Annotated in this window: 58 protein-coding genes and 3 tRNA genes (1 of these 61 running past the window's edge); 20 read left to right on the top strand and 41 right to left on the bottom strand. The window is 62.6% G+C overall.

Going from position 1 to position 55,151, the window contains the following annotated elements:
- On the top strand, positions 1 to 446 hold the 3' portion of the coding sequence (map, locus tag G566_RS0100320) for a type I methionyl aminopeptidase (RefSeq protein ID WP_029131060.1). Its footprint begins 376 nt before the window's first position; 446 of the gene's 822 nt are visible here — the last part of the coding sequence; its start codon lies off the left edge, out of view; it ends in the stop codon at positions 444 to 446.
- Here map and G566_RS0100315 read toward each other — a convergent pair.
- The 6 genes from G566_RS0100315 to G566_RS0100295 all read right to left on the bottom strand — a co-directional run bounded on the left by G566_RS0100315 (position 443) and on the right by G566_RS0100295 (position 2,560).
- Positions 443 to 1,129: a peptidylprolyl isomerase gene (locus G566_RS0100315; RefSeq protein WP_022678687.1), complete on the bottom strand. Its 687-nt coding sequence runs from the start codon at positions 1,127 to 1,129 to the stop codon at positions 443 to 445. The two genes, map and G566_RS0100315, sit on opposite strands and share 4 nt — an antisense overlap.
- A gap of 52 nt (positions 1,130 to 1,181) precedes the next feature.
- Positions 1,182 to 1,388 carry a hypothetical protein gene (locus G566_RS15630; protein WP_051135889.1) on the bottom strand — a complete coding sequence of 69 codons (207 nt, stop codon included), beginning with the start codon at positions 1,386 to 1,388 and terminating at the stop codon, positions 1,182 to 1,184.
- Positions 1,389 to 1,454: 66 nt separating this feature from the next.
- Complete coding sequence (locus tag G566_RS15625) at positions 1,455 to 1,868, bottom strand: MBL fold metallo-hydrolase (protein WP_272868121.1); 414 nt, start codon at positions 1,866 to 1,868, stop codon at positions 1,455 to 1,457.
- A 98-nt stretch (positions 1,869 to 1,966) separates the two neighbouring features.
- Positions 1,967 to 2,043, bottom strand: a tRNA-Arg gene (locus tag G566_RS0100305).
- A gap of 41 nt (positions 2,044 to 2,084) precedes the next feature.
- Complete coding sequence (locus G566_RS0100300) at positions 2,085 to 2,282, bottom strand: hypothetical protein (RefSeq protein WP_022678686.1); 198 nt, start codon at positions 2,280 to 2,282, stop codon at positions 2,085 to 2,087.
- Positions 2,282 to 2,560 (bottom strand): NADH dehydrogenase ubiquinone Fe-S protein 4, encoded by a 279-nt coding sequence (locus G566_RS0100295; RefSeq protein WP_022678685.1) that lies wholly within the window; start codon positions 2,558 to 2,560, stop codon positions 2,282 to 2,284. Before G566_RS0100295 ends, G566_RS0100300 begins: the two co-directional genes overlap by 1 nt.
- A gap of 45 nt (positions 2,561 to 2,605) precedes the next feature.
- Between G566_RS0100295 and G566_RS0100290 the strand changes: the two genes are divergently transcribed.
- Entirely contained in the window at positions 2,606 to 2,902 is a 297-nt protein-coding gene (locus G566_RS0100290; protein WP_022678684.1) for a putative quinol monooxygenase, read from the top strand.
- A 2-nt stretch (positions 2,903 to 2,904) separates the two neighbouring features.
- Here the strand turns inward: G566_RS0100290 and G566_RS0100285 are convergent, their stop codons facing one another.
- Positions 2,905 to 3,912 (bottom strand): polyprenyl synthetase family protein, encoded by a 1,008-nt coding sequence (locus G566_RS0100285; protein WP_022678683.1) that lies wholly within the window; start codon positions 3,910 to 3,912, stop codon positions 2,905 to 2,907.
- 110 nt (positions 3,913 to 4,022) lie between these two features.
- On the opposite strand from G566_RS0100285, the gene G566_RS0100280 reads away from it, so the two are divergent.
- On the top strand, positions 4,023 to 4,301 hold the full coding sequence (locus tag G566_RS0100280; protein WP_022678682.1) for a chorismate mutase: 279 nt from the start codon (positions 4,023 to 4,025) through the stop codon (positions 4,299 to 4,301).
- A 7-nt stretch (positions 4,302 to 4,308) separates the two neighbouring features.
- On the opposite strand, the gene G566_RS0100275 is transcribed toward G566_RS0100280, so the two are convergent.
- The 3 genes from G566_RS0100275 to G566_RS0100265 all read right to left on the bottom strand — a co-directional run bounded on the left by G566_RS0100275 (position 4,309) and on the right by G566_RS0100265 (position 6,700).
- Positions 4,309 to 5,652, bottom strand: a complete 1,344-nt coding sequence (locus G566_RS0100275; protein ID WP_022678681.1) for a sensor histidine kinase — start codon at positions 5,650 to 5,652, stop codon at positions 4,309 to 4,311.
- A 10-nt stretch (positions 5,653 to 5,662) separates the two neighbouring features.
- On the bottom strand, positions 5,663 to 6,325 hold the full coding sequence (locus G566_RS0100270) for a response regulator transcription factor (RefSeq protein ID WP_022678680.1): 663 nt from the start codon (positions 6,323 to 6,325) through the stop codon (positions 5,663 to 5,665).
- A gap of 84 nt (positions 6,326 to 6,409) precedes the next feature.
- Complete coding sequence (locus G566_RS0100265; RefSeq protein WP_029131058.1) at positions 6,410 to 6,700, bottom strand: PepSY domain-containing protein; 291 nt, start codon at positions 6,698 to 6,700, stop codon at positions 6,410 to 6,412.
- 197 nt (positions 6,701 to 6,897) lie between these two features.
- Here G566_RS0100265 and G566_RS0100260 point away from each other — a divergent pair, with 197 nt between their 5' ends.
- The gene (locus tag G566_RS0100260) at positions 6,898 to 8,685 is read left to right on the top strand and encodes an ABC-F family ATP-binding cassette domain-containing protein (RefSeq protein ID WP_022678678.1); all 1,788 of its coding nucleotides are present in this window, start codon (positions 6,898 to 6,900) and stop codon (positions 8,683 to 8,685) included.
- 36 nt (positions 8,686 to 8,721) lie between these two features.
- Here the strand turns inward: G566_RS0100260 and G566_RS12965 are convergent, their stop codons facing one another.
- The gene (locus tag G566_RS12965; protein WP_022678677.1) at positions 8,722 to 10,017 is read right to left on the bottom strand and encodes a polyhydroxyalkanoate depolymerase; all 1,296 of its coding nucleotides are present in this window, start codon (positions 10,015 to 10,017) and stop codon (positions 8,722 to 8,724) included.
- Positions 10,018 to 10,203: 186 nt separating this feature from the next.
- Here G566_RS12965 and G566_RS0100250 point away from each other — a divergent pair, with 186 nt between their 5' ends.
- On the top strand, positions 10,204 to 11,994 hold the full coding sequence (locus tag G566_RS0100250) for an ABC transporter transmembrane domain-containing protein (protein ID WP_029131057.1): 1,791 nt from the start codon (positions 10,204 to 10,206) through the stop codon (positions 11,992 to 11,994).
- Between the two features lie 6 nt (positions 11,995 to 12,000).
- Here the strand turns inward: G566_RS0100250 and G566_RS0100245 are convergent, their stop codons facing one another.
- The 5 genes from G566_RS0100245 to G566_RS0100225 all read right to left on the bottom strand — a co-directional run bounded on the left by G566_RS0100245 (position 12,001) and on the right by G566_RS0100225 (position 15,449).
- Positions 12,001 to 12,765, bottom strand: a complete 765-nt coding sequence (locus G566_RS0100245; protein ID WP_022678675.1) for an SDR family NAD(P)-dependent oxidoreductase — start codon at positions 12,763 to 12,765, stop codon at positions 12,001 to 12,003.
- A gap of 264 nt (positions 12,766 to 13,029) precedes the next feature.
- Positions 13,030 to 13,452 carry an ExbD/TolR family protein gene (locus G566_RS0100240; RefSeq protein ID WP_029131056.1) on the bottom strand — a complete coding sequence of 141 codons (423 nt, stop codon included), beginning with the start codon at positions 13,450 to 13,452 and terminating at the stop codon, positions 13,030 to 13,032.
- A gap of 74 nt (positions 13,453 to 13,526) precedes the next feature.
- Positions 13,527 to 13,994, bottom strand: coding sequence for an ExbD/TolR family protein (locus G566_RS0100235; RefSeq protein WP_022678673.1), 468 nt, complete (start codon positions 13,992 to 13,994; stop codon positions 13,527 to 13,529).
- Positions 13,995 to 14,032: 38 nt separating this feature from the next.
- A complete protein-coding gene (locus tag G566_RS0100230) occupies positions 14,033 to 14,758 on the bottom strand; it encodes a MotA/TolQ/ExbB proton channel family protein (protein ID WP_022678672.1) in 726 nt (241 codons plus the stop codon).
- Between the two features lie 67 nt (positions 14,759 to 14,825).
- The gene (locus G566_RS0100225; protein WP_051135886.1) at positions 14,826 to 15,449 is read right to left on the bottom strand and encodes an energy transducer TonB; all 624 of its coding nucleotides are present in this window, start codon (positions 15,447 to 15,449) and stop codon (positions 14,826 to 14,828) included.
- Between the two features lie 291 nt (positions 15,450 to 15,740).
- On the opposite strand from G566_RS0100225, the gene G566_RS12960 reads away from it, so the two are divergent.
- Positions 15,741 to 16,556, top strand: coding sequence for a hypothetical protein (locus G566_RS12960; RefSeq protein WP_156874371.1), 816 nt, complete (start codon positions 15,741 to 15,743; stop codon positions 16,554 to 16,556).
- Here G566_RS12960 and G566_RS0100215 read toward each other — a convergent pair.
- Genes G566_RS0100215 through G566_RS0100205 form a run of 3 tightly spaced genes read right to left on the bottom strand, consistent with a single transcriptional unit; the run spans position 16,553 to position 19,033 of the window.
- Complete coding sequence (locus tag G566_RS0100215) at positions 16,553 to 16,981, bottom strand: dihydroneopterin aldolase (protein ID WP_022678669.1); 429 nt, start codon at positions 16,979 to 16,981, stop codon at positions 16,553 to 16,555. The genes G566_RS12960 and G566_RS0100215 overlap by 4 nt on opposite strands.
- On the bottom strand, positions 16,978 to 17,739 hold the full coding sequence (locus G566_RS0100210; protein ID WP_022678668.1) for an SDR family oxidoreductase: 762 nt from the start codon (positions 17,737 to 17,739) through the stop codon (positions 16,978 to 16,980). Before G566_RS0100210 ends, G566_RS0100215 begins: the two co-directional genes overlap by 4 nt.
- A 46-nt stretch (positions 17,740 to 17,785) precedes the next feature.
- Positions 17,786 to 19,033, bottom strand: coding sequence for an alkaline phosphatase family protein (locus tag G566_RS0100205; protein ID WP_243442378.1), 1,248 nt, complete (start codon positions 19,031 to 19,033; stop codon positions 17,786 to 17,788).
- A 68-nt stretch (positions 19,034 to 19,101) separates the two neighbouring features.
- Between G566_RS0100205 and uvrC the strand changes: the two genes are divergently transcribed.
- Positions 19,102 to 21,018, top strand: coding sequence for an excinuclease ABC subunit UvrC (uvrC, locus tag G566_RS0100200; protein WP_022678666.1), 1,917 nt, complete (start codon positions 19,102 to 19,104; stop codon positions 21,016 to 21,018).
- A 17-nt stretch (positions 21,019 to 21,035) separates the two neighbouring features.
- Positions 21,036 to 21,722 (top strand): glutathione S-transferase family protein, encoded by a 687-nt coding sequence (locus G566_RS0100195; RefSeq protein ID WP_022678665.1) that lies wholly within the window; start codon positions 21,036 to 21,038, stop codon positions 21,720 to 21,722.
- 16 nt (positions 21,723 to 21,738) lie between these two features.
- On the opposite strand, the gene G566_RS15220 is transcribed toward G566_RS0100195, so the two are convergent.
- Both G566_RS15220 and G566_RS0100185 read right to left on the bottom strand, forming a co-directional pair.
- Complete coding sequence (locus G566_RS15220; RefSeq protein WP_156874370.1) at positions 21,739 to 22,188, bottom strand: hypothetical protein; 450 nt, start codon at positions 22,186 to 22,188, stop codon at positions 21,739 to 21,741.
- A gap of 11 nt (positions 22,189 to 22,199) precedes the next feature.
- Complete coding sequence (locus tag G566_RS0100185; protein ID WP_022678663.1) at positions 22,200 to 22,871, bottom strand: nitroreductase; 672 nt, start codon at positions 22,869 to 22,871, stop codon at positions 22,200 to 22,202.
- Positions 22,872 to 22,928: 57 nt separating this feature from the next.
- Here G566_RS0100185 and pgsA point away from each other — a divergent pair, with 57 nt between their 5' ends.
- From pgsA to G566_RS0100165, 4 genes are read left to right on the top strand one after another with little or no spacing between them, the layout of a single operon-like run.
- The gene (pgsA, locus tag G566_RS0100180; protein ID WP_029131054.1) at positions 22,929 to 23,480 is read left to right on the top strand and encodes a CDP-diacylglycerol--glycerol-3-phosphate 3-phosphatidyltransferase; all 552 of its coding nucleotides are present in this window, start codon (positions 22,929 to 22,931) and stop codon (positions 23,478 to 23,480) included.
- Positions 23,480 to 23,734, top strand: coding sequence for a molybdopterin converting factor subunit 1 (moaD, locus tag G566_RS0100175; protein WP_022678661.1), 255 nt, complete (start codon positions 23,480 to 23,482; stop codon positions 23,732 to 23,734). Before pgsA ends, moaD begins: the two co-directional genes overlap by 1 nt.
- Complete coding sequence (locus tag G566_RS0100170) at positions 23,731 to 24,174, top strand: molybdenum cofactor biosynthesis protein MoaE (protein ID WP_022678660.1); 444 nt, start codon at positions 23,731 to 23,733, stop codon at positions 24,172 to 24,174. The genes moaD and G566_RS0100170 overlap by 4 nt, the downstream gene beginning before the upstream one ends.
- A gap of 27 nt (positions 24,175 to 24,201) precedes the next feature.
- Positions 24,202 to 24,786, top strand: a complete 585-nt coding sequence (locus G566_RS0100165) for an NAD(P)H-dependent oxidoreductase (RefSeq protein ID WP_022678659.1) — start codon at positions 24,202 to 24,204, stop codon at positions 24,784 to 24,786.
- On the opposite strand, the gene G566_RS14520 is transcribed toward G566_RS0100165, so the two are convergent.
- The 10 genes from G566_RS14520 to folK all read right to left on the bottom strand — a co-directional run bounded on the left by G566_RS14520 (position 24,783) and on the right by folK (position 33,288).
- On the bottom strand, positions 24,783 to 25,628 hold the full coding sequence (locus G566_RS14520; protein WP_022678658.1) for a diacylglycerol/lipid kinase family protein: 846 nt from the start codon (positions 25,626 to 25,628) through the stop codon (positions 24,783 to 24,785). The two genes, G566_RS0100165 and G566_RS14520, sit on opposite strands and share 4 nt — an antisense overlap.
- 70 nt (positions 25,629 to 25,698) lie before the next feature.
- Positions 25,699 to 27,345 (bottom strand): acetolactate synthase large subunit, encoded by a 1,647-nt coding sequence (locus G566_RS0100155; RefSeq protein WP_022678657.1) that lies wholly within the window; start codon positions 27,343 to 27,345, stop codon positions 25,699 to 25,701.
- A gap of 3 nt (positions 27,346 to 27,348) precedes the next feature.
- The gene (locus G566_RS0100150; protein WP_022678656.1) at positions 27,349 to 27,837 is read right to left on the bottom strand and encodes a DUF4188 domain-containing protein; all 489 of its coding nucleotides are present in this window, start codon (positions 27,835 to 27,837) and stop codon (positions 27,349 to 27,351) included.
- Positions 27,837 to 29,195, bottom strand: a complete 1,359-nt coding sequence (gene gdhA / locus G566_RS0100145) for an NADP-specific glutamate dehydrogenase (protein WP_022678655.1) — start codon at positions 29,193 to 29,195, stop codon at positions 27,837 to 27,839. The genes G566_RS0100150 and gdhA overlap by 1 nt, the downstream gene beginning before the upstream one ends.
- A gap of 119 nt (positions 29,196 to 29,314) precedes the next feature.
- Positions 29,315 to 30,442, bottom strand: coding sequence for a patatin-like phospholipase family protein (locus G566_RS12950; protein ID WP_084706702.1), 1,128 nt, complete (start codon positions 30,440 to 30,442; stop codon positions 29,315 to 29,317).
- A gap of 9 nt (positions 30,443 to 30,451) precedes the next feature.
- Positions 30,452 to 31,291: a metal-dependent hydrolase gene (locus G566_RS12945; protein ID WP_022678653.1), complete on the bottom strand. Its 840-nt coding sequence runs from the start codon at positions 31,289 to 31,291 to the stop codon at positions 30,452 to 30,454.
- Positions 31,291 to 31,713 (bottom strand): FKBP-type peptidyl-prolyl cis-trans isomerase, encoded by a 423-nt coding sequence (locus G566_RS0100130; RefSeq protein ID WP_029131052.1) that lies wholly within the window; start codon positions 31,711 to 31,713, stop codon positions 31,291 to 31,293. The genes G566_RS12945 and G566_RS0100130 overlap by 1 nt, the downstream gene beginning before the upstream one ends.
- A gap of 56 nt (positions 31,714 to 31,769) precedes the next feature.
- Positions 31,770 to 32,561, bottom strand: a complete 792-nt coding sequence (locus G566_RS0100125) for a dienelactone hydrolase family protein (protein WP_022678651.1) — start codon at positions 32,559 to 32,561, stop codon at positions 31,770 to 31,772.
- 131 nt (positions 32,562 to 32,692) lie between these two features.
- A tRNA-Lys gene (locus G566_RS0100120) sits at positions 32,693 to 32,769 on the bottom strand.
- A 30-nt stretch (positions 32,770 to 32,799) separates the two neighbouring features.
- On the bottom strand, positions 32,800 to 33,288 hold the full coding sequence (folK, locus tag G566_RS0100115; protein WP_022678650.1) for a 2-amino-4-hydroxy-6-hydroxymethyldihydropteridine diphosphokinase: 489 nt from the start codon (positions 33,286 to 33,288) through the stop codon (positions 32,800 to 32,802).
- Between the two features lie 29 nt (positions 33,289 to 33,317).
- On the opposite strand from folK, the gene G566_RS0100110 reads away from it, so the two are divergent.
- Positions 33,318 to 33,953: a uracil-DNA glycosylase gene (locus tag G566_RS0100110; RefSeq protein ID WP_022678649.1), complete on the top strand. Its 636-nt coding sequence runs from the start codon at positions 33,318 to 33,320 to the stop codon at positions 33,951 to 33,953.
- Between the two features lie 3 nt (positions 33,954 to 33,956).
- Here the strand turns inward: G566_RS0100110 and G566_RS0100105 are convergent, their stop codons facing one another.
- From G566_RS0100105 to G566_RS12940, 4 genes are all read right to left on the bottom strand, one after another.
- Positions 33,957 to 34,820 carry a nitrilase-related carbon-nitrogen hydrolase gene (locus tag G566_RS0100105; protein ID WP_022678648.1) on the bottom strand — a complete coding sequence of 288 codons (864 nt, stop codon included), beginning with the start codon at positions 34,818 to 34,820 and terminating at the stop codon, positions 33,957 to 33,959.
- Between the two features lie 45 nt (positions 34,821 to 34,865).
- A complete protein-coding gene (locus G566_RS0100100; protein WP_029131051.1) occupies positions 34,866 to 35,840 on the bottom strand; it encodes an agmatine deiminase family protein in 975 nt (324 codons plus the stop codon).
- A gap of 141 nt (positions 35,841 to 35,981) precedes the next feature.
- Positions 35,982 to 36,686, bottom strand: a complete 705-nt coding sequence (locus G566_RS0100095; protein WP_040605304.1) for an RlmE family RNA methyltransferase — start codon at positions 36,684 to 36,686, stop codon at positions 35,982 to 35,984.
- Positions 36,683 to 37,684: a Ppx/GppA phosphatase family protein gene (locus tag G566_RS12940; RefSeq protein WP_040605303.1), complete on the bottom strand. Its 1,002-nt coding sequence runs from the start codon at positions 37,682 to 37,684 to the stop codon at positions 36,683 to 36,685. Before G566_RS12940 ends, G566_RS0100095 begins: the two co-directional genes overlap by 4 nt.
- A 272-nt stretch (positions 37,685 to 37,956) precedes the next feature.
- On the opposite strand from G566_RS12940, the gene G566_RS0100085 reads away from it, so the two are divergent.
- Positions 37,957 to 38,030, top strand: a tRNA-Gln gene (locus G566_RS0100085).
- A 342-nt stretch (positions 38,031 to 38,372) separates the two neighbouring features.
- Here G566_RS0100085 and G566_RS0100080 read toward each other — a convergent pair.
- From G566_RS0100080 to G566_RS0100060, 4 genes are all read right to left on the bottom strand, one after another.
- Positions 38,373 to 38,984 carry a glutathione S-transferase family protein gene (locus tag G566_RS0100080; protein WP_022678644.1) on the bottom strand — a complete coding sequence of 204 codons (612 nt, stop codon included), beginning with the start codon at positions 38,982 to 38,984 and terminating at the stop codon, positions 38,373 to 38,375.
- 164 nt (positions 38,985 to 39,148) lie between these two features.
- Positions 39,149 to 39,817 carry a hypothetical protein gene (locus G566_RS0100070; RefSeq protein WP_022678642.1) on the bottom strand — a complete coding sequence of 223 codons (669 nt, stop codon included), beginning with the start codon at positions 39,815 to 39,817 and terminating at the stop codon, positions 39,149 to 39,151.
- Positions 39,814 to 41,496 carry a carboxypeptidase regulatory-like domain-containing protein gene (locus G566_RS0100065; RefSeq protein ID WP_084706700.1) on the bottom strand — a complete coding sequence of 561 codons (1,683 nt, stop codon included), beginning with the start codon at positions 41,494 to 41,496 and terminating at the stop codon, positions 39,814 to 39,816. Before G566_RS0100065 ends, G566_RS0100070 begins: the two co-directional genes overlap by 4 nt.
- A 151-nt stretch (positions 41,497 to 41,647) precedes the next feature.
- Entirely contained in the window at positions 41,648 to 42,628 is a 981-nt protein-coding gene (locus G566_RS0100060) for an NAD(P)H-dependent flavin oxidoreductase (protein ID WP_029131049.1), read from the bottom strand.
- Positions 42,629 to 42,711: 83 nt separating this feature from the next.
- Between G566_RS0100060 and G566_RS14515 the strand changes: the two genes are divergently transcribed.
- The 6 genes from G566_RS14515 (at position 42,712) to G566_RS0100030 (ending at position 49,130) form a co-directional block, all read left to right on the top strand.
- Entirely contained in the window at positions 42,712 to 43,305 is a 594-nt protein-coding gene (locus G566_RS14515; RefSeq protein WP_022678639.1) for a TetR/AcrR family transcriptional regulator, read from the top strand.
- A 19-nt stretch (positions 43,306 to 43,324) separates the two neighbouring features.
- Complete coding sequence (locus G566_RS0100050) at positions 43,325 to 44,875, top strand: AMP-binding protein (protein ID WP_022678638.1); 1,551 nt, start codon at positions 43,325 to 43,327, stop codon at positions 44,873 to 44,875.
- A gap of 184 nt (positions 44,876 to 45,059) precedes the next feature.
- Complete coding sequence (locus tag G566_RS0100045) at positions 45,060 to 45,749, top strand: TetR/AcrR family transcriptional regulator (protein WP_022678637.1); 690 nt, start codon at positions 45,060 to 45,062, stop codon at positions 45,747 to 45,749.
- 59 nt (positions 45,750 to 45,808) lie between these two features.
- Positions 45,809 to 47,089 (top strand): FAD-binding oxidoreductase, encoded by a 1,281-nt coding sequence (locus G566_RS0100040; RefSeq protein WP_169522721.1) that lies wholly within the window; start codon positions 45,809 to 45,811, stop codon positions 47,087 to 47,089.
- Entirely contained in the window at positions 47,086 to 47,949 is an 864-nt protein-coding gene (locus G566_RS12930; protein ID WP_051135884.1) for a DAPG hydrolase family protein, read from the top strand. Before G566_RS0100040 ends, G566_RS12930 begins: the two co-directional genes overlap by 4 nt.
- An 8-nt stretch (positions 47,950 to 47,957) precedes the next feature.
- Positions 47,958 to 49,130 carry a fumarylacetoacetate hydrolase family protein gene (locus G566_RS0100030; RefSeq protein ID WP_084706699.1) on the top strand — a complete coding sequence of 391 codons (1,173 nt, stop codon included), beginning with the start codon at positions 47,958 to 47,960 and terminating at the stop codon, positions 49,128 to 49,130.
- Positions 49,131 to 49,350: 220 nt separating this feature from the next.
- Here the strand turns inward: G566_RS0100030 and G566_RS14510 are convergent, their stop codons facing one another.
- Together G566_RS14510 and G566_RS15535 are read right to left on the bottom strand one after the other, a co-directional pair.
- Positions 49,351 to 49,923 (bottom strand): invasion associated locus B family protein, encoded by a 573-nt coding sequence (locus tag G566_RS14510; protein ID WP_169522719.1) that lies wholly within the window; start codon positions 49,921 to 49,923, stop codon positions 49,351 to 49,353.
- A 14-nt stretch (positions 49,924 to 49,937) separates the two neighbouring features.
- Positions 49,938 to 55,094 (bottom strand): YDG domain-containing protein, encoded by a 5,157-nt coding sequence (locus G566_RS15535; protein ID WP_272868120.1) that lies wholly within the window; start codon positions 55,092 to 55,094, stop codon positions 49,938 to 49,940.
- Positions 55,095 to 55,151: the final 57 nt, after the last annotated feature.

Genomic DNA, 55,151 nt, shown 5'->3' with positions numbered 1-55,151 from the left:
TGGTGGGCGATGTGCCATTGAAGGCGCGCAAGCTGGTGGAAGTGACGCATGAATGCTTGATGATGGGCATCGAGCAGGCCCGTCCCGGTAAGACGCTGGGCGACGTGGGCCACGCCATCCAGACCCATGCTGAGCGGAACCGTTTCAGCGTGGTGCGCGATTTCTGCGGGCACGGGCTGGGCCAGGATTTCCACACGGCGCCCAACGTGGTTCATGTCGGCAAGCCGGGGCGCGGTGTCGTGCTGAAGCCCGGCATGTTCTTCACCATCGAACCGATGATCAATGGTGGCGGCCCGGCGGTGAAGGTGCTGGATGATGGCTGGACGGCGGTGACGCGTGACCGTTCACTTTCGGCCCAGTTTGAACACAGCATCGGCATCACCGAAACCGGCTGCGAGATCTTCACCGCGTCGCCCAAGGGCTGGCACGCGCCGCCGTACGCTTAACGCCGCTTCGGCAGCGGCTTCTTCGCGGCGGGCTTGGCTGCGGGTTTCGGCGGCAGTGGAATCAGCCGATTGACGCTGATGATCTTCACCGGCGTCTCGATCATCTGCCCTTTCATCACGCCTTCGCCCTTGGTGGCGGAGATGGGCACATTCAAGATCTTGCGCACCACGTCCATGCCGTCGGTGACGCGGCCGAACACGGCAAAACCCAGATTGTCCCCTGGCCCGGCCGGATTGGCATCCAGCGCCTTCAAGTTGCCGAGGATAAAGAAGAATTGCGCCTGCGCTGTGCCGGGCGCCGCGCGGGCGAGGCTGACAGCGCCTTCATCATGAGTGAGACCGGTGGTCGTCGTCGGTTCATGGGCCACCGGCGGCAGCAGCTTGCGGCCATCCTGGATGCCAGCTTGCACCAGGCCAATGCTGCCATCGGGCGTAATCTTGTAGGCCCGATAGAAGGCAGCGCCATCGAGCCGCTTTTCATCGACATGTTTGAGGATATAGCCGGCAGTGACCGGCGCGCGCTCGGTTTCCAGCGCTATGGTGATCGGGCCAAGTTCGGTGGTCATCACCACCTTCACTGTCGCCGGTTCGACAGGCGGCGACGGTGGTGGCGCCGCCTCCTGCGCGGACAGGGGCAGCGACAAGCCGGCAAGCGCGGCAGCGATGATGGAGCGACGGATCATGGCCGCAGCATAGCCTGGCCACAGTCGCCGGCCAGTGGCTGCAGTGCCACGCTTAAACCCCCTGCAACGGCATGCGCAGGAAACGGCGGCCTTTCGCATCGGCGGGCGGCAGTTCACCGGCAGCGATATTCACCTGCAGGCTGGGCAGGATCAGCAGCGGCGGTGCCAGCGTGGCATCGCGGGCACCGCGCATGGCGATGAAATCGTCTGCCGAAACGCCATCATGCACGTGGATGTTGCCGGCCTTCTGCGCGGCCACATTGGTTTCGCAGGCATAGTCGCTGCGGCCGGCGGGCAGATAATCGTGGCCAACAAAGATGCGGATTTACGGCGGCAGCGCCAGGATCTTCTGGATGGAAGCGTGCAGCATCGCCGCGTCGCCACCGGGGAAATCGCAGCGCGCCGAGCCATAATCCGGCATGAGCAGCGTATCGCCCACGAAGGCCGCATCGCCGATCAGATAGGTTACACAAGCCGGCGTATGTCCTGGCGTGTGCAGCACACGGATGGTGAGATTGCCCAGCGGCAGAGTCGCCCCTTCCTCCAACAGCTTGTCGAACTGGCGGCCATCGGTGGCCAGATCATCCATGGCAAAGCGCGGCGCAAACACGCGCTGCACGTCCCCGATTCGGGCACCGATCACCAGCGGTGCGCCGGTCTTTTCGCGCAACCAGTGGCCACCAACCAGATGATTGGCATGGGCATGGGCATGGACAGCAGCCTGATCTTCACCTGCCAGACCGGCCGGCGAACCAATGCCAACAGCGGGCTATTGCTGGCCCGCGTGCCGTGTGGCAGCGCCTTTGTACTGGATGACGGGGGCTGGGAACATGATGTTGGCGCGCCCGGCAGGACTCGAACCTGCAACCCCGAGAGTAGAAATCACGTGCTCTATCCAGTTGAGCTACGGGCGCGTGGCGCTGCAAATGCAGCGGAAATCCGGGAAAATCCAGCGTTACTCGTCCGCCAGATCAAGATAGGGGGCGACGTCGTTATCGGTGGCGATCCACAGGCTGGCCTGCAAGTCGTCGCTCTGGGCGGCAGCGATGGCCAGTGCTTCATCAAGCGGGCCATAAAACAGGGTTTCGGCCACCGGATCGCCGTCATCAAGCCGATAGAGTCGCACCGTCGCCGTGGCGAAGGTCGAACGCATCAGCGGAAATTGTCGGCGTAAGCCTGGATCTTCAGTCGGCGCGGCCCCAACGGCAGGATCTCCACCTCAAGCCCATTGGCCTTGGCATAGGCCAACGCCGCATCCTGGCTGGCAAAGCGCAGTTGCACCTGGCCGGCAGTGAAGCCGCTGCCGGTCCAGCCGGTCAGCGGATCGGCGCGCATGCGATCATCGCGTTCGAATTCCAGCAGCCATTCACCGGTGTGGGCACGGCCGGACTGGGTGGCAGGCTTGGGGCGCTGATAGAGGCGGGCGTGCATGCGCCCCTCCTTGCCGCGACCGGCCGCCGCAGGCAAGAGGGAAGCATGATCATGGTGACTGGAACCTTCAGACTCCCCGCCGATGGCTTGGCACGCGCCCTGCCCGCCATGTCTGCGATGATGGCTGCCAGCCGCGCCGAACCGGGCTGCATCGCATACGCCTATGCGCAGGACCTGCTTGATCCGGCGCTGATCCACGTTGTCGAACGCTGGCGCGACCGCGCGGCGCTGGCGGCGCATTTCGCCATGCCGCACCTGGCGCAATGGCGGTCGCAGTTTGCCGTACTCGGCATCACGGAACGGAACCTGGAGCTGGTGGAAGGCGAGGCCGAATCGGCCTGAGGTCAATAGGCGCGGTGGATCGCGAACTCGACCGTTTCGGTGAGCGCGTCGCGCGCCGGGCCCTTGGCAAAACTGCCCAGCACATCGATGGCGCGCTGGCCATAATGGCGGGCGCGGGCCATGGTATCGGCCACGGCGTTGGTGGTGCGCAGCAATTCGCCGGCGCGGGCCAGTTCCGCATCACCATTGGCTCTACCGGTCATGGCACGGCGCCAGAATTCGCGATCATCCTCGTTGCCGCGGGCGTAGGCCAGGATCACCGGCAGGGTGATCTTGCCATCGCGGAAATCATCGCCGGCATTCTTGCCCATGGTTTCGGCGTCCGACACATAATCGATGGCGTCGTCCACCAGCTGGAACGCGATGCCGAGATAGCGGCCATAGCTGGCCAGTGCCTCCTCGCCCTTTTCATCACGCTCGGCAACCACGCCGGCAATCTGACAGGCGGCGGCGAACAACGCGGCCGTCTTGGCACTGATGATGTCGAGGTAACGATCTTCAGTGGTGGTCACATCGCGCGCGGCGGTGAGCTGGGCCACCTCGCCTTCCGCAATCACGGCTGATGCACGCGAAAGGATCTTGAGCACCCTGAGCGACCCATCTTCGACCATGAGTTCAAACGCGCGGCTGAACAGGAAATCGCCCACCAGCACGCTGGCCGGATTGCCATAGAGCGAATTGGCCGTGACCTTGCCGCGCCGAAGCCCTGACGCATCAACCACATCATCATGCAGCAACGTTGCGGTGTGGATGAACTCGACAGCGGCCGCCAGCTTGTAATGGCGGGTGCCTTCATACCCCAGCAGGCTGGCGCAGCCCAGGGTGAGCATCGGCCGCAGCCGCTTGCCCCCGCCGGCAATCAGGTGGCCGGCCAGTTCCGGAATCAGCGCCACTGGCGATTGCATGCGATCGAGGATCACATGATTTACAGCGTTGAGACCCGGCGCGGTCAGGTTCATCAACGCCTGGATCGACGGCTCGCGGCGGAGGGTATGGACGGTGGCTGTCACGCCGTTTTCCTTAACGCAAGTAACGGCTCGTGCAAGCGCGGCCTTGCTCCCCGCGCTGCTGTGCCGCAAAAGGACAATGTGGCCATTACGGGCCAGATGGGGGACACAGCGTGAGCGATCCGGTGTTGCAGGCTTATCGTGAAAGCATCGACAATATCGATGCCGCCCTGGTGTTCATGCTGGCCGAACGCTTCAAGATCACCCAGTCAGTAGGCCGCTACAAGGCGGAAACCGGCTTGCCGCCCGCCGATCCCGGCCGCGAGACCGAGCAGATTGCCCGCCTGCGTGCGCTCGCCGCCAGCGCCAATCTGGATCCAGAGTTTTCCGAGAAATTCCTGCGCTTCGTCATCGACGAGGTGATCCGCCACCATCAGGCGGCGCGGGCCTGACGCCGGCTCAGGCGGCAAGCGGCAGGGTGAGCGTCACCAACAGACCACCCAAATCCTCCGAACTGTCGAGCGCAACGCTGCCGCCATAAAGTTCGGCGACATCCTTGACGATGGCAAGGCCCAGGCCAGTGCCCGGCTTATCGGTGTCCAGCCGCTCGCCGCGCTCGAACAGCCGGCTGCGCTGCTCGGGTGCGATGCCCTTGCCGTCATCTTCCACCAGCACCCGCACCTGATCGGCGTTGGCCTCCACGGTGATGAACACCCGGCCGCCGCCATGCAGGGCGGCATTGTCGATCAGATTGCCCAGCATTTCCTCAAGGTCCTGCTGTTCACCGCGAAAGGATGCCTCGCGGTCGCCGGCCAGATCGATCAGCACCTTGCCCTGGTGGATGCGCCCCACGGTGCGCGCGATGGCTTCCAGCGACGGCCACACGGGCGTGCGGGCAGTAGAGGCGGCGCGACGGCCAGCGGCGCGGGCGCGGGCCAGCTGATGATCAACATGGCGGCGCATCACCTGCACCTGGGCTTCGATGGTGCGGGCCAGCGGATCATCGCGGCCACGCGCTTCGCCGATCAGCACGCTCATCGGCGTTTTCAGCGCATGGGCAAGATTGCCGGCATGGCGGCGCGCCGCTTCCGACTGGGCTTCGCCATGCGCCAGCAACTCGTTGATTTCCGCCACCAGCGGTTCCACCTCCACCGGGAATTGCGCTTCAACCCGCCGCGCCTCGCCGGAACGGATGGCGGCAATCGCCTTTGACACCCGCCGGAGCGGCGCCAGGCCATAGATGGATTGGAGGCCGACCATGACAATCAGGCCGATGCCCAGCACCCCCAAGCTCCAGCCGACAACGGTGCGGGTACGCGCCTTCTGCCGATCGAGATCGCGGCTGGACTGGGCCACCTGGAACAGGAAGGGTTGCGCGGCGCCGGGCAGACGCACGCTGCGCGCTATTACCCGCAGCGTCTCGCTGGGGAACTGCGTGCTTTCAAACTTGCAGGGCGTGCGGCAATCCTGATTGCCCGGCGGCAGCGTCAGCTGGCGATCCCACAGGCTGCGCGATGGAAACGGCGCATGGCCGCCGCCCGATACCTGCCAGTAAAGCCCGGAATAAGGCTCCGCAAACCGCTGATCGCCCAGCGGACGTAGCAGGCGCACATCGCCCACTTCGTCCAGCTCGGCCGCATTGATCATCGCATCGAGGTTATTGGCCAGCTGCTCGTCGAAGCTGGCGGTGAGCGTATCATCCAGCACCTGCACCAGTGCCAGACCGCCCACACCCAACAACATGGTGATCCACACCGCAGCGATCAGCACCATGCGCCGCTGCAACGAGCGGCGCGTGCTCACCGCTGCCGGCTCAGAGCTGATCGTTGAGACTGTAGCCAAGGCCGCGCGTGGTCATGATCAGATCGGCACCCAGTTTCTTGCGGATGCGGGTGATGAACACTTCGATCGTGTTGGAATCGCGATCGAAATCCTGGTCATAGATATGTTCGATCAGTTCGGTGCGGCTCACCACCTTGCCCTTGTGGTGCATCAGGTAGGACAGCACCTTGAATTCCTGCGCGGTCAACTTGACCGGTTCGCCGTTCAGCGTCACCCGGCCCGAGCGGCCATCCAGGCGCACGCCGCCCGCAGTCAATTCCGACGTCGCCTGCCCTGCCGCCCGCCGGATGATGGCCCGCAGCCGGGCGACCAGTTCCTCGATCTGGAAGGGCTTGGCCAGATAGTCATCGGCGCCGGCATCCAGCCCGGCCACCTTGTCTGACCAGCTGTCGCGCGCGGTCAGCACCAGAACGGGCATCACCCGGCCTTCGCGGCGCCAGCGGTCAAGCACAGTCAACCCGTCAAGGCCCGGCAGGCCGAGATCGAGGATCACCGCGTCATAGGCTTCGTTGGCGCCCAGATAATGGCCCTCCTCGCCATCACCGGCGGCGTCCACGGCATAGCCTGCCTGTTCCAGCGCATTCTTCAGCTGGCGACGCAGATTGGGTTCGTCTTCGACGATCAGTATTCGCATTGGCCCCTGTCCACGAAAATGCTTGGCACGATCAAACCGGCTCCTGTCCGGTTGGCGGCGCTGCCCGCGCCTCCCTGGCGGTTCTCAAAAACTCTGCCGGCGCCGAACGGGGGCGCCAGTACGGGCATCCACATCAACATTGATCAGATTGCCATCCTTCAAGAACCGGAACCGGTACGTGCGGCTGGACTGATCAAACTGAACGCCAACATACTCACCCCGGTTTTCCTGCATCACGCGGCGCTGGATCGGTTCCAGCGGCATGATCTCCCCGGCCCGCACCATGTTGTGCACGTCGTTGGGGCCAGCGAAGGCCGGTGCCGCAGCCAACAGGGCCAAGCCTGACAAGAAGAACAAGAGGTTACGCACACGCATGATCCCGTTTATCAACCGCGCTGAACAGGCTTCAGCGCCGGTTCCGACAACACCCATCTGCCCGCTGCCGATTGAACCCGCCCTGAACATGAACAGGATTCTGGCCGACCGCATCTGGTGATCTTGTGCCGCATCGCCGCCATCAGTGCAACCGCTGCCTCTTGCCAGCCGCTGCGGGACAGGCCACTGCCTCCCCCATGTCCCCTCCCCGGCCCGAACCCATTTTCACTCTTGAATCGATCGGACTGAAGAACGGCGCCGGTTGGCTGTTCCAAGGCCTGTCGCTCACCCTTGATGCACGCGACCGTGTCGCCCTGATCGGCCGCAACGGCGCCGGCAAATCCACGCTGCTGAAGATCATCGACGGCAGTATCGAGCCGGATCAGGGCCGGCGCGCCCTCGCCAGCCGGCTGAAGATCGGCCGGCTGGAACAGGATCCGCCGATGGGCGATTTCGAAGCCCTGGAAGACTATGTGCTGGCCGGCGGCGCGCAACCGCACGAAGTGGCGGCGCTGGCCGATCAGATCGGGCTCGATCTCGCCCGCCCCGCTGCTACGGCATCGGGCGGCGAACGTCGCCGCGCCGCGCTGGTGCGTGTGCTGGCCGAAGCGCCCGACCTGCTGCTCTTGGATGAGCCGACCAACCATCTGGATATCGGCGCCATCGAATGGCTGGAAAACTGGCTTGATCGCAGCCGTTGCGCACTGGTCGTCATCAGCCATGATCGCGCCTTCCTCACCCGGTTGACGAAGAATTGCCTGTGGCTTGATCGCGGCATGCTGCGCCGCGCCGAAGTGGGTTTTGGTGGGTTCGATGCCTGGTCCGAAGCGGTGGCCGCCGAGGAAGAGCGCACCGCCCAGCGGCTCGACACGAAATTGCGCGCCGAAGAACATTGGCTGCAGCGCGGCGTGACCGCCCGGCGCAAGCGCAACATGGGCCGGCTTTCCAAGTTGATGGACCTGCGCGAAACCCGCCGCAGCCTGGATCGTGGGCCGACATCAGCGCGGATCGCCACCGAATCCAGCGATCCCGGCTCAAAGATCCTGATCGACGCCAAGGGCATATCGCTGGCGTTCGGTGATCGCGCCATCCTCAATGATTTCTCCTTGCGCATCCGCAAGGGTGATCGCATCGGCATCGTCGGCCCCAACGGTGCCGGCAAATCCACCCTGATCAAGCTGCTGCTCGGGCAGATCGCACCCGACAGCGGCACCATAACCCGCAGCGCCGCGCTGGCTCCCACCATCATCGATCAGCATCGCCAGCGGTTGAAAGGCCGCACCGTGCGCGAAGTGCTGGCCGATGGCGGCGAGTGGATCGAGGTGAACGGTTCCAAAAAGCATATCGCCGGCTATCTGAAGGAATATCTGTTCGATCCCGGCGTGATTGATGCGGCGGCCGAAACCCTGTCAGGCGGCGAACAGTCCCGCCTGTTGCTGGCACGCGAGTTCGCCACGCCATCGAACCTGATGGTGCTCGATGAGCCGACCAACGATCTCGACATGGAAACGCTCGATCTGATCGAGGAGGTGATCGGCGATTATGCCGGCACCGTGGTGCTGGTCAGCCACGATCGCGCTTTCCTGGATCGGGTGGTAACGATGATTGTTGCGCTCGATGGCACCGGCAAGGTCGAAGTGAGCGTGGGCGGCTGGAGCGACTGGGTGGCACGTCAGGCACCGGCAGCGGCAGCAACCAAGGGCGGCCGGATCAGCGCCGCAACCCCAGCCAGCGCGCCCCGCAAGGCCGGCAAGCTCAGTTACAAGGACGCCCGCGAACTGGCCGAACTGCCTGACCGCATCGCTGCGTTGGGCAAGGATATCGCCGCTCGCGAGACGGCGCTGGCCGATCCCGATCTCTACGCGAAGAACCCGCCGCGTTTTGCCGCGCTCACCACCGAACTGGATTCCTTACGCGAAACACTGGAAGCCGCGGAACTGCGCTGGCTGGAATTGGCGCAGATGGAAGAGCAGCTGGCAGGCTGAAGCGGCAGCCGGCCAGCAAGCTCCATCTCAAGCGACTTAAACGCCCGGCGGCACATCCGATTCGATATGGCTGGGCAACACAACCCGCAGCGGGGCCGGGGCCACGGCGCGCGTATCGTGCGTGCGCACGAACTGTTCCATCACCGGCGCAATCACTTCGCGCCACTTGCGGCCGTTGAAGATGCCATAATGGCCGGCGCCAACGGCCATGTAATATTGCTTCTTGGCGTCGGGCAGGTTCACCGCCAGATCCAGCGCCGCCCGTGTCTGGCCGATGCCCGAAATATCGTCGCGCTCACCTTCGATGGCCAGCAGCGCCGTGCGGGTGATCTTGCCCGGATCGGCGATGCGGCCGCGATGTTCGAACTGGCCGGTGGCCAGGGCCTGGCGCTGGAACACCAGATCGATCGTCTGCAGATAGAATTCGGCGGTCATGTCGCAAACGGCGCGATATTCGTCATAGAACGCCTTGCTGGCATCGGCGGATTCTTCGTCGCCATCCACCAGATGCTTGAACATTTCCCAGTGCGATTTCATGTGGTTGGCGAGATTCATCGACATGAAGCCTGACAATTGCAGATAGCCGGGATAAACCTTGCGGCCTGCACCCGGGTAGATGGCCGGCACGTCCTGTATCACCGTCTGTTCGAACCAGGCAAACGGCCGTTTGAAGGCCAGATCGTTCACCGATGTCGGCGCCTTGCGCACATCTACCGGCCCGCCCATCATGGTCAGGCTGGGCGGGGTGCAGGGATGATCATCCTCGTTCATCAGCGCCACGGCGGCCAGCGCCGGTACCGACGGCTGGCACACCGCCAGCATGTGCGTATCCGGGCCCAGTGCTTCGAGGAACTCGATCAGATAATCGACATAGTCGTTGAGGTCGAAGCGGCCTTCACTGGTCGGTACCAAGCGGGCGTCGCGCCAATCGGTGATGTATACCTCGTGATCAGGCAGCAACCGCTCCACCGTGCCGCGCAGCAGCGTGGCATAATGGCCCGACATTGGCGCCACAATCAGGATGCGCGGATCACGCCTTCCGGTCACGTCGCGCTGAAAATACTTGAGCTGGCCAAAGGGCTTCCTCAGCACCACGGTTTCACTCACCGACACCGATACGCCATCAACGATGGTGGTATGCAGATCAAATGCCGGCTTGCCGCGCACTTCCACGGTGTGGGCAAACACTTCCAACGCCCGCGCCATCGATGGCGCCGTGCGCGACCAGGCCACCGGGTTGGCAAAGCTGAGCAACCAATCGGAACTGGATTGGGCCGCCAGGCCCATCCCCGCCAGCCAGGCTTTCTGCATCTCAAAGGCAGTGTACAGCATCAAACATCCTTCCGGCGCGGCTGCGCAAATGGTGCACTGCCATATCGCACATGCAGCATAAACCGTAAATGAGCGCCGCGGTGAATGAATCTGCTGCAATGCACCATTTTTGTAACGGCCGTAGCCGCCGGAACTGTCGCAGGTGCTTGCCATTGAGTGCGGCTCAAGGCCCTGCTATCAGCCCGCATGGCTTCCAGACCGCCCAAACCGCCACTGCCCCCGCCCGCCGAGCGCAAGCTTTCCCGCCTCGCCTTGCTGTGGCGGTTTGCCCGCGCCTATCCGCTGCAGCTATCGGCAGCGCTCGCCGCGCTGTGCGTCGCCGCGCTGACCACGCTGGCCATCCCCCAGGGGCTGAAAACCGTGGTGGACAATGGCTTCGCCCGTGGCAGTGATCCCACCGATATCGCGCCCTTCTTCGTGGGCTTCCTCGGGCTCGTCCTGCTGCTCGGGTTGGCGACGGCCGTCCGTTTCTTCTTCGTCTCGTGGATCGGCGAGCGCGTGGTGGCCGATCTGCGCACCGCCGTGCAGCGCCACCTCGTCACCCTTGATCCGGTGTTCTTCGAAGAAAACCGCCCAGCCGAAATCGCCAGCCGCATCACGTCTGACACCGCGATCATCGAACAGGTGGTCGGCACCTCGGCCAGCCTGGCGCTGCGCAACACGGTGATGGGCATCGGCGGCATTGGTTATATGTTCTGGGTCAGCCCGCGCCTCACCTTGATGATGCTGCTGGTGATCCCACTCACCATCGTTCCGATCTTCGTGCTCGGCCGCAAGGTGCGCGAAATCAGCCGCACCAGCCAGGATCGGGTCGCCGATATGGGCACGATGGTTTCCGAAGTGCTGGGCGCCATCCGTATCGTGCAGGCCTTCACCCAGGAAGGCCGCGAAGCGAAGCGCTTCGGCGCCGCGGTGGAAAGCAGCTTCGATACCGCCAAGCGCCGCATCCGCCTGCGTGCGGTGATGACGGCGCTGGTAATCACCCTCGTGTTCGGCGCGATCACGCTGGTGCTGTGGCAAGGCGCGCTCGACGTGATTTCGGGCCGGCTTTCGGGCGGCGCCATCGCCGCCTTCGTGTTCGCTGCCGCCATTGTTGCCGGCGCGTTCGGCACACTGACCGAGGTGTATGGCGATTTCATGCGCGCGGCCGGCGCATCCGGCCGCATGGAGGAACTGCTCGCCGCGCGGCCGCTGATCCGCGCCCCGGCCGATCCGGTCGCCCTGCCCGCATCGCGGGGTGAACTGGAACTGGTGGATGTGCATTTCCATTATCCGTCCAAACCCGATGCCCCGGCGCTGAATGGCTTCACCCTTAAGGTGGCGCCTGGCGAAACGGTGGCCGTCGTCGGCCCCTCGGGCGCAGGCAAGTCCACCCTGTTTCAGCTGGTGCAGCGTTTCTATGATCCGGAAGCCGGCGAGTTGCGGATCGACGGCGTTGCCTATCGCGACGCGGATCCGCACCAGATCCGCGAACGCATCGCCGTGGTCCCCCAGGAAACGGTGATCTTTGCCACCAGCGCACTGGAAAATATCCGCTATGGCCGCCCGGAGGCGACCGAAGCCGAAGTGTGGGCCGCGGCCGAAGCCGCCCATGCCGATGGCTTCCTGAAAGACCTGCCCGAAGGCATCCACAGCTTCCTGGGCGAAAGCGGTACCAGGCTTTCCGGCGGCCAGCGCCAGCGCGTGGCCATCGCGCGCGCCATCTTGCGCAACGCGCCAATCCTGCTGCTCGATGAAGCCACCAGCGCGCTCGATGCCGAAAGCGAGCAGCTGGTGCAGGAAGCGCTCGACGGGCTTATGAAGCAGCGAACCACGCTGGTGATTGCCCACCGTCTCGCCACCGTGCGCGATGCCGATCGCATCGTTGTGCTCGACAAGGGCCGGATTGTCGCCGAGGGCACGCACGACAGCCTGATGGCCGGCGGCGGGCTCTATGCGCGCCTTGCCCGGCTGCAGTTCGACCAGTTGGCGGCTTGAGGCGCGTTATTGGGCGGTAAAGCCGCCGTCCACCACCAGTTCGGCGCCGGTGATGAAACTGGCATCATCGCTGGCAAGGAAAGCGATGGCATCGGCAATCTCGCGCGGCACGCCAAAGCGGCCGATCGGATGGGCGTTCATCAGCGCCACGCGCATCTCGTTGCCATCTTCCCGATCGGCCAGCGCATTGCTCACCATCGGCGTGTCGATGAAGCCGGGATGCACGCTGTTCACCCTGATGCCCAACGGCGCCCATTCCAACGCCGCCGCCTTGGTGAGCAACGTTACCCCACCCTTTGACGCACAATAGGCCGCGGCCCCGGCCATCCCGACCTTGCCGAGGATGGAACTGAGGTTGATCACGCTGCCACCGCCTGACGCGGCAATGCGCGGGCCGGCGTGGCGCAAGCCGAGGAACACGCCATCGAGATTGACGGCGAGGATCTGACGCCAGGCATCATAGCTGTGGTCCATCAGTTCGTGACGGCCGCCGGCCACACCGGCATTGTTGACCAGGATATCAAGCCGGCCGAAATCATGAACGGCATGCTCAACAGCGGCGGCCCAATCGGGATGGCTGGTCACGTCGTGCAGGCGGAATGCGGCCTGACCGCCAGCGGCCGTGATGCTGGCAGCAATATCCTCGCCGGCCAGATCACGATCGGTCAACAATACCGCCGCGCCATCCTTGGCCAGCCGCCGCGCGGTTGCCGCGCCCAAACCCGAAGCCGCACCTGTAACCAGAGCCACCTTGCCTGAAAGTCGTGCCATGTCGTGATCCTCTCCTGATTGCGAAGAGGCTAGGCTGGTTCGGGAGGCAGCGATACTGGGGGGATTGCGGGGTGTTGAATATCTCGTTTGTCGAGGCGCCGGGCGGTCTGAGGCGGCAGCCCATTGGGCGCGGCCGGCGGCGGAGCCACGCTGTCAGACAGGCAAAAAAAGGGCGGCCTGTTGAGGCCGCCCTTTTCTTCCTGCTGGCCGATCTTTGCGGAGGCGGTGAATAACGCTCAGCGTTATGCACGCGCCCCGCTGCGATCAGTTCGCGTAAGCCTCGTTCCCGACAAAGCCCATCTTTTCGATGCCAGCCTGCTGGGCGGCAGCCATCACCTGGTCGACGATGACATACTTGGCTTCCGCTTCCGGACGCATGCGCAGCTCCGGCTGTTCCGGCAACGCCGATGCCTGCTTCAGGTACCCCTTCAGCGTGGGCATATCGACTTCGGTCTTGTTCCAGTAGATGTTGCCGAGAAAATCGATATCGATCTGGTTGAACACCGGATCAACATTGCTCGGGTTCGGATTCGGCGGCGGCAGGTCCAGCTTCACAGCGTGGGTCTGCACCGGGATGGTGATGATGAACATGATGAGCAGAACGAGCATGACGTCGATCAACGGCGTCGTGTTCATTTCCACCATCGGGTTGTCGTCACCACCCTCTTTACCAACTGACATGGCCATAGGCCAAACTCCCGTTATCGGATGGGGCCGGATCGTTACCCTGCGGGGAGGAACCGACCACCATCATTGCCTGATCAATCGCGCGTGACGAACCCTGGAACCGGTTCGGAGATGAACCCAACCTTCAGGAACCCAGCCCGCTGCATGGTGAAGACAACCCCACCAACGCAACGATAGGCGACGTCCTTGTCGCCACGGATATGCACTTCCGGCAGTTCGATCTTGCCGCCCAGGGCTTCCTGGCGCTTGATCTCGTCCTTCAGTGCCTTCACGCCGCGGTCGAGCAGTTCCTGCTTCGTGTCCACCCGGGTCTGGCCCCAGTAGGTGTCGCAGTTCCCATCCACCGATATCAGCACGTTTTCCGGCTTGGTGGTTGTGGGAACGTTGGTCACCGTCGGCAGCGTGAGCGGCACGGTCTGGATGACAACAGGCACCGTGATCAGGAAGATGATGAGCAGCACCAACATGACGTCGACGAGCGGCGTCGTGTTGATCTCGTTCATCGGCGCGTTTTCGTCCGACGTGTCCTTGCCGATACTCATTCCCATCGGTCTATCTCCCTATGCGGCGATCAGACCGATTACTTCTTGACGGCAGGAGCAGCGGCAGCCGGAGCAGCAGCAACCGGACGCTGGATGCGGGAGCCAGACACCAGAGCACCATGCACGTCAGACGTGAAATTGTTCAGGCGGGTGGCGATGTCCTTGTTGCGGCTGATCAGCCAGTTGTAGCCGAGCACGGCGGGCACGGCCACGGCCAGACCCAGCGCGGTCATAATCAGTGCTTCACCGACCGGACCGGCGACCTTGTCGATCGAAGCCTGGCCAGCGAGGCCGATGTTGATCAGAGCGCGATAGATGCCGACGACGGTGCCGAACAGGCCGACGAACGGCGAGGTCGAACCGACCGAAGCGAGGAACGAGAAGCCGGTGGTCAGCTTGCCGTTGATCAGGCCGACCGAACGGTTCAGAGCCATCGTCACCCACTCGTGCTGGTCGATCTTGTCGGTCAGGCGGCCCTCGTGGTGATCCGAAGCGCGCAGGCCGTCATCAACGATCTGACGGAACGGCGAATTCTTTTCGAGCTTCGCGGCACCGGTCTTCAGATCGCTGGCGGTCCAGAACTTCTTTTCCAGTTCAACGGCTTCCGCCATGATCTTCTTCTGGTCCAGATATTTGGTGATGATGATGAACCAGCTGTACAGCGACATGAACACCAGGAGGCCAAACACGGCCCAGGCGATGATGCCCCCCTGCTCCAGAGCGGCCATCAGGCCATAGGGGTTTTCTGCGGCTTCGGTCTGCATTGTCTTTTTCCCTCGGTTATCGTTGCGGGACCCTGGCACCAAGGCCAGACCCAGATTGATGAGTTGATCAGTTGGTCAGGCGCCAGCGCACCGGCTGGGTCTTGCGTTCCGGCACCGGCTGCCCGTCACGAGTCGCCGGATTGAAACGGAAACGACGTTGGATGATGGAGCAGGTCGCATCATCAAGACGCTTGAAGCCGCTAGACTGCACGACCTCGCACTGGGTTACGCGGCCATCGGTGCCCACCACATAGGACACACGGGTCACGCCTTCTTCCTCGGCAGCGCGGCTGGCGCTGGGATAATCATCATCCGAGAAGACGTTGCCACGGCCGCGCGGTGTTGCCGGCGACGGTGCCACAGCAGGCGGGGCCGGCGGGGCTGGCGCCGGGGGAGCCACTACGGGCGGATCCGGCCGAGCCACGGTCGACTGCGTGGTGATCGAGTTCGTAGGCGCATCCGACGCGACCGAAACTTCGGGCGGCGGCACGTACGGCGGGATCTCGATTTCCTTTGGCGGCGGCGGCGGCGGTTCGTCCGGCGGCGGTGCTTCTTCCTTCACGTTGACCGCTTCGAGTGGCTCAACGATCTTCTTCACCACCGAAATGGCGAAACCGGACACGATGGCATAGCCGAGCAGGACGTGCAGAATGGCGACCGAGACCAGCGCGATCTGCCGATTCTTGCTCATCGCAGGTGCGTCCATGTAAGACATGGCTGGTTTGGCACTCCCTAAAATCTGTGGAACGCCGCGAGCAGAGGACCCCCCTCAAACCCTGCGCCGAACCCTCGGAGTGCTCCTCTAGCCGCAAGCCGCTTGGCCCCGCAACCGGCTTTTTGCCACAATCCCGCCGAATTCGGTTTTGATACGTTGTTTCCCCACCTCAGAATCCGGGTTTGTTCCCTGCCATTTTGCCTGGGATGGCCGTGTGACCCTACAGCGGGTTGCCGGCACGGGCCGCTCGCCCGTACGATGACGGCCATGACACGTTCGATTCTGACCATCTGCCTGATTCTGGTAATTATTGCGCCGGCTGCTGCACAGGCACCGGCCCCAACAACGATCCCGAACGACCGCCTTGCAGGCTTTGCCGATACCGCCGAACTGACCCTGGCTGCCCCGGTGATTGTGCGTGCCACCATCACCCGCGCCACCCGACTTTCTGGCAAGGCTGCACCTGATGTCGCGGCCGGCCGGGCACGGCTGTTGGTGACCGCCAGCGTGTCCAATGTGCTGGTTGCTCCCGGCGCTTTGGGCGGCACCTTGCAATATCTGTGGGATGCCCCGCTGGATTCGCGCGGGCGGGCACCTCAGGCCAAGGGCCTGGATATATTGGCCTTTCTTGATTCGATGAAAGAAACCGGCAGCACCAGGCTGATCTCGCGCCGCGCCCAGCAGCCATGGGATTCGGCGCTGGCTGACACGGTGCGCGCCGTCGTGGCCGAGCAGCGATCCGGCAAGGTGCCGATTATCCGCAGCGTTTCCAATGGCTTTCGCGCCGATGGCACGCTGCCGGGTGAAAGCGAGAGCCAGTTCTTCCTTGCCACGACCGATGGCAAGCCCGCGACCCTGGTGGTGCAGAATCGGCCCGGCGAGGTGCAGCGGGTGCTGGTGGCGCGCGGCGACATCATCGACGAATCAGCTGAGCGGGTGCGGCCGGGCACCCTGCTCTGGTACCGCCTGGCCTGCTTCCTCCCCGCCCGCCTGCCCGCCTCAGCCGGCGGCGCTGATCCGGCGCTGGCCAAGGACTGGCGCGATGCGCTGGCCAGCCTGGGCCCCTGCGGCAAGACCAACTAGAAGCTGGACAGCTCCACGCCGACAGCTTCGCAATCCGGATAGACGTCCGGCTTGCGCGTCGAAACGCGCAGGCCCACCACGCCGGCGCGCGCGGCCACCATATCGTAAATGGCGTGCGCCACGGTTTCCTGCAGGTTGAAGCGACGACCCTCCACCAGGCCAAGCACGGCATTGCGCAGGAAGTCATAGTCCCAGGCTTCGGCGACCGTGTCGCAGCGCGGAAAATGATCGGCATCCACCCACACTTCGATATTCAGGCGCAGCGTTTGCGGACTGCCGACTTCAAAGGCGTGGAAGCCGATATCCACTGGCAGATCGAAATCCTGCAGAAACAGCTTGCGGGAGCGGATCGCCAGATGACGCGGCACCATGCCGGGCGCCATCGGTTCGATGAAGGTGGGCGGCGGCACGTTATCGGGCATCATTTTTCTACCATGTGGGCAACGTCGCGGGGCAGGCCGAGCAGGCGCTGCCCACCATCCAGGACGATGGTTTGCGCGTTGAAGGTGGGGGTGACGATGATGAAGCGCAGCGCGGTGACGATATCATCCACCGTCACGCCGCGGCCCAGCGGGTTGAGCCCGTGCACGGCTTCGAAATTTTCGCGCGTCTGTGGCCCCGATACCAGCGTCACCGCCGGCGCAATGCCCACACAACGCAAGCGCGGCGCATAGGAGCGCGCGGTCAGCTCGGTCAGCCCCTCGAATCCGATCTTGGACAAGGTGTAGGTGAAGTAATCCGGGTTGAGGCTGGCCAGCTTGGCATCGAGCAAGTTGACCACCAGTGCCGGATCATCGAGCGTATCGGGCAACCCGGCGGCAAAGGCGCGGCTGAGCAGCGCCGGCGCGCGCAGGTTCACCGCCATGTGGATGTCGAAATCGGCGGGGCTGAAATCCTCGATCCGGTCATAAACGAAACGGCTGGCGCTGTTCACCAGCAGTCGGGCCGGCGGCAGGCTGGCGCAGGCAGCCATGATGATGTCCGCCGCAGCCGGATTGGCCAGATCGGCCGCGACCACGCTGGCATTTCCAAGCTCGGTGGCCAATGCTTCGGCTTCGGCACGGCTCTGGTTGCAATGGATCAGCACATGCCAGCCATCGGCGGCGAGTGCACGCGTGATGGCGCCGCCAATGCGCTTGGCACCACCGGTGATGATGGCTGTTCGTTTAGGCAGGCCCGTCATGATGGGCGCCGCATAAGCCTTTGCGGGCGGCTGCGCAACGTGCAGTTCAGCGCAGGGCCTTTGCCAGCACTTTGCCGTCGCCGTCGGTTGCCATCGCCGGCAGGCCGAGCAGGCGCAGCAGCAGCGGGTGGACATCGACATTGTCGAACGGCGGCAGGACCACCCCGGCGCGGAAGGCCGGCCCGGCGGCGACGAAGCTCGCGGCCATATCGGGATGGGCTGGATCATAGCCGTGCATACCGCCCAGCGGCCGCTGCGTCTGGCTGGCCGGCGGCGCCGACTGCCAGATCATCCAGCCGGCTTCGGCAATGCAGATGATCGCCGGTACCCGGCGGTGGCGGCCATAATGCAGACGGGCGGGCAGATTGGCCTTTTCGTGGCAGGCCATGTGCGGGTGCGGCCGCAGCAGGGCAGCCTTCACGGCCACCTCTTGCCCCGGCTGCGGGTTCAGGCTGGCGATGGCGCCGCCGGCCACGAGTTGCACCGAGGCCGGATCGAGCAGCGCATCGAGCAGGATACGGCGATCATTGCTCACCTGAGCCATGCCATGATCGGCCACCAGCACGATGTTGGCTTCGATACCGCGCTGCTGCAGGCCAGCCAGCAGCCGGCCGATCTGGGCATCAACCCGGGCCAGTGCCGTGTTCACCTGCGGCGAATCCGGACCAAATTCATGGCCATCGTGATCAACAGTGTCGAAATAGAGCGTGGCAAAGCCAAGGCTTGGCCGTTCTTGGGACCGTTCATCCAGCCAGGCCAGCAACTGATCGACTCGCGCCGCTTCCGGCATGTCGCCATCGAACTTCAGCCAGCGATACGGGCGCACACCGCGCACCGCCGCTTCGCTGCCCGGCCAGAACATGGTGGCGGTGGGGATGCCGGCCTGTTCAGCGGTCACCCAGATCGGTTCGGCATCGTTCCACCAGCGGCCATCCTCCACCGCGCTGCGGATCCCCATCGAAAAGGCGCCAAGCTCGGCGTCCCGCATATTGTTGTTGACGACGCCGTGGCGATCCGGGCGCAGGCCTGTCACCAGCGTATAGTGATTGGGGAAGGTGAGCGACGGGAAGCTTGGTCGCATCGCGTTGGTAGTGACACCGCGCGCTGCCAGCGCCGTGATGTTGGGGCTCACCCCGCGGCGCAGATAATCGGCGCGCAGGCCATCGACGGAGATGAGGATGACCGGATGCGCGGGCCGTTTCACGGCGGCGGCGGTTGCCGGCGGCGGGGTGTTCGACGCGCAGGCAGACAGGGCAAGGGCCAGGAGGCCGGCGAAGAAGCGTAGAATCGACATGACCTGATCGATAGCAGCCTTGTGGGCATTTGCCATGACAGGCCCGCCGCGGCTATCGGCTGCACAGCATGACCGACACCCCCGACCGTTTTTCCGAGGAAGCGCAGACCTACACGGTGCGCGGCACGGAGGCGCCTGATCTTGATCTGGGTGTCGCCACCATCCGCCGCGTGGTGAAAACCCTGCCACTGAAGCCCGGCGTCTATCGCATGCTCGATGCCAGTGGCGATGTGCTCTATGTTGGCAAGGCGCGCACGCTGAAGCAGCGGGTGACCAACTATACCCAGGTCACCCGCCTGCCCCGCCGCTTGCAGCGCATGGTGGCGCAGACCCGCGCCATGGAGATCGTGACCACCAACAGCGAAGCCGAAGCGCTGTTGCTGGAAGCCCAGCTGATCAAGCGCTATCGCCCGGCGTACAACGTGCTGCTGCGCGACGACAAGAGTTTCCCCTTCATCCTGCTGCGCGAAGATCATGACTTCCCTCGCATTTCCAAGCATCGCGGCGCGCGGGCGGCCAAGGGCAGCTATTATGGCCCGTTCGCCAGCGCCGGCGCGGTGAATGCCACGCTGAACGCGCTGCAGAAGGTGTTCCTGCTCAGGAGCTGTACGGACAGCTTCTTCGCCAATCGTTCGCGGCCCTGCCTGCTCTACCAGATCAAGCGCTGCTCGGCGCCGTGTGTGGGCCGCATCGATGACGTCGGCTACGCAGAGCTGGTGGAGGACGCCAAGGGCTTCCTGTCGGGCCGCACGCAAGAGGCGCAGAAGAAGCTGGCCGAGGCGATGCAATCGGCGGCGGAAGCCATGGACTTCGAGACAGCGGCGGTGCTGCGTGACCGGCTGAAAGCGCTGACCTTCATTCAGGGCAGCCAGGCCATCAACGCCGAAGGCACCACCAGTGAAGCCGACGTGATCGCCATGGCCACCGATGGCGGCGCCATGTGCGTGCAGATCTTCTTCATCCGCGGCGGCCAGAACTGGGGCCACCGCAGCTTCTTCCCCGGCCACACCGAAGGCGTGGATGAGGCCGAAGTGCTCCAGAGCTTCCTCGCCCAGCTGTACGAGGAGCTGCCGCCGCCGCGCGAACTGTTGCTCGATCGGACATTGCCGGAAGCGGAACTGCTGGCGCTGGCGCTCAGCGTGAAGGCCGGGCGCAAGGTCAGCCTGCGCCACGCCCAGCGCGGGCCGGCAAGGAAGCTGGTGGAACAGGCGCAGCGCAATGCCGAGGAAGCCATCCAGCGCCGCCGCGCCGAAACGACGACGCAGGGCAAGCTGCTGCGGGAACTGGCGGAGATCTTCGAACTCGATGCCCCGCCGGCGCGAATCGAGATTTACGACAACAGCCATATCCAGGGCACGAATGCGCTGGGCGCCGTGGTCGTCGCCGGGCCGGACGGTTTCCAGAAGGGCCAGTATCGCAAGTTCAACATGAAGGATGAAAGCATCACGCCGGGCGACGATTTCGCCATGATGAAGGCGATGCTGCACCGGCGCTTTGCCCGGCTGGAAGCCGAAGACCCTGACCGCGAGAGCGGCACATGGCCCGATCTGTGCCTGATCGACGGTGGCAAGGGCCAGGTTTCGGCGGTGATGAGCGCATTGGCTGAGCTGGGCGTGGATGTGCCGATCGTCGGCGTCGCCAAGGGACCTGACCGCAACGCCGGCCGCGAGACCTTCTATCTGCCGTCGGGCCGTGAGTTCACGCTGCCGCCAAATGCCCCGGTGATGTTCTTCCTGCAGCGCCTGCGCGACGAGGCGCACAGGTTTGCAATCGGCGCGCACCGGGCGAAGCGCGCCAAATCCATCACGCAAAGCCCGCTCGACGAAGTGCCCGGCATCGGCCCGGCCCGCAAGAAGGCGCTGCTGATGCACTTCGGCACCAGCCGCGCCGTGAAGGGTGCCACGCTGGAGGATCTGGAACGCGCGCCCGGCATTTCCAGCCAGATGGCGCTGGCGATCTGGCAGCACTTCCACCCGAACGGTTAGCCGCGTAGGCTGCGTCCATGAGCCTGATCCTCTTCACCGCGCCCACGCCCGATGGCTACAAGGTTTCCATCGCGCTGGAGGAGATGGGCCTGGGCTATACCGTGCAGCCGCTCGATCTGACCAAGGGCGAGCAGAAGCGGGCCGAGTTCCTGAAATTGAACCCCAACGGCAAGGTGCCATGCCTGATCGACGATGATTTCGCCGTGATGGAATCGGGTGCCATCCTCGTCTGGCTGGCAGAAAAATCCGGCCAGTTGCTGCCCGCCGATCCGCGTGGCCGCTCCGAAGCCCTGCAATGGCTGATGCTGCAGGTTGGTGGGCTGGGGCCGATGATGGGCCAGGCCAATCTGTTCGGCCATTATTGGCCGGAAAAACTGCCGGCGGTGCAGGCGCGTTACCTGGGCGAGGTGAAGCGGCTTTTCACCATTCTCGATGCCCGGCTGGCGGATCGCGACTATCTGGCCGGCGCATACAGCATCGCCGACATCGCGCATTTCTGCTGGGTGCGCACCGCGAGTTGGACCGGGGTGGACCTGGCGCCCTTACCGCACCTGTCCCGCTGGGTCGACGCAATTGCGGCCCGCCCCGCCGTACAGCGCGGGTTGAAGGTGCCAGACGTTTCGCCGGTGAAGGACGGCGGCGACAACAGCGATTTCATCGCCCGCACCCGCAAGCTGATGGGGATCGGGCCCAGGGAAGCGTAACGAGAAGCCCAAGCAATTACTGAATTTTTGTTTTCTGTTGCCAGCACTTGCGCACATATTCCGCATCGTGCTGCCAATTGGTTTCCGCATGCAACATTTCGGGGACACCACCAAAACGCTGCACATAAAGCAACAATGTCTTGCGCAATTTAGCGTATCGCTGACGTGAACCTGGCTGCCCCCAATCGCCCGACCAATGTGCACGGACTGGCAGCGGTTGTTCCAGAATGTAGTCGAGCAAGAACTTTCGGTCATGCCAGCGAAGGCCCTGTGCCCCTGCCCGATAACCGACGCGCCGCAACACTGGTTCCCCTACCGAGCCAGCAGAGCGCGCGTCCATGACGGCAATGCAACTTTCGGCCATTTCCTTGGCTGCAGGGTCGCCATCAACAATCGATTTCTTGATGCAATTCAGAAGGAGACGAAGAAGTTGCTCTTCAGAAAGCTTAGTTGGATCGACTGGCACGGGGCAGAACCTCAAATCCCGTGGAAGGCCGCCCAGTCGCTCATCGGGGCGCGGCTTGGACGGGCGAGATTGGCCTTGTCGTCCGGATCGATGAAACCGATCGCCATGCCGGTGAACAACATGCGTTCGGGCGGGATGCCGATGAACTCCCCGATGGTCTTGGGATAGATCGCCCAACATTCCTGCGGGCACGAATCCAGCCCCTCTTCCTTCAGCAGCAGCATCAGCGTTTGCAGATACATGCCAAGGTCGCTCCACTGCGGCGGCCCCATGCGGCGGTCCACACTGCAGAACAGCGCGACGGGTGCGCCGAAGAACTGGAAATTGCGCGCGAACCACATGCGGCGCCCGGCCTTGTCTTCCCGCGGGATGCCGAGCCGGCTGTAGAGTTCCTCCCCGACCGCAAAACGGTAGCTGTTGTGCGGTTCCGGCAGTTCCTTGGGATAGATATCATATTCTGTCGGCTCCATGCCGCCGCCGCCCATCAGCTTGCCCAACATGATGCGCTTCAATTCGTCCAGCTTCTCGCCGCCGACCACATCGATATGCCAGGGCTGGAGATTGCCGCCCGATGGCGCCCACGCCGCCTTTTCCACCACCCGGCGGATCACGTCACCACCGACTGGCGTCGGCAAAAAGCCCCGCACCGAACGGCGCGACAGCACGGCATCAGAAACCTTCATGAGCAAGCCTTTCGGTAACTTTGCACTTGGCGCTGGATTGCCTATGAAGGGCGGGTGTTGTCCAGCCTCCCCAATCTGCTCACCCTGTCGCGCATCCTCGCGGTGCCCGGCCTTGTTGCCTTGATGTGGGGGCCCAACCCTTGGGAATGGCTGGCAGCGTTCGGGCTCTACACGCTGGCGGCGATAACGGATTATTTCGATGGCTATCTGGCGCGGTCGTGGGGCACGGTCTCGAAAATCGGCCAGTTTCTTGATCCGATTGCGGACAAGATCATGGTGGCCGCCGTCATCCTGATGCTGGTCGATGCCCAGATATTGCATGGGTGGAGCGTGATTGCCGGCCTGATCATCCTGCTTCGGGAGATGTTCGTTTCGGGCCTGCGCGAATATCTGGCCGGGGTGCAGGTCTCGGTGCCCGTCAGCCAGCTCGCCAAGTGGAAGACCACGGCCCAACTGGTGGCACTGGGGGCGCTGATCCTGGTTGGCGCAGTGCCGATCCTGCCCTGGCTGCCAGCCGAGATCATCGGGCTTGTCACGCTTTGGATCGCCGCCATCCTCACGCTCATCACCGGCTATGATTATCTGCGTGTCGGCCTGAAGCACATGTGATGGTGCACTTGCTGTATTTTGCCTGGGTGCGCGAGATGGTGGGCACGGACAGCGAGACGATCACCCTGCCCACCGAACTCACCACGGTTGCCGCCCTGCTCGATTGGCTCGCCGCCCGCAGCCCCGGCCATGCCGCCGCCCTGGCCGATCGCAGCCGGATCCGCATCGCCGTGGATCAGGCCTTCGCCACCGCCGCCACGCCGCTGAACAACCCGCGCGAAATTGCCATCTTCCCGCCGGTGACAGGCGGATGATTGCCGCGCGGCTCCAGAGCGAGCCCTTCGACTCCGCCATCGTACAGACCGCGCTGCTGGCCGGCCGCACCGATCTCGGCGCCGCTGTCGCTTTCATCGGGCTGGTGCGCGCCGATGAGGGCCTTGTTGCCCTGACCCTTGAACATTATCCGGCAATGACGCTGGCCCAGATGCAGGCCATCGCCGCCGATGCCGCCGGCCGCTGGCCCGATACCATTGGCACCATCATCCACCGCCACGGGCGCCTCTTGCCCGGCGATAGCATCGTGCTGGTCGTCACCGCCTCCCCCCACCGCGCCCACGCCTTCGCCGCCGCGCAGTTCCTGATGGACTGGCTGAAAACCAAGGCCCCGTTCTGGAAGCGCGAGGAATGGGCCGACGGCACGACGCGCTGGGTTGAGGCAAAAGGCATCGACGACGCCGCCGCGGAACGCTGGTAGAGACCCCGGGCAATTTCAAAAGGATCGATGATGGCCGCCCCAAGTTCGCGCGTGCTGGTGCTGGATGGTCACCCCGACGGCACATCCCTGTGCAGCGCGCTGGCCTCTGCCGCCGCCGAAACGGCGCGGGCGCGCGGCGCAGAGGTGAAGCTGCTGCACCTGTCGGCAATGCAGTTCGATCCCAATCTCGCCCACGGCTACAAGCAACGGCAAGACCATGAGCCTGACCTGCAGTTATTTCTTGATGCCGTGCGTTGGTGCGACACGCTCATCCTGGTGCACCCGCTGTGGTGGGGCGCTGCGCCGGCCAAACTGAAGGGCCTGATCGACCGTGTTTTCCTGCCCGGCATCGCCTTTGCCTATGAAGGCGACGGGCATTTCCCCAAAAAGCTTTTTGAAGGCCGCACCGCCCGCGTGCTGATCACCGCCGATACACCGCCCTGGTATCTGTGGCTGGGCTATCGCAACGGCTGGCTGAATGTGCTGCGCAGGCAGATCCTGGATTTCGTCGGCCTGAAGGTGACGCACATGAAAGTGGTTGGCACCATCCGCGATGCGACGCCGGCGCGAATCGAAAGTTTCTTCGCAGAGGCACGCAAGTTGGCCGGCTAGGCCAAGGTGCGGATGTAGCGCAGATCGGACCAGCCAGGCACGAAGCGGACGGGCGGCGGCAGGCGGCGCAGCTCGCCATCGAACAGGCATCGCACCGTGCGACGGCGGCCCACCACCAATTCAGGCGCCGTGAACGCCGTCACGCTGGCAGCGGCGCGCCAATCATTCAGCAGCCAGTTCACTGCCACTGCCATCGCATCGGCCAGCCCGCGGCCGGAAAACAGCGCCACTTCCAGGCCCTGATCGCCCGGCATCACCAGCACACCGGGGTTGCGGCCGGGCTGACCGGCCACCTTCACCCCGCCCAAAAACCCCCGCGCCAGCGACAACCGCACCGCCTGCAACACCCGCCAGATGCGGCCATGGCGGGCATTTTCCCGCGCCAGTGCCCAGCGGGTGAGCGGCCCGATGATGATCCGGCAGTAACTGGTGTGACCAGCGGCGCGCACCACCGGCGCATGGGCAAGCACCCCCTGCCCGGCCACCGCCACGATGGCCTCAAGGCTGGCGTCGCCGTGCAGCGCCTTGGACAACAAGTTCATGGTGCCGCCTGGTATGGCAAGAAACTGGCCATCCCAGCCCTTGGCCGCCGCACTGGCCGCGCCCAGCGTGCCATCGCCGCCCATGACCACCAGCGTGTCGATGCCGGCCAAATCGGCAGCTTCCGGAGCTGGCTCAAGCGGGAAATTGCTGCTGCCGGCGATGGTTGCGCCAGCTGACTGCAAGGCCGCCTCCAACGCGGCGATACGGCCTTCATCGGTGGAACGGCTGGCGCGGTTGGCCACCAGCCACACCCGGCCCAATGGGCGGGCAGGTTCGGGCGGGTGCGGCGCGGGCTCCATTGATCTGCCGTGCCCAGTGGCGGCAGAGCGGTCAACGGGGTGTTGTTACGCAGGGAAGTTTTCCAGGCCATTACAGCTTGGCGCTCAGTTCCTTGATGTCCTTGTTCAATATGCGGTCGTTGTCGCTATAATCCACCGGGCAATCGATCAGGTGGACGCCCGGCGTGTTCAGGCAATGCGCCATCAGGCCTGGGAGCATCTCCGCACTGGTCACCCGGTGGCCGTGGGCGCCATAGGATTCGGCATATTTGACGAAATCCGGATTGCCATATTCCAGGCCCCAATCCTTGAAGCCCATGTTGGCCTGTTTCCAGCGGATCATGCCGTAGCTGCCGTCGTTGAGGATCAGCACGGTGAGGTTGAGGCCGAGGCGAACCGCGGTCTCCATCTCCTGGCTGTTCATCATGAAGCCGCCGTCGCCGCAGATCGCCATCACCTTGCGATCCGGATAGACCATGTTCGACGCCATCGCGCTGGGCAGGCCGGCACCCATCGTGGCCAGCGCGTTATCAAGCAGCACGGTGTTGGGGTGATAGGCGGTGTAGTTGCGGGCGAACCAGATCTTGTAGACGCCATTGTCGAGCGCGATGATGCCATCGTCCGGCATCACCTTCCTGATCTCGCTCACCAGATACTGCGGGTAGATCGGGAAGCGCGAATCCGCCACCGCGGCGTCACGGTGGGCCACTTCGGCGGCACGCGCAGCCAGCATGGCAGCAAAATCCCAGTGCGGCTGGACACGGATCGCCTCTTTCAACTGCCACACCGCATTGGCGATATCGCCGATCACCTCGATTTGCGGATAATAGACCGGGTCCACCTCCGCCGAACGGAAACTCATGTGGATCACGGTGGTCGCATCGCCCGCCATGAAGAAGGGCGGTTTTTCAATCACATCGTGACCGATATTGACGATCACGTCCGCCCGGCGAATCGCAGCATGGACGAAATCCCCGGCCGAAAGCGCCGCGCAACCGAGGAACTGCGGGTGGCGTTCGTCGATCACGCCCTTGCCCAATTGCGTTGTCAGGAACGGAATGCCTGTCTTTTCAATAAGTTCCAGCAGCATCTTGCTGGTCATCGTGCGGTTGGCGCCGGCACCGATCACCAAGATCGGCGATTTCGCCGCCTCGATGGCGCGCACGGCGGCCAACACGGCCTTTGAATCCGCCAGCGGCCGGCGGGCATAGCTTGGCTTGAAGGGCACGGCATCGGTGGGATCATGGGCGATATCCTCCGGCAGCTCCAGATGGGTGGCACCGGGCTTCTCCTCCTGCGCCAGCCGGAAGGCTTCGCGGGTGCGGGCCGGGATATTGTCGGCGCTGGCCAATTGGTGGGTGTATTTGGTGATCGGCCGCATCATGTCGACCACATCGAGGATCTGGAACCGGCCCTGCTTCGATTTCTTGATGGGTTTCTGGCCGGTGATCATCAGCATCGGCATGCCGCCCAGAAAGGCATAGGCCGCCGCGGTGACGAAATTGGTCGCGCCTGGCCCGAGCGTGGCGAGGCACACGCCCGCCTTGCCGGTATGGCGGCCATAGGTGGCGGCCATGAAGCCGGCGCCCTGTTCGTGGCGGGTCAGAATCAGGCGGATCTTGGTCGATCGTTGCAGGCTGTCGAGAAAATCCAGATTCTCCTCGCCGGGCACGCCGAACACATATTCGCAGCCCTCAGCCTCAAGGCATTGCACCAGCAGATCAGAGGCCTTGGTCATCGCTCACACTCCTGAAATCTGTGCCTCGCGGCGGCCATCGGCACGGGCGCGCGGGCCGATGGCATCGTGGATCGTGCCCGCCGCTGCCAGGCCATAGGCCGGCATGTTGTTGTAGACATTCTCATACTGGCCCGGCTCGATCAGATAAGTCTCGTGCCAGATGCCGACATCGCCGTTGCTGCCCACCGCCTTGTTGAAGCGCGTCCACGCCGGCAGGTGCAGCTGATCGCGCGACGTCGCAAAGGCCTGCAGATGATCGAGGCTGCGCCAATATTGCACCAGCATCGTGGCGGGAAAGCCGAAGTGGGTGCGGTTGTGCAGCAGGCCAAGTTCTGGCTTTCGCGACAGTTCGGCGATCATCGGCCCCATCGCGCTGAACGTCGGCCCCCAGCTGCCCACTTTCCACAAGCGGTTGATGCGGATCCCGATCAGGAACAGCACGAACGAGCCGTCGATTTCGGCGCAGATGCGGCGATCGATGATGCCAGCCATCAGACCACGCCGAAGGCCAGCATCGCATCGGCGACCTTCTTGAAACCGGCGATGTTGGCACCCTTCACATAATCGGTGTGGCCATCGGCGGAGCGGCCATATTCCAGGCAGCGATCATGGATGCCGGACATAATGTCCTTCAGCATCGCCTGCAGTTCCTCTTCCTTCCAACTCATGCGCGCGGAATTCTGGCTCATTTCAAGGCCAGACACGGCAACCCCGCCAGCGTTGGACGCCTTGCCGGGGGCGTAGAGGATGCGCGCTGCCTTGAAGATGTGCACGCCATCCAGATCGGTGGGCATGTTGGCGCCTTCGGCCACGGCGATGCAGCCATTTTGCAGCAGCAGTTTCGCCTCCGCGCCATTGAGTTCATTCTGGGTGGCGCAGGGCAGCGCCAGATCGCAGGGCACGCCCCACGGCCGGGCGCCGCCACCGTGGAAGGTGGAGCCCTTGAACTCCGTCGCATATTCCGAAATGCGGCCGCGGCGGTGGGTCTTGTGGGTTTTCACCCAGTCGATCTTTTCCTGGGTGATGCCATCGGGATCGTGAATGAAGCCCTCACTGTCTGACAGGGTGAGCACCTTGCCGCCCAGCTGCACGATCTTTTCGGCGGCGTGCGTCGCCACGTTGCCGGAGCCGGAGATCACCGCGGTCTTGCCGGCCACGTCCATGCCTTTTGATTTCAGCATGTTCTGCAGGAAATAGACCGCGCCATAGCCGGTGGCCTCGGTGCGGATCAGGCTGCCTCCCCATTCCAGCCCCTTGCCGGTGAGCACGCCGGTGAAATGGTTGGTGATGCGCTTGTACTGCCCAAACATGAAGCCGATCTCGCGGCCGCCCACGCCGATATCGCCGGCCGGCACGTCAACATCGGCGCCGATGTGGCGATACAGCTCGGTCATGAAGCTCTGGCAGAAGCGCATGATTTCATTCACGCTCTTGCCCTTGGGGTTGAAGTTGGAACCGCCCTTGCCGCCACCCATCGGCAGGCCGGTGAGCGCATTCTTGAAGGTCTGCTCGAACGCCAGGAACTTCAGCACGCTCTCGGTGACCGATGGGTGAAACCGGATGCCGCCCTTGTAGGGGCCGATGGCGTTGTTGTTCTGCACCCGCCAGCCGCGCTGCACGCGAATATTGTTGTTGTCATCCTCCCAGCACACCCGGAACGACACAACACGATCAGGCTCGGCGATGCGGCGCAGGATCTGGGCTTCGTGATATTTCGGTTTGTCGCCAATGAAGTCAAAGATATCCTCCGCCACTTCGGTGACGGCCTGCACGAATTCATCCTGGCCCGGATTGCGCCGTTTCACCCCTGCTATGAAGCCATTCAGATCGACATGATCACAAGCGCCCATGCACGTTCTCCCCCGGTGCGGGCCAGTCGCTGCGTGGCGCCAGCCTCGTTCCCGCACAGCACATCGCCGCGCAGGGGTGAGCGTATCAGAAATATGGCGGCGGCAAAGAGGCCGCAGATTCAGGGCTGCGCGGTGGCGTCAAAGCTCCACACACCCGGCCCGTCGGGCAGCTTGGCCCAACCGCCGCGCTCCAGCATGGCGGCCACGTCGGCCTCGCCATGACGCCAGTGCATCATCATGGTGGCACGGCTGAATTCACGGCCCTTGGCGGTGCCCTGCCATGGCTGATCGCGATAGACGAGTTGGGCCACCACCGCCCGGCGGCCCCGCGCCAGCCTGTCCAGCAACTGGGCTTCGGCACTCTCGCGCAGTTCGGGTGGCAGCTTGGCCGCCAGCCGCGCCCAGGCCCGGCGCGGAGCGTTCAGCCGCGCCTGGGCATCGGTGGTGAAACGGGTGCGGCTGGAAAAGCGGATATCGGCGGCACGCTCCTCCACCTCCTCCAACGTGTTGGGCCGCGCGCCCCGGGCCGGGAACAGATCGACCTGGAAGATGGTGAGATCATCATCATCGTCGTGATCGAGCACATGATCGAGCGGCGTGTTGGAAACAAGGCCACCATCCCACCACAATTGGCCATCGATCTCCACCGGTGGCAGCCCCGGCGGCAATGCGCCCGAAGCCATCACGTGGCGCACGTCCAGCCGCTGCTGTTCAGAGCAGAAATAGGTGAAGTTGCCGGTTTCGACATTGACCGCACCAACCGCAAACCGCACCGCACCGCTGTTGAGCAGATCCCAATCGACCAGTTCCTCCAGCGTCGCCTTCAACGCGCCGGTGTCATAAAGTGCGACCTGCCCTGGCCACCAATTGGGCAGCCAAGGCCAGCGCGGCCGGAAAAAGCCTGGCGCGCCCGCGAGCGCAGTTGCCGCTGCGGCCCACTGGTGGCGCAAGCCTTCGGCCTGCTGGTTACCGCCCACATCGCTGGCCACCCAGCTCAGGGCCGGGCTGCCGGTGATGCGTTCCCAGAACGTCATCAGTCGTTCGCGACGGCGTTCGGGCGGATTACCGGCGATCAGCGCCCCGTTGATCGCACCAATGGAAATACCGGCAACGACCTCTGGGCAGTATCCGGCCTCATCCAGCGCCGCGAACACGCCCGCCTGATAGCTGCCCATCGCGCCGCCACCCTGCAGCACCAGCACCGGCATACCGGGCAGTGAAGCGATATGGGCGGGGATGGTTGCCATGCCTGCGGATCAGGCCGGAACTGGCGTCGGCGCCGTTTCGTATGCAGCGATCAGCGCGCGATCATCATGATCCCACGGATGGAAACCGGGGCGGAAATAGCTGGCCCATGGCAGCGCCACCTGGCGCAGTACGCCGGGCGTGCCCAGCAGATACCACCACAGCCGCGCCTTGGCCCGCCATCCGGTGATGCCGTCTTGCGCCAGCAGGGCCAGCGCATCATTCACCCGGTTCGCGATGAAATTGCGCGAGACGCGGAAGAATACCAGGCTGCGGATCGCCCAGCGTTTCGCCGGCTTCAGGCTGCGGGTGATGTGCATGTAGGTATCGAAGGCAACCCCCTTGTGCTCAATCTCTTCGATGGCGTGCCAGATCCACATCGCGCGGGTTTCAGCCGACGCGCCGTCGAACTGCTGGCCGGCGCGCGCCAGCATGGCGTGGGCGAAGATGGCGGTGAAATGCTCCAGGCTCACCGTCACCAGAAGTTGAGCGACCGGATGCGTGGTGCGCGCCTGCACCAGGCTATCGGCGATGCGCTTGTCGATGGCGGCGATGTCGTAGCCGGCACCCGTCACCTGCCGGTTGAAGGCAACATGCTCGCGAGTGTGATGGGCTTCCTGTTTCACGAATTGGTCGATCTGCGCGGCAAGCTCCGCTGGCACCTGATCCCGGAACCGCCGCACGGTTTCGATGAAAAAGGCTTCGCCGGCCGGGAAACTGGCCGAAAGCGAATTGTGCCAGGCAGTGGCAACAGCATCGCCGCCCAGCCACCAGCGGCCGCGCACTTCATCGCGACCAAAGCGCAGGTTGCGCGGAGTGATGGCCAGATCAGCCGGTGCTGCGGAAGCCATTATTGCACCGCCAGCAGTTCAACGTCGAACATCAGCGTCGCGCCGGGCGGGATCACGCCGCCGGCACCGCGCTCGCCATAGCCGGCTTCCGGCGGCACGATCAGCGTACGCTGGCCGCCAACCTTCATGCCGGCCACGCCTTCATCCCAGCCCATGATCACTTCGCCCAGGCCCAGCGTGAAGATGAAGGGCTGGCCACGATCGCGTGAGGAATCGAATTTCGCGCCCTTACCGCCGTCCACATAAAGCCAGCCGGTGTAATGCACCGCCACGGCACGGCCCGGTTCGGCAAGGGCGCCGCTACCGGCCTTGACCTCGGTTACCCTGGTGCCCCCGGGCAGCACTGCCTGTTGGGCGGCGGCGGTGGTGGCCGTCATGGTAGCGACAGAGGCAGCCAGAGCGGCAATAGAGGCGGCAGACATGGGAAAATTCCTGTAGTTGCAGTGCAACAGCGATGTGGCCGCAGTTGCGCTGGCAATCAAGAGGGCACAGCGTCACCAATCCCAAGTCGCTGTCGCAGAAAGCCAATCACCCGGGTTTCCGCCGCCTTGCCGGGGCCATCATCGGGCAGATGCACGGTCAGCACGCTGTGCGGGGCCATGCCGGTGCCGCTTCGGGCATGTTCATCAGCCAGTTCGATGGTTTCGACCCGACCGGGGAACTCGCGCTCATAACGGCGGAAGCGGGCATCGGGCACCAGCGCATCAGACCGGTAGCGCAGCGCAAGGAGCGACAGATCCTCCTTCTCGAACCGCGCCCGCGCGCAGGCGATCTCGGCCGGGGTCGCATCGATGCCGCCAGTCTTGGCGCCGCGGATGGGCAGGCTGGGCTGGCTCAGGACCGGGGCGATGACGCTGGGTTCCGTCATCATCGCCAGCGCAAAACCGCCGGCGAAGCACATGCCCACCGCCCCCACGCCCGGCCCGCCGCATTCTGCATGCGCCTGCTTGGCCAGCGCCCGCAGCCAATCGACAATCGGGCTGGAGCGGCCATCGTTCCAGGCCGAAAACTCCCGCCTTATGCAGATGTTGAGGAACAACTGCTTGGCCGCCGCGGATTTCGTGGGCACCGAACCGGGCGTGCCGAACAGGCTGGGGCAGATCACCGTCATGCCCGATGCCGCCAGCCGGTCGGCGAATTCGATCACCAGCGTGTGCAGGGCGGGAACTTCGTGGATAACGATCACGGCGGGGCCGCTGCCGCGGCGATAAACGGGGCGGGTGTACGGGCCGGCGGTGAAATCGGTGAGGCTGTAATCGGATAATGGCATGGCTGGTTCCCCCTGTTCGGACAGTGCGATGGGGGCTGCAGGTTGGCAAGGCGCGGTCGTGACGGGCGCGGCCGGCCTTGCGCGAGCTCTGGCGTTTGCGCCTCCCACAGCCACCAAGCCGTACTGCGGCTTGGTGGGTCCTTCGGGACTTGAACCCGAAACCTACCGCTTAAAAGGCGGGCGCTCTAACCGATTGAGCTAAGGACCCCCAAAAGCCGCTGGCAGCATTGGGCGCGCATCAGGCGCGGGGCAGGCCTTTAGGGCGAAGCGCGCGGGCGTGCAACTGTCTTGCACTATGCCCTGTCACCGGATGCCGCCAATCGGGTGCGACCATCACCAGAGGATCAAGCACGAAACGCCGTTCAGCAAGGCGCGGGTGCGGCACGGCAAGAGCGGGCAGACGCAGTTGAGTAGCGCCGGCGGCAAGAATATCGAGATCCAGCACCCGATCACCCCAGCGTTGTCCGCGCCTGCGGCCAAAGTCCCGCTCGATATCTTTCAGCGCACGCAGAAGATCAGGCAGGCTGCCACCCCACTCCAAAGCCGCCACCGCATTGGCATAACGGCGGCTGCCCGGGCCGATCGGAGCCGTCGCGAAGATGGGCGATACGCGCTCCACCAGGCCCAGCCCCGCCAATGCCACCAGCGCTGCGCGCACCACGCCCGCCGGCCGGCCATGGCGGCCGTGGCAGCGGTTCGATCCCAGCGCGACAAGTATGATTGCCATATTATCCTGAGCCCCTACAGGCATGGGTGATGACTGACGAGACCCTGCACCCCGGAACCCCGCCAAAGGATTGCGCCTTGTGCCCGCGCCTGGCCGCCTATCGCACCGAGCAGATGGCGCGCCATTCCGGCTGGTGGAACGCCCCAGTGCCGCCGCTTGGTGATGCCTCGGCTTGGCTCGCCATCGTCGGTCTCGCGCCCGGCCTGAAGGGCGCCAACCGCACCGGCAAGCCCTTCCACGGTGATGAAGCCGGCAAGATGCTGTTTGGCATGCTGGCCGAACTGGGCCTGGCCACCGAAACGCCCGATGGCTGGGATGCGCCCGGCCTGTTCATCACCAACGCGGTGGCCTGCGCCCCGCCCGGCAACCTGCCAGAGACGGCGGAAAAGCATAACTGCCGGTCATTCCTCGCAGAACAACTGGCCGCACTGCCCGCCTTGAAAGTGGTGGTGGCTTTGGGCGAAACCGCACACCAGGCCGCGATCAAGGCGGTCGGCGGCAAGCTGCCCAAGTATCGCTTCGGCCACGGCGTGGCGCACAAGCTGCCTTCGGGCGTGGTGCTGATGGACAGCTACCATTGCAGCCGGCTGAACACCAACACCGGCTTACTGACGCCGGACATGTTCAAGGCCGCGCTCGAAGCGACCCTCGCCTACAGAGCCTGACCTTCAGATGTCCTGCGCCAGCCGTCCATAGAGTTCGGGCCGGCGGTCGCGGAAGAAGCCGAAGGCGGCGCGGTGGCGGGCGGCGAGGTCGAGATTGAAGGTCGCCTTCACCACGCCGGGCGTCACGTCATCCAGATCATCGACAATGTCGCCACGCTGATCGCAGGCAAAGCTGGTGCCGTAAAAGGTCTGCGCGTGCGGCGTGCCAGCCTCTTCGGTGCCGATGCGGTTGCAGGCCAGCACCGGCACGACGTTCGATACGGCATGGCCCACCATCGCCCGGCGCCACAACCGGCGTGTGTCGAGGTCGGGATCATGCGGCTCGGTGCCGATGGCGGTCGGATAGAGCAGCACTTCGGCGCCCATCAGCATCATCGCGCGGGCGGTTTCGGGATACCATTGGTCCCAGCAGATGCCGACGCCGATCACACCCTTCTTGGTGTTCCACACCTTGAAGCCGGTGTTGCCCGGGCGGAAATAGAATTTTTCCTCATAGCCCGGCCCGTCAGGGATATGGCTCTTGCGATAGACGCCCATCACGTTGCCGCCATCGTCGATCATGGCCAGGCTGTTGTAATGATGGTGGCCGTCCTTCTCGAAGAAGGAACAGGGGATGTAGGTCTTCGTTTCCAGCGCCACTTCGCGCATTGCGGCGACGGCCGGATGCTTGTCCAGCGGCAGGGCGTTGACGAACAGGCCTTCGTCTTCGTGCCTGCAGAAATAATGGCCTTCGAACAATTCCGGCGGCAGCACGACATCGACGCCGTCAGCAGCGGCGCGGGCAGCGGCGGCGGTCATGGCGATATCGGCATCGCGATTGCCGGAAAAGGCCAGCTGCAGGCCGGCGACGGTGATGGTGCGGGTCATGATTTCGCCCCTAGCGCACGAATGTGGCGGGCGAAAGATGCGGCTCTATTTCGGCTGCTGCTGGGTGATGCAGTGGAAGCTGCCGCCGCCGGTAAGGATATGGTCGGCGCGCATGCCAATCACCTCTCGATCGGGGAACAGCGCGGCGATGGCCTTCACCGCGTCATCATCGCTGGCGGCACCATAAAGCGGCACCACAACCACGGCATTGGCGATGTAGAAATTCATGTGGCTGGCCGGGATAATCTCGCCATCGCGCAGCACCTTGCCCGGCGACGGGATCGGCACGATCTCCAGCCCGAAATCGCGGGCGCGTTCCCACGCGTCTTCGTAGACATCTTTATTTGGATCATCCTTGCCCGCCGCTACCGGAAGCGCCAACCGGCCCGGCGCGACGAAGCGCGCCAGATTGTCGACATGGCCATCGGTGTGATCGTTCAGCAGACCCTCGCCCAGCCACAACACTCGATCCAGGCCAAGATCGCGGCGCAGATGGCTTTCCACTTCCACCCGATCCATCTTGGGGTTGCGATTGGGATTGAGCAGACATTGCTCGGTAGTCACCACCAGGCCAGTGCCATCCACATCGATGGCGCCGCCTTCGAGGACCCAGCCGTGCTTTGCCAGCGGCGTTTTCGTCATATTGGCAACAAAGGCGGCAACACCCTCATCGCCGGGCAGATCATATTTGCCGCCCCAGAAATTGAAGCTAAATCCGGCCGCCGCCATGCCGTGTGGCGATTGCAGGAACAACGGCCCGGTATCGCGCAGCCAGATATCGCCAAAGCCATAGGCATGCAGCCGCACATCCACATCGCCCAGCATGTCGCGGGCCACAGCCATGGCTTTATCATTGGCCACCAGCAGTTCGACGCGCTCGCCTTTGGCAATGGCGCGCACCATCTCGGCGACTTCCGCTTGTGCCGCGGCGAGATCATCCTCCCACAGCTCAGCGTGGGACGGAAACGCCGTCCAGGTGGCGGCGTGGGCAGCCCATTCTGCGGGTTGTCGCGCCGTCATGTCGTTCCCACGCTCCCACTTGCCATAGCCCACTCATACCTCGCCTTGCAGTCGCGGGGATGAACCGGCCTAACCTGTTGCTGTGACGATTGATTGCCAGCCAATTTTGGTGCTGGCAACTGCGAAGTGCGGCCCTTGCCCTCAGTCAGGGCTTGCACTCGCGGGTGGTTTGAAACCCTGCGCCACCACATACCATTCGCTCGATCCCTTGCGGCTGGCCGGTGGCTTCACATGTTTCACCGTGGTGAAATGGCGTTTCAACAGCGCCGTCAACTGGCCATCGCCGCCGCCGGCCAGCACCTTGGCCAGGAAACTGCCGCCCGGCCGCAGCAGCCGCGTGGCCATGTCCAGCCCAACCTCGATCAGGCCCATGGTGCGCAGATGGTCGGTCTGCTTGTGGCCAACGGTGTTGGCGGCCATGTCGCTCATCACCAGATCGGCCGGGCCGCCAAGCGTTGAAAGGATCAGCGCCTCGCTATCATCATCGGTGATGTCCTTCTGGAACAGATCGACGCCGGCCAGCGGCTCGATCGCCAGCAGATCCATGCCCACCACCCGCGCCTTTGGCCGTTTCTGCTTCACCACCTGGCACCAGCCGCCAGGCGCAGCGCCAAGATCGACGACGCGATCAACGCCGGCCAGCAGGCCGAACTGTTCATCCAGTTCCTTCAGCTTGAAGGCGGCGCGGCTGCGATAGCCCTGGGCCTTGGCGGCCGCGACATAGGGATCGTTCAGGTGCCGTTCCAGCCAGGCCGCCGATTGCGGCGAGCGTTTGCGCGCGGTTTTCACCCGCACCTTGCCGCCACGCGACCGGCCGCCGGGGCCGGAAGGTCCTGCACCACTCATTTGCCAGCCGCCCATACGCCGTCGCGGGTCATCAATGTGCGCAAGATGCCTTCGCGGATGCCGCGATCGGCCACCCGCACCTGTCCGCCCGGCCAGCGGGTAAGGATGGCTTCCAGGATGGCACATCCCGCCACGATCAGTTCGGCGCGGTCTGGCCCAACGCAGGCGATGCGGGCGCGTTCAGCCACGCTGCTGTGCCCGATCGATCGGCACAACGCCGCCAGCGCTGTCGTATCTACCGCGCAGCCATCCACCCGCCGCCGATCATAGCCGGGCAGGCCCAGTTGCACGCTGGCCAGCGTTGTGATGGTGCCGGATGTGCCCAGTAACTGCACTTCGTTCACGCCCCGCGCGGCCAGCTTCAAAGCAAATCGGTCAAGCCAGGGCCACATTTCCGCGAGCATCCGATCATAAGCGTCAACGCGGTCGGCCACCTGTGGCCATTGCGGTTCGGTTTCCGCCAGGGACACCACGCCCCACGGCATCGAAATCCACTCGATGATAGCCGGCGGCGCGTCGCCAACCCCCGACGGCGCCACCAGCATCAATTCGGTTGAGCCGCCGCCAATATCGAACACCAGCGCCGGCGGGCCATCGCCATCGATCAGCACATGGCAGCCCAGCACCGCCAGCCGCGCCTCTTCCGCAGCGCTGATCACATCCAGCGCGATGCCGGTTTCCTGATAGACTCGCTCCACGAAGGCCAGGCCATTGCTGGCGCGTCGGCAGGCTTCGGTGGCGACATTGCGGGTTAACCGTACATCACGGCGTGCCAGTTTTTCGGAGCAGGCCGAAAGTGCGGCCAACGTGCGGTCCATCGCGGCATCGGACAGCCGACCGGCTTCCAGCAGACCCTCCCCCAACCGCACCACGCGGCTATAGGCATCCACCACGGTGAAGCCATCGGGCGATGGTCGGGCGATCAGCAATCGGCAATTGTTGGTGCCCAGATCAAGCGCGCCATAGGCTGGCGCGCGACGCTGCTGGGATGGGTGCATCCGGCTTCGGGCGGCGGTGCCGCGGCGGGGGCCGTCAGCAGATTCAAGCGGGGCCGGCATCGGCAAGTCCAGTCACATTCACATACCGCCTTAACCATGCGCCCCCAAGGGACGCCGCCGCAGCGGAACCTGAAAACACGCTAGCCAATTCATCGGATGATGGCAAATCATCCGCTACCTCGGCCACAGCTGTGGACACTGGCGCTTTTGGACCACATCAGACGGTTGACCGTGGCCGCCCCAGCCGGTAAACGCCGGCCTTAGCTGGCTGTTGCCCTGTCGTCTAAAGGTAAGACTCCGGTCTCTGACACCGTTAATCGAGGTTCGAATCCTCGCGGGGCATCCAGCGCTAGATCATACGTTATTGATTTTTAAGCGTTTTTGTTGATCAGAGCGATCGCGTTACCAAATTTAGTACCAAATTTGGATTTTGCGCTCATTTGGTGTCACCATTTGGATGCGGCTCTTTCGGATCCGGGTAACACCCCTACCTAGCTGCTAGCCCACGTTCATAGTCAAATTCTACCGCTCAGCTCTCACTCTGATGGTCACCCTCAGAGACTGGGATCCGGGGCTATGACGCTTGCAACTTATCAATTGGGATGGCCGTGACCTGACCCCCTGATTTTCCTCCACGATCGATTAGAGTCCGGCCCTTCGAGCGACGCGGCCACCAAATCGCTCCAGCCTATTGCATCCTGATCGCAGTCTGGAAGTCGGGACGTGCTGCGATGCGGGCAACATAGGCCTTGAGGTTTGCCATTTCATCGGGGACGCAGCCAACCCGATTGCTCATGAAACAGGCGTGGCCGAGCATAATGTCGGCCCCCGAAAATTCGCTGATCAGGTAGTCTTTGCCGACCAAAGCCTCATCAACCGGCGCCAGCGCGTTGGTCAGCAACCGCTTTGCTTGCCCCAACACGGTTGCATCGCGTCGTTCTTCGGGCAAGATCAGTGTATGTACCACAATGGTGTTGATCGGCGGCATGATCATCCCCTCGCAATAATGGAACCATTGCAGATAGGCCGGAAATCGCTGATCGGACACTGCGGGTTTAAGCCCGCCATTCTTATGGCGTTCAAGAATATAGTCGACGATTGCGCCTGACTCAAAAATTGAAACATCGCCATCTTCAAGCACCGGGACACGGCCAAGTGGATGACGTGCGCGATGTTCATCCGATTTCAGCGCACTGGGATGGAACGCCATCTTGTTGATCTCATAAGGCAGCCCAAGCTCTTCTAGCAACCAGACGATCCGGCCGGCGCGCGAGTTAGGGGCAAAATGAAGCTTGAGCATAGTGAATGTCCTTTTATGTCGAAAAACCTTCGGGTGGCGGGTCAGTCTGCGTCGACTTTCGCGAAAAACTTCTGAAGCATCGCAGGCTTCATCGCGTTCAGCTTGTCAGGCCTGTTGAACGAAATCGTCGCAACGCCTTCGTCGACAGCGTACAAGCGTCGCTGTCAGTCATGGGATGCTGCAGGGGGAAAAGGTCGCGACGACTTGCGGGTCGTCAGCATGCCCGCAAGCTGCCAGAGCCAAGTGGTCACGATGATGAACCAAGCCAGGCCGTGCACGGAGTACTTCACCATGTCACAGATCGGGACGAGCCAATACAGCGTCGACAGCATGGATCCGTCCTGAGACGGATAGTTGAGGATAATCACCGGCATGAACGTGTTCGCGATCAGCACGGAGACCAGATAGACAAAGGCCAGCGCCATGCAATAGGCACGCACGGCCACAGACCTCACCGTCGAGCGGTACACACTCATCAGGAAGCAACAGAACGCAGGAGGCGCCAGCGTATCAGTCCCCAGCTGGAACTGCGCATAAGCCTTGCGACCGTCCTCGCCCAGTGCGTCAGCAAACTGCGCAATCTGCTGCTGGCTATAGCCGAACTGCACGTCCAGCGGCGGGATCCCTCCCGCAAGATCTGTCAGCACCTTGATCTGTAACGTCACCAGCCAGAGCGAAGGCGCCAGCGCCGCCGCAGCGATGGCGATACTAAGCGGATTGGACTGCCAACGCTGTCCCTGAGCGGAGAACATCAGGAAAAACGTCAGCAGCGTCCAGGCCAATCCAATCAGCGAAATGACGGAATAGAGCGACGCATCAAGCAGCACGGTCACTTGCGCGGCCCCGCTCCGTTGGGATCAATGCAGAGCAACTCCGTTTCGTTTCCTTCCAGCGCGGCGTTCAGGATCGGGCTGTTCGACGTGCAAGCCCACCCCGACGCCGTGAAAGCAAAGTCACGTGTAAAGGTCCCGCGCAACGGCATCGGATACACGATGAATCGCTTCTCCTTCGGTAGGAAACGATACACGCGATCCGTCGAGGTCTCGTTTATCCAGACCTCCTGCGTGACCGGATGGATCGCAAGCGCATATGGGCCAGGTCTATACCCCGGAGCAAACTCGGGCATTGGATAGACCTCGCTTTTCATGCTCGCGGTATCAACACGCGCGATCATGCCTTCGCTGTATCCTGTCAACCAAAGCGCACCGCTCTCATCGAAGCGCAGGCGACGCGGCCCTTCAACCGGCGAGTCGAATTCCGTCACCTCAAGCGTCTTTGGATCAATGGCGCCAAGCTTGTCGCCCCACAGGCGTGCATACCAGACGCGCCCGTCAACTGGGCTTACATCGATGCCGTAAGGAAGCGAGCCGCCCGCACCGCCAAGCGGCTTGAGCTTTGGCAGATTGATCAGTTTGATGTCCCCGCTGATTGGATCAAGCCGGCCCACCTGCGACGACGCCGCCAGCGTGAACCAGATGATGCCATCGCTTCCTGCCCGTATCGTATGCGGATAGCGTGCCGGCTCTGGCAGCACGAACGAATCCTTCCACTTCCGTGTCTTCGGATCGAACACGCCAATCTCGTCGGACCCGGCGTTCGTCGTGTACCAGTAGCCGGTCTTCCCGAGCACCAGCGAATGCGGACCTGGATCCGTGGAGCGTGCGGAATAGCTGTTCCCGCCTTCGACGGCAGGACGCGTCGATGGAGGCTGCTCGATATACACAGACTTGCCGGTAACAAGGTCCGTCACCACCATCTGGTTGCCAGTGCGGTCGACCGTATACATCAGGCCATCGACAGCGCTGATGTCACCGTCATGCGGGAACAGGGTGCTCTCGAGCTTGTATTCGTGGATCACGGCGGTGTGGAGTTCAGCGTCGACGGGAAACACCGGCCGCACGTTCGGCGCCTGCCCCCGGAAGCCGGCGGACAGCAGCGCAGCCCGGCTCTCGATCAGCTTTGGATCCGGGTTGCCAAGATAACCCTGCATGAGCTTGACCACCTCGACCCACTGCTCAAGCGGCCGCGGCGCACGTGACACAGTATTGCCCAGCGCATGGCAGCCCGCACAGTCGCGCTGCACGTTTCCGCGGCTTAAAATCGCCGTCGGGTCCTTGTCGAAGGCAAGGTTCCCGAAGTGATAGGCGGATGGCAGGCTTTCGGAAATGTCAGCCGAGACCGTCATGCGCTTGAGGGTCGCCGCCTGCTCGACAGGCCGCCTCGCGGCAAGCGTCAGCTTGCGCGTCTCGTCCTGGTAATACGGCAGGCGGAACCTGACCACGACATCCCCTGAGAGGCGCGTTGACAGCGCATACTTCCCCTCTGCATCCGTGAAAACATTGTCCGCCAGGCCCGACGCATCGTCGCTCACCCTAACCATGACACCGTTGAGCGGCATGCCATGGCTGTCCTTGACGACACCCGTCAGCAGTGACGGCGTCAGCGGTGCCACGATCGCTTCAACAGACGTGAGCGCCAGGCCCACAACAACGATCAAAGACAAACTCTTCATGCGCTTTTCCTCGTTTCTCTTTTTCGTTGTTTTTCGCGGGAGCGCCGCTTTTCGCCGAAGCGCTCGACAGCCTGTTCAATATCAACAGCAAGTTCAGGGTGGTGACAGCATCCCGTACCGCAAGCGCCGTGACGTGTCGGTCGATACTGTGTCACGCAGCGGTCATGCGCGTCAGGCGCGCGCGAATAAGCTCGTCCGCTTCGCCCATGATGCGGTCGACCAGCTCGCTGCAGGTTGGAATGTCATTGATCAGACCCTGAACCATGCCAACCGACCAGATGCCATGATCAGGATCACCGGCCTCATAGACCACCTTGCCGCGCTGGCCCGACACCAGATGCGCGACATCCTCGATCTTCGCTCCACCCTTTTTTTCGATCGCCACCACTTCCTGGCTGACCGGATTGCGGGCCACGCGCGCCGTATTGTGCAGAGTTCGGAAGATCAGCTCGGTCGACCGTTCATCGTTTGCCACCATTTGCTGCTTGATGTTGTGATGGATCGGGCTTTCGACCGTGCACATGAAGCGTGTCCCCATGTTGATGCCTTCCGCACCAAGAGCTAGCGCCGCAACGAGCCCGCGCGCATCGCCGAAACCGCCAGACGCGATCATCGGCACCTTGATCTTGTCGGCAGCGCACGGAATGAGGATCAGACCAGGAATGTCATCTTCGCCCGGATGGCCGGCGCATTCGAACCCGTCGATGGAAATCGCGTCAACGCCCATCTTCTCCGCCGACAAAGCGTGACGCACCGACGTGCATTTGTGTATGACCTTGATGCCGTGCTGCTTGAAATGATCAACGTGCTCCTTCGGCTTGAAGCCCGCCGTCTCAACGATCCTGATGCCACTCTCGATTATGGCTTGCCGGTATTCCGCGTAAGGCGGGGGCTTGAGGGCGGGAAGAATCGTGAGGTTCACGCCGAACGGCTTGTCGGTCATCTGTCGGCAACGCTGGATTTCCTTGGTCAGGTCTTCCGGCGTGGGCTGCGTCAGCGCTGTGATGAAACCCAGGGCGCCTGCATTGGCAACGGCCGACACAAGCTCTGCCCGGCCAACCCACTGCATGCCGCCCTGCACGATCGGATGCTTGACGCCAAACAATTCGGTAAATCGCGTTTTCATGCGCAGGTCTCCGGCGGGTGCTTCTCGTGATCGAACCAGTGATGAAATTCCAGCATTGCAATTATGGACCGAACGGTCAATAACGAACTATGGCACGTCCGATCGAGTTTGACATCATGACCGCGAGGGAGAGCGCATTGAAGCTCTTCTGGCGCAACGGCTACCAGGCGTCATCCCTTTCGGATCTCTTGGTTGAAATGAAGATTGGCCGCGGCAGTTTCTACGCTGCGTTCAGAGATAAGCGGCGCCTGTACATCGAGTGCCTCAACCTTTTCGCGGAGCGAACCTTTGTCATTGTCCAGAAGGCCAGGGACAAATACCCGCCGATGGATGCCATAAGGTATTTCCTGGAACATAGCCTGAACCATGCTGAAGTATCGAAGGCAGGGCTCGGGTGCATGGTAGTCAACACCGTCATCGAGCTTGCAGGCGTAGATGACGAACTGGCCGTGGCGGCCAGCGCATGGCTGTCGAAATTGCAGGCACTGCTCGACGAGTGCCTGCGCGAAGCTGGCTACTCTCCGGCACGCGCCACCGAATACGCCGCCTACCTCATGCTGGTGAATGAAGGCGTGCGAGTGGCTAGCCGCCGCAAACTCCCAGACCGTCAAATCCGCGAGGCAATCGACACGGCGCTTCGTCTGCTGCAAACCGCACCCCGCCAATCGGTGCTGTCAGTTTAACGCCAAAGATGGGGAACTAATGTTACCAGGCGCGATCGCAACAAGCGACCCAAACCGGATTGCCGTCATTATGGCAGGATCAGGCGAGGCCATCAGTTATGGCGAGCTCGAAAAGCGCACCAACAAGTTGGCGCATCTGTTTCGCCAACAGGGCCTGAACCGCCTCGACCATTACGCGATCTACATGGAAAACAACGCGCGCTATGTGGAGTGCTGCGGCGCGGGTGCGCGTGCCGGGCTCTATTTCACGCCGATCAACAGCTATCTGGGCGTCGACGAACTGGCCTATGTCCTCAGCAACAGCCGGTCGAAGATACTGATCACGTCAACGGCCAAGCTGGACGTCGCACGCGCAGCCATGGCGCTTGCACCCGGTGTCGCGCTCTGCCTCGTGGTCGATGGTGCGGGAGATGGCGACAATATCCGCGAGCTCGATGCCGCAGTTGCCGGCATGCCCGCCACGCCGATTTCCGATGAATGGCTGGGCGCTGCCATGCTTTACTCCTCGGGCACCACTGGCCAGCCCAAAGGCATTTTGCGGCCTCTACCAAAAGTGACACCCGACGTCGGCTTGCCGCTCTACACGTTTCTAACCCAACTGTGGCGCTACCGCGACAGCATGATCTATCTGTCGCCCGCGCCACTATATCACTCCGCGCCGCAGGCAGCCGTGGCGCTGGCAATCCAAGCTGGTGGCACCGCCGTAATCATGGAGAGCTTCAATCCCGAAGCCTATCTGCAATTGGTCGAACGCTACCGCGTCACCCACACCCAGCTGGTGCCGACGATGTTTTCACGAATGCTGAAGCTGCCGGAGGATGTTCGCACCTGCTACGACCTCAGCTCACTGGAAGTCGCCGTCCATGGTGCCGCCCCCTGTCCGGTGTCGGTGAAGGAGGCGATGATTGCTTGGTGGGGGCCGATCATCCACGAATATTATGGCGCCACCGAAGCACTGGGCTTCACAGCTTGCGATTCAGCCGAATGGTTGGCTCACAAGGGCACCGTGGGGCGTGTGATGCTCGGTGACATCCACATCCTCGATGACGAGATGCAGCCGGCATCCGAGGGGGAGCCTGGCACCATCTGGTTCACGACCGCGACGCCGTTCGAGTATTTCGAGAACGCTGACAAGACAAACGAAAGCCGTTCTGCCGACGGGACGAAAACCACCGTTGGCGATGTCGGCTATCTCGATGCTGATGGCTTCCTTCACCTCACTGACCGTAAGACGTTCATGATCATTTCCGGCGGCATGAACATCTATCCGCAGGAGTGCGAAAACCTGCTGATCACCCATCCCAAGGTGACCGATGTTGCCGTGTTTGGTGTACCCAACGAGGATCTGGGCGAAGAAGTGAAGGCTGTGGTGCAAGCCGCGCCGGGCGTACTGGCAGATGCTGAACTTGCCGCCGAACTGATAGCGTTTTGCCGGGAGCATCTGGCGCACATCAAATGCCCGCGCTCGATCGACTTCACCGAACAATTGCCACGCTTACCGACTGGCAAGCTCTACAAGCGCCAGCTGCGCGACCCTTATTGGGCGGGTCGCTCGAGCAAGATTGCCTGAAAATGCAAAGGCACATAGGCGACAGGTCTGCGCACCCAGTTGACAGCGCGCAAAGCCATCGGAGCAACTCCATAAGCGGCGCGTGTCTTGGGAGGCCGCTCGCGGGGTACGCAAGGGGACGGGTAAGGGATCAGCTCTCAAGATTTAATTTGACGAAATTTCAAATTTGAGATTACGTCAAATTGTGCTTCTCGAAACCAGTCCTTTGCGCAGTTCCAAACGCGCCCGAACACGTGACCAGCTGCTGGCGGCGGCGCAATCGCTTTTGATGACGCATACGGCGGCGGCGCTCGGCATTCGGCAGATCACCGATCATGCCGGCGTGGTGCATGGGACATTCTACAACTACTATCCGGATGTTGCCGCTCTGGTTGCCGATCTTGGCGAGCTTCTCGGCGCCAACCACGCCGCGGCCATGGCCGGCTTCAATCAAGCGTTGGCGGATCCGGCGCTACGCTTTGCCCGCATAACCCGCCAGACGCTGCGAATGGTGGCTAAAGAGCCTGGCTTTGGCCGCCTGATCTTTGATGTCGGCCTGCCCGCCGACAGCCTTGTCTCGGAACTTCGGCTGCGGCTGAAACTTGATCTTGCTGAAGGCATGCAGCTTGGCCGCTTCAATCTTTCGGACCTCGACCTGACCACCAGCATGGTCTCGGGAGCGATCAGCGGCCTCGCGCTCGACCTGCATCGAGGCATCTTGCCGTTGACTGCCATCGAAGCTGCAACGACGCGTTTGCTCGAACTGCTCGGGCTTGATCCGGCTGTCGCGGCAGCACTGGGCCATGAACCGATTCCATTTCCGCTCACCCCAGCATTGCCGATGCGCTGGCTGGCGCTGCCGCCGATCAGGCCTCCTGCTGGCTCAGTTCCATGAAGCGAAGTGCCGGCAAGGGCCGGATCATCGCAAATGGGGAGGCCGGCTTTGATGCGGCGGTGCTGGGCACCAGTTTCAACGCGCAGGACCCGGGCCGCCGCCCGGCGCTCATTGTCCAGGCCAATGACGACACCGATGTTGTGGCCGCCGTTCGGCAAGCGAAAGACCAAGGCCTGACCATCGGCATCTGTTCGGGCGGGCACAGCTGGGCGCAGAACCATATTCGCGACAGCGGCATGTTGATTGACCTGTCGCGCCTCGACAGCATCACCATCAACGCCGCCGATGGCACGGCAAGGATCGGTCCCGGCTGTCTCGCCGGCGATCTCAACGCTGCCCTTTCGAAACACAATCTCTTCTTCCCGGTGGCGCATGCCTATACGGTCGGGATGGGCGGCTTTCTGCTGCAGGGCGGCTTTGGCTGGAATAGCCGCGCATCCGGAATGGCCTGCCAAAGCGTTACCGGCATCGACGTCGTTCTTGCCGATGGCACTCTGGTACATGCCAGCGAAACCGAAAATCCTGAACTGCTCTGGGCCGCGCGTGGGGCCGGCCCCGGCTTTTTCGGCGTCGTCGTGCGGTTTCATCTGAAGCTTCAAGTGCGCCCAAAATTCGTCGGCATGAAGGTGCAGGTCTTTCGCATCCGCCACCTTGAAGCCGTGATGGCGTGGGCGGATCGCGTCGGGCCGTCGGTGGCCCCCAACGCCGAATTTCAGCTCGTCCTCGATCGCAAAGCACTTGGGATATTTGCTCATGGTATCCAAGTACTCACGCCGGTTCTCGCCAACAGCTGGGCAGAGGCGCGCGCAGCGGTAGCCTTCATCGACAACAGCCCGATCCGCAAGCTTGCAAGCTTCACTCTGCCGCTGTTGCCTGTCTCGTTGAACATGATGATGAAGGGCGGCGAAAACACCCTGTTCCTGCCCAACACGCGCTGGACGGCCGACAGCATGTGGATGAACACGCCTATAGACCCATTGTTGCCGGCGATGCGACGGATTGCCGATACCCAGCCGGCGTCCCCCAGTCATGTGCTCTGGCTCAACTGGAATGGCCCAGCAACACGCCCCGACATGGCCTTTTCGCTCGAAGCGCGAACCTATCTCGCGCTGTACGGCGGGTTGCGCAGCGACACGGCAAACCCGGCCGATGAAAGTTGGGCGACCGATCAGATGCGCGCCATGCAGGACCACAGCGTCGGCATTCAGTTGGCCGATGAAAATCTCGGTCGCCGCCCGGCGCCGTTCATGGCGCCGGCCAATCTCGTCCGGCTGGACGCGCTGCGCGTGCGCTACGACCCGGACGGGCTCTTCAATCCCTATATGGGGCGCGTTCCATGAAGAGCAGCAAGCCGATCGCCGGCCGCTATCTGGGCTATCAAGCCGCCGACACTGCCCAATCCTTTGCGCACTTTTTCAATCCTCATATGGCGCCGGTGGCGCCGCATGTCACCGCAGCGCTTGATCGCGGCGGTGTGCCGGCGCCGCTGCTGCCCGGATTTGAGGATGCGGCAGAGAACCTGTTCGGCGGCGGCGACGTGCTTGAGGATGGCTATGTCCTCCTGCCTGACGGCGGGATGCGAGTGAGCGTGCGCACCGCCATGCCCGGCGTGACCCCGGCCATGATCGACTGGTGGTTCGGTTGGCATGGCGACACGCCTGCCAAATACAAGCTCTGGCATCCGCAGGCGCATGTTCACGTCGGTTGGCGCGAGACGCCGCCTTCCGGTACGACCGGCCGCGCGCTTTATGTTGGCCAGACTTCAATAGTCGACGAGTATATCGGCAGCACGCTGATCCGCGGCGCTATTCGCTTTGTGCCGCCCGCGTCGCTAGGGTTCAGCGATCGCAGCCTCGAAGATGATCGCCAGGCGACCATTGTTTGCGCCCGCATCGGGCTTGGCGATGCTCCGATCGATATCGGCTATTTGGCCCATCATGTTCGCGCCGTTCCCGGTGGCAGCGAGATGCGCTCGCGCTTCTGGATGGGAGGACGCCATGTCGCCGGGCGCAATTTGGTGGGCAGCCTGGCGGTGCCGATCGCCAAGCTGGTGCAGCGGCTGACCGAAAACGATGCACGCGCGCTACTGGTTCATTGTGCGGAAGAAATGCCGCATCTGGCAGGTTTTTTGCCGGCATTGCATGGTGAGTTCAGCCATTGTGGTGGGGCCGATGCCGTCATCGTTCCCCAAATAGTATAGGTCCGGCAATGCGTGTCTTTTCTTTCGCAGCTATCGGGCTTTTGCTTGCCATAGCGGTGGCGGCTTTTGTCGGGCTACGACCGCAGCCAGTGCGCGTACCGGTTCGGCCTGCCCCGGCTACGCCGTTGCGGGCAACGATTGCCATAGCGCCGACGGACAAGGCGCTCACCTTCGCCCGCTCTGGCCGGGGCGTCGCCGCGCAGACCATTGTCGTCACCCGCTATCAGGATGGCGTTGTGACTGGAGTCGACCTGACGCCGCTAATGCTGCCCGGGGAAGATGCGATCGCAGCGTATAACCGCCTCGGCTATAATGCGCTCACCACGTTCGTTGCCTCGGCAAAGACCCGCGTTAGCCTTGATGCCGCAACCCTCGCCGTACCGGTCAATTTGCGCGCTTTGCACGCTGCCGCGGCCACGAATTATCCCGAGCATGCCGATGAAGCCAAGGTGGAGGGCGGACCCTTCATGTTTGCGAAGGTTGCCCAGCCAACTTCGTCACGCGCCACGATTCCGGCAAGCAAAGGCCTGCTCGATTATGAGGTTGAGCTTTGCCTCGTCACACTTTCGGCATTGCCTGCCAACGCTGGTGCCAAGGGCGGATTGATCCTGTGCAACGATGTTACCGATCGCGCAGCGCTGCTACGCGGCGCCGACATTGGCGACATCGCATCAGGCAAGGGCTTTACCGATGGCAAGAGCGGGGCCGGTTTCTTGCCTGTCGGGGAGCTGTTTGTCGTGCCGCGCGACCTCAAGGCCTTTGTCGAGCCGCTTGAGCTGCATCTCTCCGTCAATGGCGAGGAGCGGCAGCACACCCGTGTAACCAGTTGGATTTGGGATCTTGACCGTTTGCTGCTCGAAACAGCCAAGAGAAGCGGCGTCAGTTGGACCTGGCGTGAAGGAAGCGCGCAACTTCCAGTCAACACGGATGGTGTCCTGCCCGATCGCACGCTGGTTCTGGCGGGAACACCGGCAGGGACGGTCTTCCAGGGCCCGGGTCCAGCGACGTTCGTGCGTGGTGCGTTCGATTGGGTGGCGAAGTTCGGCCAAGGCAGTCCGGTTTCCGCGATCATCGAGCGGACAATCACGGATGACCGCGCCTCTGGCGGCTATCTGCAGCCGGGCGATGTCGTGGCAATCCGCGTGGATCAAATGGGTACGATCGAGAACCGCATCGAATAGCGCCGTGAACCGCGCCGGGTTTGCCGGAGGCGTTAGCTCCTGAATTCAAATTGAGCAGGTTGATTGAAATGACCGGTGACGTGCACCCCTGATTGTTACCGTTCAGAAGTAGGGTCCCTTGCTTTGATGACCTGGTCCCCGTTCCTCGACCGCCCGGCTGGACGTCATCCAGTCCTTTCCGGCCCTCACAGCAGCAAAGGCGACCGCTTCGGCTCGATGTTCAGGGGTTCGAAGCCGCGATGGCTTGCCCTGCGCCCTCTAGAGGAACATCGACCACTAAGGTCTTGTCTCCGCCGCCCCAAGAACGAAATCCAACTTTCAGGACCTTTCCTTTCCGGATCTGCGCCAACAATGTCTCGTTGATCTCAGTGATCGACTGGCATCCATCAGGCATGCAGGTCATGAAGCTGCCCTTGACCTCTTCGCCCTCGTCGATCCGCACCGCAATGCCGGCGCGCAGATCAACGCCGAATGGCAGCGTAAACACCCCGAACATCTTGCCTTTTTCCGCGGCGAACAAGACTTGCAAAAGCGTGCCCGGGTTCTTCTCATCGACAGATTTCTGTGTTTGCGCAGCGCGGCACTCACTTGGGCTCGATGGATTGCACAGAACACCCCACTGGCCGTAGGTGCCCTTGAGCGTCCATTGCGGCGCGCGCGCTTCGGGCGCGTTGGTGGCCAGTGGGGGGACTGCTGCTTCAGAGACCTTCGGCTTCGCTGCATGCAGCGGGGTCGCTACCAGCGCGGCAGCGGAGCACACCGCAAGCAAAACACCGGTCGATGATTTGGTCATGCTCATTCCCTTTTTCATTGTGCAAATTGAAGATTTATCGGCGCCTTGAGCTCGCCGCCGCGCTCGTCCGTCGCGATCACAACCACAGCCAAGACCGACACACCCGTTGGCGCGGTGCCAGACAGTTTATTGGAAACTGGATCAAAGTTGATCCAGTCAGGCAGCGGACCGCCGTCAGCCAGTTCAGCCCTCAGAGCAATTTTTGCATTCTCATCCGTGTGGCGGAACGCCGTCACAGGCACCGCCACTTCGAATTTTGCGCCGCCTTCTATTGCGGGTGGGGCCAGAATGTCTGCAGAAATGAAGCCCGCAGATTGCCCAACGGAACCAGTGGAAGCGCCACCTGCGGATGCTTGGCTCGTCCCGCCAGGCACAGCGTCAGCACTGGCTCCAGTCGCGACAGCGGTCGTGCCGGTCGACGTCGTGCCGGGTACGCCTGTATTCACAGAACCACCCGAGGTTGTGACGGCCCCAGGATTGGTTGTCAGACTGGTCACTGGCTGCGAAGCCGTGACCGATATCTTATCGTACATCGCGGGATTGGTGATCATGCTGGCCGGAGGAAGGACAATTGTTACCGGCGCGTTTACTGCATTGAGGATGGGCAACCTATAGTTGGATGCCTTTGCACTCAAGCTATCGGAGAGTGCGATTTCGCTAATGTAATTGGCCAGTGCCATGATGTCGGCAGAAAATGCCCGCGCCCCAGTGTAGCCGAGCGTCTGGCCGGGAACGCCGGTTTGGATGGCCACCAAGCCCGCCAGGTCCGTAGTGCCGTCAAAGATCTTGGTTGCCGACAACGACACAAGACGTGGCGTGATCGCACTGTTGGTATTGGACACATATGCTATGGCGTAATTTCCGCCGCTATTACCATCGTTGATGGTCACATTCGATACTTGGACCGTCTTGTTCGTGCCTGCATCCGGGTTGACATAGGCGAATGTACCGCCCGACAGCGTGTTTGAACCGATCAGGCGCGTCGTCCCGTCTGCGACCACAATTGGTGTGCCGGTCGCCGCCGTCATGCTGTCGTAAGCCTTGATGATATCCAGCAAAGTGACCTTCAGCGGCGCAGGTGTAATCGTGCTAGCGGTGTTGCCAACATAGCTGACCGCATAGTTGGCAAGGTCGGTACCAGCGGCTGCAACGGCACCGTTGGCCGTAATCACCTTGTCACTGAGGACAGCGCCGGCGCCATTGCGGCTGACGTTGGCATTGGCATAAGCCAGCGTCACACTCGACAGTCTTTCGCTGCCCACCAGGCCCGAAACGCCGTAACCCGTTCCAAGCGTCAGGCTCGGCACCAACGTCGTACCGTCGTAAACCTTCGTCTGCGCCAAAGCCGAAATCGTCAGCGCAGCCGGGTTGATCGTGCTGGTCGTGTTTGATGCGTAGCTGATGATGTAATTGGCGCCGCTGTTGCCATCATTCGCGACCACGCCAGAAACGGTTACCGTGCGGTTACCGCTGCCAGCATTGGAGTTGGTGAAAGCATAGCTGCCACCGTTCAACGTGTCGTTGCCGAACAGCTGCGTGTTGCTGCCGGCCTTTACAACCGGCGTTGGCAAAACCGTGGCGCCCGCAACACTCAGATTGCCATCATAGGTCTTGACCACGTCAGACGTCGTTACGGTCAAAGAAGCAGGCGTAACGTCGGCCAGAATGGACCCGCCAACCAGCGTATAGTTGCTCGCCAAGCCGGTGCCGTTAACCAGGTTCAGCGAACCAAGGCCGACAACCTTGCCCGTGCCAACGTCCTTGTTGGCCAGGACACCCGCGCCAGACAGGCTGAGCCCTTCGCTGCCCACCAGCGTGCCGACGGTCAACACCGAGGCATTCACGGCCGTCGTTGCATCATAGACCCGCCCGCCCGTCAGGCTCACCGCGTAAGGTGTAATCGTGCTTGCGGTGTTGCCAACATAGCTGACCGCATAGTTGGCAAGATCGGTACCAGCTGCTGCAACGGCACTATTGGCCGTAATCACCTTGTCACTGAGGACAGCGCCGGTGCCATTACGGCTGACGTTGGCATTGGCATATGCCAGCGTCACACTCGACAGGCTTTCGCTGCCCACCAGGCCCGAAACGCCGTAACCCGTTCCAAGCGTCAGGCTCGGCACCAACGTCGTACCGTCGTAAACCTTCGTCTGCGCCAAAGCCGAAATCGTCAGCGGTGTTGGCAAGATCCGGCCGGTTGCCGTTCCCGTGCTGCTCAGCAGGAGGTAGTTGCCCCCATCCGAACCACCCAGGGTCAAGCTTGCAATTGCGACGGCCCGAACGCCGACATCCTTGCTGTCAAAGGAACCAACCGAGATCGCAACGCTGACATCGTCCCCGTCATAGATGCCGTTGAATGTCGCAGAGGACACGTTTGCAGCAGTTGTTCCATCATAGAGTTTGTCGGCGACGACGATGCTCGAGACGCCCGCAAGTGTCGCAGGCGTAATGCTGCTGCCAGTATCGGCGATGTAACTGATTGCATAGTTGCCGAGGATGGTACCCGGAGCACTGATCGCAGCGCTCGGGGTGATCAGCTTGTTCCCTTGGCTGGCATTCTTGTCAGCGTAAACCAGTGTCACCGAAGCGATCGCATCGGATCCAATCATTGGTCCAACGGAGAAGGCAGAGGTGCCTGCAGCGATCGAGGCATCATACACCTTAGTCTGCTGCAGGGCCGTGATGGTCATCGCATAGGGGTTGATGGTGCTCGTGGTATTGTCACCATAACTGACCCTATAGTTCGCGCCATTATTGCCGTCGTTCACAGTTACCGATGAGACCGTGACGACCTTGTTGCTGACGATGTTATTGCCAGCGTCACGGCTAACATTGGCGTCGGCAAAAGCGAACGTTCCGCCATTCAGGCTGTCGGCCCCGAAGAGCTGTGTGCCGCTGCTTGCCTGGACGATCGCCTGAGGTGCCTGAACAGCACCGGCGACAGATGTCGTGCCATCATACGTCTTCACCGCGTTGGATGCTGTGATCACCAGGCTGGCCGGCGTGACGTCAACCACCTGGTTGCCGCCGACAAGCGTGTAATTGGAGGCGAGGCCAGCATTGGCCCCTGCGCCGTCGACCAACGTCAGCCCGCTCGCATTCACCAGCTTGCCGGTTCCAACATTGCGGTTGGCGATGGCGCCTGTGCCCGAAAGGCTGAGCGTCTGGTTCCCAGGCAAGTTACCGATCCGCAGCGCGGAGGCATCGACAGCCGTGCTGCCGTCATAAACCCGCGAGCCTGTCAGATCGACCACGAACGGCGTGATGGTGCCCGAGCCGGTGGCTGTCGTTGCCGATGGCAGGAACTGATAGTTCGACAGGTCACCCGTGACCGAAATGCCGGTAACGGTAACCGTCTTTCCTGTGCCGGCATTGGCAGTGTCAAAGCGCGCGTCGGAGAAATTCACCGAGATCGGATCGCCAGCGGCGACGTTGGTGGCAAGACTTACCGTCGCATCCGCCAGTCCATCATAGGTCTTGGTTGTAACGATCGGCGTGAAGCTCAACACAGCGCGCGTAACATCAGCAAAAGCCGATGGATTGGCAGACAGGACGTAATTGCTGCCATCGGTCCCGCCCAAGCTGGAGATTGAGATGCTTATAAATTTGTTGGTACCGACGTTCTTGTCGAGGAATGATGCAGTGTAACCGAAGTCAATGGCATCGCCTGCGACACGATTGTCGGTTAGATTGATCCCAGCATCGATTGTCCCGTTATAGGCACGACTGATGCCTGATGCTGCCACCACGAGCGTCCGTGGCATAATATTCGCGGTCAAGCCCGTGGGCTGGATCAGGTTATAGTTACCCGCATCCGCGCCGCTGAACGTAACGGCACTACCGATAACCGAAATATTGCTGCCGACATTCTTAGTCGCAAAAGTTCCAGTCAAGCCAGAAATGCTAAGTTGGTCGCCGCCGATAAGCCCCGCAAGGGCGGAAACCCTTGTGTTAATGATGTTCGTCGTTGTCCCATCATAGATCTTGTCCATCGCGACAACACCAACAACGGTGACGTCCTTCTTAAAAATTGTTGCAGTCGTCTGATAATTCATTGGCAGTTGTATGTAATCTGTACTCAGCGCCGTCGGCGAACTTTGCACACGAATGCTGGAGATAGTCACCGTTTTGTTCTGTCCAGCCCCCTTGTCACTGAAATTCGCAAATGGATTGAAGACCAGATCAAGCTGCTCACCCTGCACCTGGTTTTGGATCGAAAGGCTGGAAACCTGGATCGTCGTATTGCCGTCATAGATCTTATCAGGCACCGACGCAGAGAAGGTCAGCGGACGCGGCGTGACCGTGACGTTGTGCGCTCCGCCCGCAAGTTTGTAATTGAGCGCCAGCCCGGCACTGGCTCCAACGCCATCAACCAGATCGAGCGTCCCGAGCGCGCCAAGAGATTGAGCCTGTGGCTGCTGGCCCACCAGCGTCACGTGCGCATTGCTGACACTTCCTGTCCCGGAAAGGCTCAGGCTTTCTTGGCCGACGAGTTGGCTCAATGTGAAGATGCCAGCCTCGGCGGCCGTACCGCCGTCGTAAACGCGCGAGCCAGTCAGATTGACCGTATAGGGATCGATCGTGCTTGTGGTGTTGCTTGCAAAGGTGACGGTGTAGTTGCCGCCGCTATTGCCGTCGTTGACCGTCACACCCGCAACGGTCACGACCTTGTCATTCAGCACGGCACCCGAGGCAACGCCGCCTTGGCGGCTTACATTGGCGCCAACAAAGGCATAGCTGCCGCCGCTCAGGCTGTCGGCTGTATTGCCGTTGCTGACATTGGTGAACAAGCTGCCCGCAATCGCGACAGGCGTGCCAAGCGCCGTGGTCGTTCCGTCATAGGTCTTGACGACGTTGCTGGTGCTAACCGTAATCGCCGCGGGATCAATCGTGCTTGTCGTGTTGCTGGCATAGGTGACCGCATAGTTCGCGCCACTGTTGCCATCGTTGATGCTTACGCCCGCAACAGTGACCGTACGATTGCTGCTGCCCGCATTGGCGTTCGTAAAGGCATAGCTGCCGCCGCTCAGCGTATCGCCGCCGAACATCTGCGTGTTGCTGCCCGCCAGAACAATCGGCGATGCCGCCGTCGTGGCGCCCGCAACACTCAGCGTGCCGTCATAGGTCTTCACAACATCGCTGGTGGTGACCGTAACAGCTGCCTGCGTGATCGTCGCCGTCCGCGAACCCGTCAGCGCATAGTTGTTCGCAAGGCCGCCAGCGGTGCC

Source organism: Sandarakinorhabdus limnophila DSM 17366 (assembly GCF_000420765.1).
Classification (GTDB): domain Bacteria; phylum Pseudomonadota; class Alphaproteobacteria; order Sphingomonadales; family Sphingomonadaceae; genus Sandarakinorhabdus; species Sandarakinorhabdus limnophila.
The sequence above is the reverse complement of the archived record's forward strand: the minus strand, read 5'-3'. Positions and strand labels throughout refer to the sequence as shown.

Excerpts from the sequence above, each read along its gene's own strand:
- G566_RS0100225 (WP_051135886.1), bottom strand. The coding sequence starts at position 15,449 with ATGAGCAAGAATCGGCAGATCGCGCTGGTCTCGGTCGCCATTCTGCAC.
- G566_RS12945 (WP_022678653.1), bottom strand. The coding sequence starts at position 31,291 with ATGGCTTCCGCAGCACCGGCTGATCTGGCCATCACTCCGCGCAACCTG.
- G566_RS0100265 (WP_029131058.1), bottom strand. The coding sequence starts at position 6,700 with ATGCGTGTGCGTAACCTCTTGTTCTTCTTGTCAGGCTTGGCCCTGTTG.
- G566_RS0100130 (WP_029131052.1), bottom strand. The coding sequence starts at position 31,713 with ATGTCTGCCGCCTCTATTGCCGCTCTGGCTGCCTCTGTCGCTACCATG.
- G566_RS12965 (WP_022678677.1), bottom strand. The coding sequence starts at position 10,017 with ATGCTGTACACTGCCTTTGAGATGCAGAAAGCCTGGCTGGCGGGGATG.
- G566_RS0100215 (WP_022678669.1), bottom strand. The coding sequence starts at position 16,981 with ATGATGCCCGATAACGTGCCGCCGCCCACCTTCATCGAACCGATGGCG.
- G566_RS0100245 (WP_022678675.1), bottom strand. The coding sequence starts at position 12,765 with ATGGCACGACTTTCAGGCAAGGTGGCTCTGGTTACAGGTGCGGCTTCG.
- G566_RS0100125 (WP_022678651.1), bottom strand. The coding sequence starts at position 32,561 with ATGCCATTATCCGATTACAGCCTCACCGATTTCACCGCCGGCCCGTAC.
- G566_RS0100170 (WP_022678660.1), top strand. The coding sequence starts at position 23,731 with ATGATTGCCGCGCGGCTCCAGAGCGAGCCCTTCGACTCCGCCATCGTA.
- G566_RS0100100 (WP_029131051.1), bottom strand. The coding sequence starts at position 35,840 with ATGACGGCGCGACAACCCGCAGAATGGGCTGCCCACGCCGCCACCTGG.
- G566_RS0100095 (WP_040605304.1), bottom strand. The coding sequence starts at position 36,686 with ATGAGTGGTGCAGGACCTTCCGGCCCCGGCGGCCGGTCGCGTGGCGGC.
- G566_RS0100250 (WP_029131057.1), top strand. The coding sequence starts at position 10,204 with ATGGCTTCCAGACCGCCCAAACCGCCACTGCCCCCGCCCGCCGAGCGC.
- G566_RS0100315 (WP_022678687.1), bottom strand. The coding sequence starts at position 1,129 with ATGATCCGTCGCTCCATCATCGCTGCCGCGCTTGCCGGCTTGTCGCTG.
- G566_RS0100110 (WP_022678649.1), top strand. The coding sequence starts at position 33,318 with ATGACTGACGAGACCCTGCACCCCGGAACCCCGCCAAAGGATTGCGCC.
- G566_RS0100105 (WP_022678648.1), bottom strand. The coding sequence starts at position 34,820 with ATGACCCGCACCATCACCGTCGCCGGCCTGCAGCTGGCCTTTTCCGGC.
- G566_RS0100260 (WP_022678678.1), top strand. The coding sequence starts at position 6,898 with ATGTCCCCTCCCCGGCCCGAACCCATTTTCACTCTTGAATCGATCGGA.
- G566_RS0100240 (WP_029131056.1), bottom strand. The coding sequence starts at position 13,452 with ATGGCCATGTCAGTTGGTAAAGAGGGTGGTGACGACAACCCGATGGTG.
- G566_RS0100300 (WP_022678686.1), bottom strand. The coding sequence starts at position 2,282 with ATGCGTTCGACCTTCGCCACGGCGACGGTGCGACTCTATCGGCTTGAT.
- G566_RS0100155 (WP_022678657.1), bottom strand. The coding sequence starts at position 27,345 with ATGACCAAGGCCTCTGATCTGCTGGTGCAATGCCTTGAGGCTGAGGGC.
- G566_RS0100050 (WP_022678638.1), top strand. The coding sequence starts at position 43,325 with ATGTTACCAGGCGCGATCGCAACAAGCGACCCAAACCGGATTGCCGTC.
- G566_RS0100195 (WP_022678665.1), top strand. The coding sequence starts at position 21,036 with ATGAGCCTGATCCTCTTCACCGCGCCCACGCCCGATGGCTACAAGGTT.
- G566_RS0100165 (WP_022678659.1), top strand. The coding sequence starts at position 24,202 with ATGATGGCCGCCCCAAGTTCGCGCGTGCTGGTGCTGGATGGTCACCCC.
- G566_RS0100210 (WP_022678668.1), bottom strand. The coding sequence starts at position 17,739 with ATGACGGGCCTGCCTAAACGAACAGCCATCATCACCGGTGGTGCCAAG.
- G566_RS12950 (WP_084706702.1), bottom strand. The coding sequence starts at position 30,442 with ATGGCAACCATCCCCGCCCATATCGCTTCACTGCCCGGTATGCCGGTG.
- G566_RS0100230 (WP_022678672.1), bottom strand. The coding sequence starts at position 14,758 with ATGCAGACCGAAGCCGCAGAAAACCCCTATGGCCTGATGGCCGCTCTG.
- moaD (WP_022678661.1), top strand. The coding sequence starts at position 23,480 with ATGGTGCACTTGCTGTATTTTGCCTGGGTGCGCGAGATGGTGGGCACG.
- G566_RS0100295 (WP_022678685.1), bottom strand. The coding sequence starts at position 2,560 with ATGCACGCCCGCCTCTATCAGCGCCCCAAGCCTGCCACCCAGTCCGGC.
- G566_RS14515 (WP_022678639.1), top strand. The coding sequence starts at position 42,712 with ATGGCACGTCCGATCGAGTTTGACATCATGACCGCGAGGGAGAGCGCA.
- G566_RS14510 (WP_169522719.1), bottom strand. The coding sequence starts at position 49,923 with ATGACCAAATCATCGACCGGTGTTTTGCTTGCGGTGTGCTCCGCTGCC.
- G566_RS0100290 (WP_022678684.1), top strand. The coding sequence starts at position 2,606 with ATGATCATGGTGACTGGAACCTTCAGACTCCCCGCCGATGGCTTGGCA.
- uvrC (WP_022678666.1), top strand. The coding sequence starts at position 19,102 with ATGACCGACACCCCCGACCGTTTTTCCGAGGAAGCGCAGACCTACACG.
- G566_RS14520 (WP_022678658.1), bottom strand. The coding sequence starts at position 25,628 with ATGGAGCCCGCGCCGCACCCGCCCGAACCTGCCCGCCCATTGGGCCGG.
- G566_RS0100235 (WP_022678673.1), bottom strand. The coding sequence starts at position 13,994 with ATGAGTATCGGCAAGGACACGTCGGACGAAAACGCGCCGATGAACGAG.
- G566_RS12940 (WP_040605303.1), bottom strand. The coding sequence starts at position 37,684 with ATGCACCCATCCCAGCAGCGTCGCGCGCCAGCCTATGGCGCGCTTGAT.
- G566_RS0100205 (WP_243442378.1), bottom strand. The coding sequence starts at position 19,033 with ATGTCGATTCTACGCTTCTTCGCCGGCCTCCTGGCCCTTGCCCTGTCT.
- G566_RS0100150 (WP_022678656.1), bottom strand. The coding sequence starts at position 27,837 with ATGGCTGGCATCATCGATCGCCGCATCTGCGCCGAAATCGACGGCTCG.
- G566_RS0100030 (WP_084706699.1), top strand. The coding sequence starts at position 47,958 with ATGCGTGTCTTTTCTTTCGCAGCTATCGGGCTTTTGCTTGCCATAGCG.
- gdhA (WP_022678655.1), bottom strand. The coding sequence starts at position 29,195 with ATGGGCGCTTGTGATCATGTCGATCTGAATGGCTTCATAGCAGGGGTG.
- G566_RS0100270 (WP_022678680.1), bottom strand. The coding sequence starts at position 6,325 with ATGCGAATACTGATCGTCGAAGACGAACCCAATCTGCGTCGCCAGCTG.
- G566_RS12930 (WP_051135884.1), top strand. The coding sequence starts at position 47,086 with ATGAAGAGCAGCAAGCCGATCGCCGGCCGCTATCTGGGCTATCAAGCC.
- G566_RS0100065 (WP_084706700.1), bottom strand. The coding sequence starts at position 41,496 with ATGAAGAGTTTGTCTTTGATCGTTGTTGTGGGCCTGGCGCTCACGTCT.
- G566_RS0100185 (WP_022678663.1), bottom strand. The coding sequence starts at position 22,871 with ATGAAGGTTTCTGATGCCGTGCTGTCGCGCCGTTCGGTGCGGGGCTTT.
- G566_RS12960 (WP_156874371.1), top strand. The coding sequence starts at position 15,741 with ATGACACGTTCGATTCTGACCATCTGCCTGATTCTGGTAATTATTGCG.
- G566_RS0100080 (WP_022678644.1), bottom strand. The coding sequence starts at position 38,984 with ATGCTCAAGCTTCATTTTGCCCCTAACTCGCGCGCCGGCCGGATCGTC.
- folK (WP_022678650.1), bottom strand. The coding sequence starts at position 33,288 with ATGGCAATCATACTTGTCGCGCTGGGATCGAACCGCTGCCACGGCCGC.